Raw genomic sequence first — 57,671 nt, forward strand, 5'->3', positions numbered from 1 at the left:
TGGTGTAGACCATGCCGAAGTTGCAGGGCGAGCTCTGCGCAGTGGAGGTGTACACGACGCCTGCGTCCATTCTGGTGACGTTCCCACCGGGTACGCCGTTCGGTCCGTCGAGGGGAATGTCGTAGGTGTCGAGCATCGGACCGAATCCATCGGCGCGGGAGAAGAATTCGTCGTCGACGCAGAAGGTGCGTTCGTTCGTGGGCAGCGCGGCGACGTCGGACAGGGTTTTCACGCCGAGCCTCTCCGCGGTGCCTGCGGATGCAGCGAACGCGTAGGTGTCGTTGAAGTTGGCCGGCGGCAGCCATTCCAGGTTGTTGGAGCTGAGCTCGAGGTCGTGCACGCGTTGCCACAGCTCGTCGGGATCGGCGATCGTCTCGGTTTCACCGTGGTAGTTGACCCACCCCGTACCCGTGTACTCCCAGAGGATGTCCGCGTCTCCGTTGAGTTGGGCCTGGCGCGACGATGCCGAACCCGGTGCACCTGTCAGATCGCTGACGTTGGCACCGGCTGCCGCGAGGTACGTCGCGGTGATCTTTCCGAGCAGTACACCTTCGGTGAAGCTCTTCGAGGTGACGACGAGAGATGCTCCGTCCAAGGGCTTTTCACCGTCGACCAGGTCGGTGGACTGAAAGGTTCCGGACGAGCTGACGAGTCCGCAGCCCGCGGCGACGCTCGCGATGAGCGCGAGAGCTCCGACCCGTAGAGAATGCCGAATCATGCCACTCCTCGTGGGGTTGCGAACAGTTCGACGAGGCGTCCCAGCCAGTCGATCGTCAGCGCCAGCAGCGCGACCAGGATGGCTCCGGAGATGAGCAGTTTCGGGAGGAACAGGGTCACGCCGGTCGTGATGAGGGTTCCGAGGCTGGTGGCGCCGATGAACGTGCTCAGCGTCGCGGTGCCGACCAGGATGACCAGGGCGGTCCGCACGCCGTTGAGAATGACGGGAACGGCCAACGGCAGTTCGACCTGGACGAGTGTACGGATACCGGAGTACCCGATGCCTCGGGCGGCCTCGATGGTTCGCTTGTCCACCTGGTCGATGCCGACGATGGTGTTCTGGAGGATCGGCAGGATGGCGTAGACGACGAGGCCGACGACGGCGGTTCTGAAGCCGGTGCCGAGCCACATCGTCAGCAACACGATCAGTCCGACGGCGGGTGCGGCCTGGCCGATGTTGGCGAAGTTGATCGCGAACGGTTTGAACGGCTTGACCTTCTCGCGGGTCAGCAGGATGCCGAGCGGGATCGCGATGACGACGACGAACACGGTTGCCGTCAAGGTCAATTGGATGTGGTCGAGGATCGTGGTTTTCAGGGTCGACCAGCCGAGCGATGCTTCCTCGGTCGGAGTGAGCGTCGTCGATCGGTACCACAGGAAGTATCCGACGCCCAGAACGATGATGAGCAGCGGCTCGAACCACACGTCTATCGGTGTGCGGCGCAGTCGATTCATGTGGCCGACCCCTCCGCGTGCTGGGTGTAGGAGACGTGGCCGTCGCCCTCGCGGGCTTCGTCGAGCTGGCCACGGACGACCGACATGACGGTCTTGATGGTCAGCGACCCGGTGACGACGCCACGGCCGTCGGTGACGACGACTCCGCCCTGGCTGGCGGCGAGCATGACGTCGAGTGCGTCGTTGAGCGTCGACGACGGTGCGACGACGGGTAGGCGTGGGTCGATGTAGTCGGACACCGTGTCATTGGTGGCGACTTCGTCGAGCGATGGCCAGGACCGGGGTTTGCCGTGCTCGTCGACGACGACGATCCAGGTCACGCCTGCGGCGCGTGCGCGGCCGATGACTTCCTGCGACGAGTCGCCGACGCGTGCGGTGACGACGGGCTCGTGTTCGACGTCCTTGACCCTCGACAGCGTCAGGTGGGCAAGCGTTGCACCCGAGCCGATGAACTCTTCGACGAATGCGTTGGCGGGCTTGGCGAGAATTTCTTCGGGGGTGGCGTACTGCTCGATCTTTCCGCCTTCGGAGAGGATGAGCACCTTGTCTCCGAGTTTGGTGGCTTCCTCGAAGTCGTGGGTGACGATCACGATGGTCTTGGCGACTTCGTGTTGGATCGCGATGAGGCTGTCCTGCAGGCGGACTCGGGTGATGGGGTCGACGGCGCTGAAGGGCTCGTCCATCAGCAGGACCGGCGGGTCCGCTGCGAGTGCACGTGCGACGCCGACGCGCTGTTGCTGTCCGCCGGACATGTCCTTGGGGAGTCGGTCTCGGAAGGTGTCCGCGTCGAGGCCGACGAGATCGAGCAGGTATTCGGTGCGCTCGGCGATGCGTTTCTTGTCCCAGCCCAGTACTCGGGGGATGGCGCCGATGTTCTTCTGCACCGACCAGTGTGGGAAGAGCCCGCCGGCCTGGATGACGTATCCGATGGACTGACGAAGCTTGTCGGGGTCCTCGCCGGTGACGTCGCGGTCGCCGATGAAGAGCCTGCCCTCGGTGGGCTCGATCAGCCGGTTGATCATCTTGAGGGTTGTCGTCTTACCGCAGCCGGAGGGCCCGACGAAGGCGACGATGTGTCCGGCTTCGATCTCGAGGTCGATCTTCTGGACAGCAGGCTTGGTCTGGCCTCGATACTGCTTGACGACGCCGTCGAGCCGAATCGATGCACCCGAGACGGTGCGGTCGGTGTCGGTCATGACAATCCCTTCGAGATGGTGAGGCGCCCGAGAAGGACGAGCAGGGCGTCGAACACCAATGCGATGACGACGATGAGAACGGTTCCGGTGACTGCCATTTCGACGGAGTTGGTTCCGCCGAGCCGGGACAGGCCGTTGAAGATGAGTGATCCGAGGCCTGGTCCGAGGACGTAGGCGACGATCGCGGCGACACCGACGACCATCTGGGTGGACACGCGGATGCCGGTGAGAATCACGGGCCACGCGATCGGCAGCGATACCGACAGGAGAATTCGCCAGCGGGACAGTCCGATTCCGCGGGCGGATTCGATGGTCGCGTCGGGCACCGATCGCAGTCCGACGATGGCGTTTCCAATCACGGGCATTGCGGCGAAGAACGCGAGCATGATGAACGACGGGACAACGCCGAGCCCGAACGGGACGATGAGCAGGGCCAGCAACGCGAGCGACGGAATGGTCAGCGCCACTCGACTGCTCGTCAAAGTCAGTGCCGAGAACAGCGGCAGTCGGTGTACCGCGACCGCGATGACGATGGCGACGGCGCTGCCGACGAGAACTGTTTGAAACGCCAGTGACGCATGCTGATACGTCAGAAACGAGAGGAACTGCCCCCGTCCCTGAAGATAGTGCCACAAATCCACGCGTATCTCCCCTTTTGCAGCCGCGTATTTCACCGAACACAGTGCTGCCGGTTTCAGTTCGGGGACGTTACCGGCATTTCCCCGCCTTCGCGGGGTTTTACCTCTCCGGCGGGTGTGGGGTCGGTGCGTCGCGAAAACGGGATCGTGGCCCGTTCACCTGCAGGGATTCCGACCTCGGGGACGCTTCGCGGAACGCCGGTCGCACTTAAAATCAGCTCGAGCGGAATTACCCACTCTCGCAGTGTCCGGACTGCCGAGCGGTCGGGTTCGTCGAGTGAATCGTGCGACCCGACGGGATCGGGCGCGGATCGCGGGCAGCGCGACGGTTTGCGGACACGCGCGGTCGACAGGGGCCCCACGCTGGGGCAATGCCTCGGGTACCGTTATCGGACCGGGAAGTTCGGTAATGAAATCTCGCCTACTTCCGATGAACCAGACACATTCCGAGCCAGGAGGGACATGCCGAATCGCAGCCGAGCACCCCGGCACGCTGCTGTCCTGGTGAGCGCGGCTGTCTCGGTGGGGGCCGCGGCGATGCTGGTTGCCGGGTGTACTGCCGACGCCGAGGCTCCGACGCCGGTGAGCTCCGCGGCACCCACCGCGACCACGGCCTCCGACAGCACATCCACCAGTTCGGTTCAGGCGCCTGCACCTGCTGCCGAGGCGACGACGCCCCTGCTGGTCCCACCGAGTGTCATTGCCTCGGCGTCCGAGCCGCCGCCATACGAGCCCCCGCCCGACGAGCCACCGTCGTACGAGCCACCGCCGTACGACCCGCCGACGCGACCGCAGGATGTCACCTACGATCCGCCGCCGGCCGCCTCGTTCGATCCGCCCGAGCCTGTGATGCCGCCTCCGAACCCGATCGATTCGCGGGGATTTCCGCTGGGCACGACGTGCGGGCCGGTGTCCTGCACCTCGCCCGACGGTCTGATCTTCGTCAACCCCGAAGCGGTCCCCAACTTGAGCGACCGGGGCTTCGACCTGTGCGATCACACGTACTGTCCGCCTCCGGGACTGCAGATCGTTCCGGATCAGTTGCCGTCGACGGGCAGCTCGGGCGGGACTCCGACGTCACCTCGCTGAGCTCGTACGGCACAATTCGGGCGTGCTGAAGACGCGACGATATCGCCTCCTCCTCGCCGGGGGAGTTCTGCTGGTGATCGTCGCGGGGCTACTCCTCGGCCCCCTCCGGAAGCCTGCGCTGTATGTATGGAATGCCGAATGCTTCGGCTGGAGTACCTCCGGTGGTGGCACTCGCATCGCCGCACTGGGAGATTCCATCGCGGAGGGAAATTCGGCCGTCGGGTGGGGAATTCACGGTGACACCTCGTGGTATTCCCATCTTGTGTGCGGGGCGGACGCTCGGGGCGCCGATGGAATCAATGCAGGTCGACGAGGGCAGACGACCGCCCAGATCCGAGCCCGTATCGACGAAGTACTGGACGCGAATCCCCAGGTGCTGGTCGTGGGCGGTGGCACGAACGATCAGGCCCGCGGAGTGCCGCTCGAGCAGACAATGGACAATCTCCGTTTCATCCTGGACAGGGCGCGGGACATCGAGACCGTTGTTCTGACGACGGTGCCGCGGTCGCGATCGGCGACGGACGATCGTCTCGACACTGCGATCAGAACCCTTGCGGCTCAACGCGGGATCCCACTGGTCGATTTCGCGTCGACGTTGAAACGACCGGGCGCGACGTTCGACGGAATCCATCCGACGGCCGACTCGGCCAGGATCATGGCGGATCAGGTGGCCGACGCCGCCGGTCTGAGCGTGAGAATCGCGTCGAGCGAATAGCTCACCCGAATCGTCTCGATAGTCCACTATTGACGCCATGAACCCGGACCACGGCATGTCGACGCTCCCTGACGTGGAGAGCGCGCAGTCGATCACGGCCGTCCTGTTGTCCGCCGGCGGGGAGTCCGACGGGTGGGCCGGGGAGGTATTCGAGGCACTGTGCCGGACGCATGCGCGAGCACACCTGCATTTCATCCTGCCTCCACCCTCGAATACTTCGATGGAGCTGTGCACGTCGATGTCGGCGGCGTTCGGCGCGTTCACCGGCCCGTTGCCGGAGTACTCGACCGCCGATACCGTGGTCGCAAAGCTGGCCGTACAGTTGGCGCCGACCGGACGCGGTTGGTCGTGGGCGGCGAGCCCGTCGGTGATCGGTAGGTCGGCCACGGCTCGGTCGAAGCCGCGCACGGTTCTGGGAGCGGGTCGTCGGCCGCTGTATGCACTGTGGTTTCGGGCTTTGAGGTACCGGCCCATCTGACCGATCGGTGGCTCGTTACCTTTCTGTGATAACTCGGTTATCGCACCGTGATGCAACGATTTATGGTGGCGAGACCTTCGACTGCGAGAGTTGTCCTCGACGAACTCACGACGCGAAGGCAGAGAACATGATCACTGCAGCACATCCACTGTCCGTCGACCTTGCTTCCGACCCACAGGAGCACGCTCCTCGGTTCACGATCGACACCGAGTCCTACTCCTCCGACTTCGCGGTGCTTCGGGCCACCGGCGAGTTGGACATGACCGCGCGCTTGCCCTTGATGGACAGCATCGAGACGCTCACCTCCGAGCACTCGGATGTACGCGTCGATCTGTCGGCTGTCACGTTCATCTACTCCGGTGCTGCCAGCGTCATCGTCGACGCGGTCATGGCCTCCACCGCCGAGGTTCGCATCTTCGCGCCGACCAGGCCCGTACGCATGATCCTCGACGTCCTCGGTGCCGGTCACCTGATCGTCGACACCCTGGATCCGCAGGGGTCGCCGCGATGACGGGCGACGACGCTGGGCCTGAGGAGCGCGACGAACAGCCGACTACGACGCCGGGAACATCGTTTCTGCAGATGTTCCTCGAAGCGAAGAACGCTCCGACTCAGAAGTGATCGTTCGTACCGAGAGATTGAGGCTGCGCCCATACCGTTCCGGCGATGAGGCTCAGCTGCTCGAGTTCTACTCCGACGACGACGTGTGTCGGTACTTGCTACACGGACCATGGACGGCGGATGACGCAGCCAAGGCCGTTCGAGAGCGGCAGGACCGAAAGGCCCTGGCCGATGGCGCTTTGAATCTTGTCGTGGAACTGGGCGAACACGTCATCGGTAACGTAGCGGCGTGGTTCGTCAACGACACCGATCACACCGTAGAACTCGGGTGGGTATTCTCGCCCAGCTACTCCGGACGCGGGTACGCCAGCGAAGCGGTTGAGGCCCTGTTGAATGAGGTGTTCGCGTTGGATCGTGTGCACCGGGCGACCGCCCAGATGGACGGCCGCAACACCGCGTCGGCGAGATTGGCCGAGCGCGTGGGCATGCGTCGCGAAGCGCATTTCCGCGAGGACTGGTGGAGTAAAGGCGAGTGGACGGACACTCTCGTCTTTGCCGTTCTACGCAGCGACCGGTCCCGAACTAGCGAGCAGTGACTGCGCGCGTGAGGAATTCGTGATTGGACCGGGTTTTCGCGAGTTGCGTCACGAGTAGTTCGATTGCTTGCTGCGAGTCGAGGCCGCTGAGCAGGTGTCGGACTTTCTGCACGGCCGAGTACTCCTCGGCCGACATCAGCAGTTCATCTTTCCTCGTTCCCGACGGGTTGACGTCGATGGCTGGGAAGATTCGCCGTTCGGCGATCTTGCGATCGAGCTTGAGGTCGGCATTTCCGGTGCCTTTGAACTCCTCGAAAATGACTGTGTCACCTTGAGAGCCGGTTTCGACGAGGGCTGTTGCGATGATGGTGAGCGATCCACCGTTCTCGATGTTGCGAGCGGCACCCAGGAAACGTTTCGGCGGATAGAGCGCTGTCGAGTCGATTCCTCCGGAGAGAATCCGGCCCGACGCGGGTGACGAGTTGTTGTACGCCCGACCGAGCCGGGTGATGGAATCCAGAAGCACCACAACGTCTTCGCCGTTCTCGACGAGACGCTTGGCGCGCTCGATCGCCAGCTCCGCCACGGCCGTGTGGTCCGTCGGCGGCCTGTCGAACGTCGATGCGATCACTTCACCCTTCACCGATCGCATCATGTCGGTCACTTCTTCCGGGCGTTCGTCGACGAGGACCACCATGAGATGGCATTCGGGATGGTTGGTTGCGATGGCGGCGGCGATGTCCTTGACCATCGTGGTCTTACCGGCCTTGGGCGGCGATTGGACAAGCGCGCGTTGACCTTTGCCGATGGGCATCACGAGGTCGACGATGCGGGTGGACAGGCGGTCGGGAGTGGTTTCGAGCCGTAGACGCTGATTGGGGTACAGCGGGGTCAATGCGTCGAACTTCGGGCGCTTCTCCCTGGCGTCTCGGCCGTTGATGTCGTCGACTCGGACGAGTGAGTCGAGCTTCTGTCGTGACTTGTCCGGTCGACGTGCGGCGCCGGTGACGAGGTCACCCTTTCGTAATCCGTTCTGCCGCAGGATGTTCGACGATATCTGCACGTCGATCGGCCCCGGCAGGTAGCCGGTGGTTCGCAGGAATGCGGCGTTTCCGTGTATGTCGACGATGCCGGAGACAGGATGTAATTCCGACTCGGACGCGGTATTCGATACAGGTGTGGCGTGTGCTGTGGTCATGAGAATCTACTTTCGAGGATTGCGCCGATGCGCAAGGTAGGCGGAAGCTCAGAATTTTCCGCGGGATGGTCCTCGACGCGGACCAGATCAGGTCGGCGGAGAACTATCGCCAAGCTACATCAGCACTCCGGTTTCCACAACCCCTCACCCTTGTGTGAGGTCTTATCGTTCGACCCGACGCCTCCCCGTGAACAGCGCCTCGATGCCTCCGACGACAAGCAATACACCGATGAGCGTCAGTCCCGTGTACGCCCGGGGCGCCCAGATGTCGAGCACGAGGTACTGCCACAGCGTCCACCCGACAGCGATGACGCCGACTATGCCGGCGAAGACACGTGCACCGGGGGTGTCGACGATCACGCCCGCCGCACATACCAGGGGCGCGATTCCGAGGGCTACGAGCACGAAGGCGCCCGCGTAGCGGTAGTCCCAGGTGTGCCATTCGGGGAGCATGTCGACGCTCAGGCCCAGGGTACCGCCGTCGGGATCGGAGACCAGGGCGATGCCGTTGAACAGCCCTGCGGCGCCCAGCATCAGCAGTACCGCTGCGGTGACGAACTTCTTCACACCTTCACCTTGCCGCATTCGAGCACAAAATTGCCCCCGACCCATGACGGGTCGGGGGCAGTAGAGAGGTGGATGGGAATCAGATTCCCATGCCCTTGGCGAGCACCGGCCACGAGTCCTTCAGTGCCTGCTCCCAGTACGGCCAGTAGTGCGTGCCGACCGGCGGGAACTGGTACGTCGCCGGGATGCCGACGGAGTCCAGCTTGTTCTTCAGGTTGTGCGAGCAGAAGTTGGTGGCGCCTTCGATGACGATGCCGAGACCGAGGTTGATGACGCCCTGGGGTCCGTTGCCCTCGGTGTAGTACCGAATGTCCTCGGGCTGCGGGTTGCCGTTACCGCTGGAGATGTACAGCTCGGTGCCGCGGAGCTTCTCGGCGTTGACGACCGGGTCGTTCTCGACCCATGCGGGGTCGTTGTCCGGGCCGTACATGTTGATGGTGTTGCCACCCTTCCATGTCTCGACCGAGAACTTCACGAACTGGCGGCCGATGGGATCGGCGATCTGTGCGCATCCGCTGTATGCCGCGACCGCGCCGTACAGGCCGGGCTTGGCTTCGGCGAGCTGCAGAACCGAGGTACCGGAGGTGGAGACACCGGCGATCGAGTTCTTGCCGGTGGAGCCCAGAGTTTCGTCGAGCAGCGGAGGCAGTTCCTCGGTGAGGAACGTCTGCCACTTGTTGACGCCGAGGACCGGGTCTTCCTGCTTCCAGTCGGCGTAGTAGCTGCCCTTGCCACCGATGGGGAGGACGAGGTTGACGTGCTTGTCGGAGAAGAATTCGAGCGCGTCGGTCTGCTGCTGCCAGCTTGCCGATCCTTCGCCTGCGTCGAGGCCGCTGAGCAGGTACGCGTTGGGAGCAGGCGTGGACTCGTCCAGAGGGCGCTGAACCTCGACGGTGATGTCCTTGTTCATCGCGGCGGAGTAGACCTGAAGGTTCCAGTTCCGCCCGTCCTTGTCGATCGACGAGACTGCAGGCGCCTTCGCGGGCTCGGCCGTCGCGACGCCGCCGAGAGCGGTCATTGCCAGTGTGCCTGCCGCGATGAGTGCAGCGGCGCGTAGTGAAGAAAGCTTCATCTCGAAGTCGATTCCAGTTCCCGGCCGGTCCTGAGCCGTGTTAGTTCGTCCCCCGCACGCATGCGGCCTTCGTGTCCCTCGACACTTTATGTCTTCTTGGGCCCGCTGTTCGTTACTGGGTCGAATCAGATGAAATTCTTGACCCGATCGTGTCCGTCCGTCTCAGCGGGCCTCGCGTCGATCGACACCGATGCCCGACGGCTTCTCGTGGCAGGCTGGACCACCTCGGAGGTGGAATCGAGCGGGTCCGTGTGCGTGCACGGCCGTCGGTTCCCGGGCAGGATCACGGCTATGAACACATTCCAGCGCGTCGCCGCTCGGTTCAATGCGCTCGTACGTCCGCTGTTGAACGCCCCGATCATCGGCAAACTCGTTTCGGGCACGATCACCGAGGTCACCTACACGGGCCGCAAGTCCGGCAAGAAGTTCAGCGTCCTGGTGGGCTACCGCCGTCGCGGCGACGACGTGATCATCGGCGTCGCGATGCCGGACAAGAAGAACTGGTGGCGGAACTTCTACCCCGACGGCGGTCCCATCTCCATCGACCTCGACGGCGCCACCCGCACCGGCCACGCCGTCACCCGCAAGGACGGGTCTTCCGTCTCGGTGAAGGTGACCCTCGACCCACGCTCCTGATCGAGTCGAGGACCTAGGCTTGAACCATGCGTGATCTGCAGCGGTTGCTCGCCCTCTTCGGTGCTGCCGTCGGCCTGTTCGTAGTGGTGGCACTGTCCGCGTTGCCTACCGGTCCGTATCGATCCGACTACGTGTTCGTCGAATCCGGCAGTCGAACAACATTTGTCGAGAGTGCGACCGAAACGCCGATGCTGTTCGTGATCGGCGTTTCGGCCGCGTGCGCGCTCGTCGGCTGGTTCGTGGGCAGCTTCTTGATCAGGCGTGGCTGGACTTTTCGCTGATCTACTTCTCGAACAGTGCGTCCGGCATTGCGGTGTCGACGCTCAGAATGTCGAGATCCCGCGCAGATCCTTCGGTTTCGAGGTAAACGCAAATCCCTGTCCGAACGTCCAGTCGCACGGTCGACGGTGGTCCGGGTATCCATTCGTCGTCGACGAACTCGCCCGCGAGCATCGGGCAGCAGTCGCACCGTGGGTCGTACGCGGCGGTCGGGGTGGCGACCGCTTCCCAGGCCGTGCGGCCGTGGTGAGTCACCACGGCCACGTTCGCCAGATCGACCGTCGGACCGGAAGTCGTGTCGTGGGCGGATCTGGCCAGTTCGACGGGGTTGAGCATCGCGACCCAGAGGTAGTCGTCGAACATCGGGTCGTCCCACTCCACCGACGGGCCGTGAGTCTCGGGCGGCACGCTCTCGACGAGACCGTCGGCGTCATATATCGGAACCACTGTGGACGGCCAGCGACCCTGCACCGGCAGTAAGCGCCCGTCGTTCCTCGTCGCCATGGCACCGTCGAACGGTCTGCGCGCTTTGTGCACGACGACGCGACCGCCGTTCTCTTCCACCCGCATTGCCCCTGGCCGACGGATCCACGCGTGGACACCGGTATCGAATCGATCTGGCGAACGGGTGAGTTCGACGCTCGTCCACAGCCACGGCGACGACTGCGCGAGGCGGCGGAACTGCAGAATGGACGGGTTCTCGATCACCAGTTCATCCTCGCAGGCCCCGCCACTGATTTTTCCTTCTCGCAGTTCGTTCCGCCCTCAGGCAGGATCAGGCAAGTGATCACTCCGGAAGTGCCTTTCATGTCGCTCAGAACGGCATCGGGTTGGACCTCACCTGCTCGTTCCTCGGCCGGCCGTGTCAGGCCGAGCACCGAGAGTCTTTCGGTTGAATTGTGACTGTTCCTGGCGGTGAACTCCGTCGTCGACTCGGGCTTGTCGATGCAGTGACCGTCGGATTGGGCGCCATGATCGGCGCTGGAATCTTCGCGGCGCTGGCTCCCGCCGCTCGGGCTGCGGGATCGGGTGTGCTCGTTGCATTGGCCGTCGCCGCCGTGGTCGCCTATTGCAATGCGACGTCGTCGGCACGGCTTGCCGCGTTGTATCCCTCGTCGGGAGGAACGTACGTATACGGCCGTGAGCGTCTCGGCGAGTTCTGGGGTTACATCGCCGGGTGGGGATTCGTCGTGGGCAAGAGTGCGTCCTGTGCCGCAATGGCATTGACGGTCGGTATGTACGCATGGCCCGAACACGCGCATGCAGTGGCTGCGGCGGCGGTGCTCGGGCTGACCGCTGTCAACTACGTCGGAATACAGAAGTCCGCGTGGTTGGCGCGAATCATCGTCGCCGTGGTCGTCACGGTACTCGTTGTGGTCGTGGTGGTATCGCTGTCGTACTCGCCCGGGCATTCGGTGGGAGTGTCGGCGACCGATGTCACCACCGCAGGTGTGCTGCAGGGTGCGGGCCTGTTGTTCTTCGCCTTCGCCGGCTATGCGCGCATCGCGACGTTGGGTGAGGAGGTCCACGATCCGGCTCGTACCATCCCCCGAGCGATACCGATCGCGCTCGCCCTGACCTTGGCCCTGTACACCTCGGTCGCCACTGCGCTGCTGTGGGTGCTCGGCCCGTCGGGGCTCGCGCACGCAAGCGCACCGATTTCCGACGCGGCCCGCGCCACCGGTCGATCCTGGTTGGTTCCTGTGGTGAGTGCGACCGCTGCAGTGGCAGCGCTGGGATCGTTGCTCGCGCTTGTACTCGGCGTCTCACGAACCACTTTCGCAATGGCCCGTGACCGGAACCTTCCGCATGTTCTGGCGGCGGTGCACCCGCGGTTCGACGTACCTCATCGAGCAGAGTTGATGGTCGGCGTGGTCGTCGCCGCCACGGCAGCCACCGTCGACATTCGTGCCGCGATCGGCTTCTCGTCGTTCGCAGTGCTCGCTTATTACGCGGTGACCAATGCGTCGGCGTTGACCATGTCTCGCGCCGAGGGCCGCCCAGCGCGCGTCGTTCCTGTGATCGGCCTCGTGGGTTGCCTCGTGCTGGCGTTCTCGTTACCTGTGTCATCGGTGGCAGTGGGCGCAGGCGTGCTCGCAGCGGGTGCCGTCGTATACGCGCTCAGGAAGCGCCGATCACACGACGACTAGTCGGAAGCTTTACCGGCAGAACGCATCGCGCCCACAAGGATCGTGGCGGCTTTCGCACTGATGTTCGAAAACTTGTCGGTGGCACCGGATAGTCTTCTCACATGCTTTCAGGGGGAGATTCAGAAGCAGTGGCCCAGTCCACGATTGTCACTGATACACAGTCACATTGGCGAGCATCCGGTGACGGTGTTCCTGTCGTCGGTCCCTCGTCCCTGCGCGAGGTCGTCGAGATGATCGAAAGAGGCGTCGAGGAAGTCGGTCGCATGCAGACAGCCGGGCTGGACAATGCGGACCGACGCGCTCTGCTGGTGCGCATGGAAGTGGTTCGGCACAAACTGTTCGCGTACAGCCACACATGGATCGCAGATCTCGTCGACCAGCGCGGCTTGGACGACATCTACGGATCGGTCCCTGAAGCACTGTCGGTGTTGTTGCGATCCTCCGGATCGCGCGCAGGGCAACGTATCCGCTTGGCCATGGAGTTCGGTGAGCGCACATCCATCACGGGTGAGCGTTTGGAACCGTTGTCACCGAACACTCTTCGCGGCGCAGAGGACGGGCTGATCAACGAGGAGCATCAACAGATCATCAGAAAGTTCTTCTGGCGTCTGGGATCGAAGGTCGACATCGAGACGAGGGAGAAAGCAGAGGCACAGCTGGCAGAACTGGCACGCCAGCTCAGCCCGGACCACCTGAAGGCAGCTGCCTCGCGCTTGTACGACCTGATCGACCCCGACGGAGATGACGAAGACCCCACGCGGGTCGCGGATCGATGCTACGTCCAGTTCGACGAACAGGGAGCTGACGGCTTGTCCCGCGGAAAGATGGTCGTCGACTCTGAACTGCGTGCATACATCGAGGCTGTATTCGACAAATGGGCGAAACCCGGACAGGCCAATCCCGCAGATCCCCCACCGGTCGTCGACCCACCTGATGACGCGGATAGTGGTGACGATCGACCTGATCAGTCGAGCGTCCCGACAGACGTCACGGACGACAGCCAGCGCGCCGAGGGCGAACCGGTCAATGAAGAGGCGGCAGCGCGGGCGCGTCGAGATCATCGGGGCAAAGGGCGACGGCAGCACGACGCGATGAAGATGGTGTTCCGGCAGATGCTCGCATCCGGGAAGTTAGGGATGCACAGGGGACTTCCGGTGACAGCCGTGTTGACGATGAGCGTCAAGGATCTCGAAGCCGCTTCGGGCCATGCGGTGACCGCAACCGGGTCTCTGGTGGGGATGCGGGATGCCATTCGGATGGCGTCGCACGCCTATCAGTGCTTGGTCATCTTCGACAACGACGAACGCCCGCTGCAACTTCGGCGCGCCAAGCGATTGGCGTCACCGGACCAACGAATCGTGTTGATAGCAGCCGATCGTGGATGCAGCTTCCCTGGCTGCACCCGTCCTGCAACGTGGAGCCAGGTCCACCACATCGAAGAGTGGGCGGCCGGTGGAAACACCGATATCGAGGACCTCACTTTCGGATGCGATCGGCATCATCCCCTGGTCGGCCCGAAGGACACCGACTGGGCCACGACCAAGGCCGGCCCCGACCACCCCTATCCAGGTCGCACGCTATGGCATTCCCCGACAACGCTCGATCCACTTCGACGTGGGCTACTCAATCACTATCACCACCCCGACGAGTACATCCGACCCATCCCGGAACTCCCCCTGTTCGGTCCCCTCGACTCCACCGATACTGAAACCAACGACCCCGAAACCAACGACCCAGAACCCGACAACCCAGGGGCCGCCCGAGAATAGGGCAGCTCCGGAGCAGACCCACAGCGGCACAGAGCTTGACATGTGCCGCCTACAGTCATGCCCTGAGCCCGCTGCCGGTGCCGTAGACCGCTCAACCGGAAGACCCGCCGGCAGAATGCATTGCCCGGATGTACTGCCCCGGTGTTGTTCCTGCGACGCCTTTGAAGTCGCGGATGAGATGTGCCTGGTCGGTATAGTCGAGGGCTGCGGCGATGGCGCTGACGTCGGCGTCGGGAAGTGACAGTCTGCGTACGACTTCCTGGAGGCGGATGCGTCGGGCCACTGCCTTGGGGCCCATACCCAGTGTCTCCTTCAGCGCACGTTGTATTGCGCGTTCGCTGACGCCGAGTCGGTGTGCGAGGGCGGGTCCGGTTCTCGATCGAACGTTCTCTGCCAGGTCGGTCACCACAGCGTTCGCGAGGAGCCGGGACTCGGAGATCGGGTGCTTCTGCAGTAGATCCTCGATCAGACGGTCTGCTCGTTCGGCGCGATCCGACGGGGATGTTTCGGCTCCGATTGTCGTCAGATGTCGGGTGAGGACGGCGTCCAGATCGGCGGTGACGGGTTGCTCCTGTTCCACGCTCGACGGTTCGAGGTCGGACAGCACTCCCAGTCCTGCGGGGCGCAAACGGATTCCGAAGACCCTGCCTGTTCCGCGGATCGTTCTCGACCATGCCCGGCGTTGGACGTTGGTCAGGACGAACGGTGCGGGAACCGAGCCGGATTCGATGCTCAGCGTGACGGCCGGGAACTCGAGCACCTGCTGATCGATGTCCGTTCTGTCCGGGAGGTTCCACTCGACGCTCCAGTACGTGTCGACGACGTCGCGCACGGACTGCGCAGGCGTGAACCACTGCGCGTCGAACAAGGGCAGGTTGGCCGGAGCGAGCACGCCGGATCGTTCGGTCACGTCGATCGGTCGATCCACCGGGTGTCGAACCATGTCGCAATTGTGCAATACGCAGTCGTCGCCGGTGGGTGACGATGTCGCCATGAGCACCGATTATCGCAATGTCTTCATCGAGGCAGCCCCGGACTGCCCGGCCACCGAGGGCGAGGAGCCGCCTGCCGGGCGGGGAAATCCCACGATTGCGAGGCTGCAGTACGAACTGCTCTCGCAGGCCCCGTACGAGATGAGCTCGGACGACGTGCTGTTCGCCGTTCACGCCGCGAGAACCAGCGTTCCGCCGAGCGAGATGGACGCAGCACGGGCGGCGTTCTTCGCCAAGGATCAGGCGTGCCTGCGTGCCTCCCCGCTCGGCAAGCGCTACGGGTGGGGCACGCACCACGACGGTGAGGGACGCGTCGCGCTCTACGGAGTGGGCACAGCCGAGTACGAACGCCTGGCCCGCGACCCGAATCTGGGGCACAAGTCCGCCATGAAATCACGCAGGTGAACAGTGTCTGGGGGTGTGGACAACTCGCGCTTACGCGTGCACATCGCGGAGCGTCGAGGGTGAAGCGTGCTGCCGGGACTTAGCACCCCTACTGCCGACTCCGCACGCCTACTCTGAGGCGAACAGGCGTGCGGAGTCGGTAAAAGGGGTGTCAGGTTTCCGCCTGCGTCAGCCCCTCGTAGGGAAACGACGGCGAGGACACTGCGAGGCTCAGACGCTCGTCGTCGGTGAGTCTGCCGATCAGTCGGTAGCCGTCGGGTGAGGTTGCACGGACGGACCCGAGCTCGCCGGCAGATCGGTCGTCGACGCTCCATCCCCAGTCGGCCCAGGCGTGTGCGAGGACGGACAGCGCATCCCGCCCGTTGCATCCGAGTACCCAGTACGCGGCCGAGAAGCGATGTGGCCCATCGATGGTGGTGTTGTCGTCGTAGGCGGGCTCGAACTTGCCGGGGGCGAGCTGTGATTCCGGGAAGCTGGGGTGGCTACGGTTCAACTGCACGTTCGACGGCAGTGCGCGTCGAGACTTCTCGAGTGCGTCCAGTGCGCTGTCTCGTGCGTCGGTGCCGGATATCGGTGTCATGCAGCACCCTTGCCTGCGATGATTCGGCCGATGGTGTCGAGGGCGGGGTTTCCGCGGTCGAAGTAGTTGCTTCCGTCGAAACGCGCGGTGCCCTCGACCGGGCTGGTGGCGTCGAGCGATCCGGGAAGGGACGTGTCGGCTGCGGCCACGACGACGTCTCCGTCGCCCAACGAAGCCCGTTCGACGACGACGCTGCCGTACCCGTGACCGAGGACGGTGTGGTGCGCGGCGTCGCCTTGGTGGGCCGCACGCAGACCTTCCTGGAACCGTTCCAGCCGCGGGGCGCCGGCGTCGGCGAAGCTGTCCGAGGTGGCGTCGAGCAGTGTGGGAGGGGCATTGTATCCCAGCCACGCGATGACCGAGTTGCGTGCGCCGCTGACCATGTTGGCGGAGTCCAGCAGGTTCTCCGCGCGTGAGAGGTCTCGTCCGATGGAGGCGAGCACCGTGGATGCTCCCGGCACGTAGGTGGCGACGTTGTGCGCGGTGTCGGGGTTGTTCAATGCCATTGTGCCCCGGCCGTGTTCGTCGATGTTCAACAGGTAGGTGGGCGCGCCGGCTCGGCTGAGTTCGGCTTGGACGGTGTCGTATCCGGCGAGGGCTGTCTCGGCGGCGTCGCGGTCGTCGAGCCATCGGGCGTAGTCGCGCAGGGCTGCTGCGTCGTCGTGGTTCTCGCTGGGGAGGTTGCGGTCGTGCAGCCAATCGGTGTGGCGCTCTTCGACTTCGGCGACACGGTCTCGCGCGTCGGACACGAGGGTGTGCAGGAGGACGGTGTTGTATCGGGACTTGTCGTCAGCGGGCAGTCCGTCGCGGTTGCCGATGGTCGGGTCCCACACTGCCAGGCCGTCGCGCTCGTACGGGGTGAGCCTGCTCCACAGCTCGGCCAGGTCGTGGGGTTCGTCGGGGAGGATTGATCGGATCTCCGGGATGTACGGCTGCGGCTCGACGACGGGCTGGAGGCCGAGGACCACGTCGACTGCGCGCTGCAGTTTGGTGGCGTAGGTGTAATCGGTGTCCACTGCACTGCTGAGCATGGATTGCAGTTGGGTTTCGATCCCCTGCGCACGCTGCTGCAGATCGGGGTCGGCGACGCGCACGCTGCCGTCGTCGAGGACGTCGAATCCACCGGCGAGCGCGGTGTCGACGACCGCGAGAACGGACTGTCGGACGGCGGCGATCTCCCGAGCGGCGGCGTCGAACACCGCGGTGTACGCGTCGACGGCGTCGACGATGCGGGTGTCGGCGACCTGGTCGACGAGAACCCGGGCGGTTTCGGCGGCGTCGCCTTCCCAGCGCTCGAGGGTGTCGCGTGCAGCGCGGGTGACGCTGCGGAGGGACTCGTCGAACATGCGGTTGATCTGTGCGATGTCGGCCCCGACGCAGGTGAGGGCGGCGGGATTCCAGGCTCGCAGTTGCGAGACGGTGACGGTCATGCCTGCTCACCGAGGAACTTGTGCAGTTGCTCGCGGAAGGCAGCCTCGGTTCGGTCGTAGCTCGTGGCACTCGATCCGGCGGCCTCGGCGATCTGACGGATACGTTCGGCGGCCGTGCGGTAGGCGGCGAGGACTGTTTCGGCGGAGTTGCCCGCGACGGCCCCGAACGCCGAGTGAGGCATGGCCTCGGCCCCTACCCGTAGCGGCGGCGACGGGTCGAGCGATGCCACAGCGTCGGCTGTCCTCGTCAGTGACGACGACAGCGCACGCAACGAGTCGGGATCGACCTGAAGCATCCGTACCCCCTCGGTTCGGCGACCGTGCCTCAGGCCGCCATCCGCATCAAACGCCTTCTATTCCTGTTCGACGCAGCAGGGAGTGAAACGGTTCCCTCGATTTCCGAGATGAAGCTACAACTTGCCTGTCATGGCCGCGGCAGCGAGAGCTATCAGCACTGCAGTCCACAGGCCGACGACCGCGGCAACGTGGAGGGGACGATTCTTACCGGGTGGGCGAGGGGGCGCCGTACGTGATGGCATGAGGTCGATTGTGCAGGAACATGCTCCTGGATTGGTTTCGAGAACAAAAAAATACTTCGGTTGAATGCATGAGCTTGGTCATACCTGCTACTTGTTCGACGGGGATGTCACGATCCGGGAGTTTGTTCGTCCGACGGATTCAGGAAGCATCCGGTCTGCGAGAACAGCGCTGCAGCCTCACGTGTGCCGAGCCCGAACTCTGTCTTGTCCTCGGCGAGCAGCTTCACGTCGTGATGCCCCGGCTCGTCGACGCGGACGACCAGCTGTGTCGCACCGACGCCGGCAGCGATCGCCTGCACACGCTCGAGCGCGGTCACCCACAGCTCGTCGGGGATGATGCCGTCGAACGCGACGTTGGGCAGTTTGTACGCCGTCGCGCTCGTCGGGTCGCCGGGGACCGCTTCGCACGGCATCGTCATTCCTTCGCGCACCCGTCGCCACGTCAGGCCAGGAACGACCGCGGACACTGCGTCGGCCATCTCCTCGACGACGGGGTCGAGCCGCGCAGCTTCGTCGAGAAAAGACCCTTTCGCGGCGAGTTCGGATTCGAGGTCCGGTTGCTGCTGTGGTTCGTTCACCGTCGAGCATCCCCCTGAGGTCAGTGCGAAGATCGCGAGAATTGTTGCGAGGGCACGTTTCATTTCATCACCAGGTCCGGTCGGCCGATTCCGATGACGGCGAGGTTGTATCCCGACGTCCGTAGTTCACCGTTGCTTCCGAGCCTCGGGTAGCCGGAGTGATCGTCGACGCCGTCGCGTGCAATACCGTCGGGTGTCGTTCCGGGTGCCGTCGAGATCTCTTGGTAGTTGTTGTTGTACGGGCCTGCTTCGAACGGCGAGAACGGGCCGAGTCGGCCGAGGCTCGTCACGTAATCGCCTTCGGCATCCATGACCCACACGTCCTCGTAGTCCATGCCCATCTCCGAGGTCCCGACTGCATTGAGTCCGGGTGAACCGTAGAACACTGCGTTGTCCACCACCTCGGATCCGCCGTGCTGCAGCGCTTCCGACGTGGTGAGGGAACCGTAGGAGTGGCCGAATGCGCTGATGTTCGGGTCGGGGTTGGTGGACGCAGCATCGAGCCCGTGGAAGTAGGACGCCAGCGATGCTCCCCCGTCCTTCGCGATCTCGTCCGATGCTACGTCGCCGGCTCCGCTGATGCTGTCCCACCAGCTGACACCGCCGAGTTCCGGTGGCTGGTAACCGATCCACGCGACGTTGGCGACGGTCTCGTCCGAACGTCCGGCGAGTTCGAGCTGATCCATCATCTCGCCGTTGATGTTCTTCGCCTCTCGGACCATCGATTCCAGCGAGTCGCCGATGTTCGTGCCGAGCCCCGGTGTGGTGACCGTGACGTGATCGGCGCTGTCCGGGTTTCCGACGGCGATGGCGGCGAGTCCACGCTCGTGGCTCGTCATGTCGTAGACGGTCAACAGCGCGCCTGGGTTGTCCTTCAGGGATCGCTCGATGGACTCGAGGTCCGCGAGTTTGTTCTGGACATGTCCGAGCGCGGCGTCGTCGTCGGAGAAGAATCCGCCGAAGGTGTTGTCGTCGAGCTTCGCCCGCAGGGCGGTCGCCTCCTGTTCGAGTCGCTCGCGGTCTCCGGCGATCTGGGAGATGTTGGCTTCACTCCTCGCCGACGCCGGAATACCGTCGAGGTTGCCGATGAGCTGTGGATGTTCCGAGATCATCTGTGCTCGTTGCTCCTCGGGCAACGCATCCCAGTAGGCGTCCACCTGCGATGCGGTGGCGTCGCGAGGAGGGAACGGTGCGCTCAGCTCGCCCTGACCGGCTCCCGTGGTCAGGCTCGACGCGAGATCGACGGCACCGTCGCCCACGAGGGTGCCGTCGCCTGCTCTGGCCAGCACCTGCGCGGCGTCGGCGTCGATGTCGACGGCCTGCATGATCAGCGCATGCGCGGAGTCGTGCAGGTCGGCGCGAATTTTCTCTCGAACGGCACGCGCCGATGGGTCCGTGGGCGGTACGGCGAACGCCGCGTCGAGAACACCTCCGGCTTCGGTGATCAGCATCGAGTTGGCCGTCGCCGTCTCACGCAGGCCGCCCAGTTGCGACTGCAGGTGTGCGACGGCTACCCGCGTCTGCTGGGTCAGTGCCCGCACGGCACCGATCCCGACTGCGTCGTGGTTGACGTCGGCTCTCGTCAGCCCGGAGGCGTTCCGTGCCGCGGCAGACGCGTCGCCGGTCCATCCCGGGAGACTTTCGATGGCCGCGAGCTCGTTCTCCACGTCTGCCAGGACCGCGATCCGCGTCGTGAGCGTTTCTTCCAGCGCATCGAGCGCGCCGATGTCCCACCGATCGATGTCCCCCAGATTCATTCCGCCCCCGGTTCTGCCTGTCCCCACAGGCGTGGCCAAGGATAGACGACAGCGCCGCGAACTCAGTCGAGGTTCAGGAGCGGCGTCCGGTGCGAGGAGACGGCCGATGCCGTGGTCGCGTCCGCGTGTGCGTATCCGTCGGCCGAGAATCGCAGACCTTGTTCGAGGTCGTCGAGGTTCTGCACCACCGCGGTGCGCGCAGTCGACATCTGCTCGACGAAGGCGTCGAACTGTGGTTTCGAGGTCACCGACCACCCGCGCACGGATCCCGAGGCGTCGGCTTCGGTTGTTTTCAGCCTGCTGTTCGCGTCGTCGGCGAGTGCGCGGGTGCGACCTGCCGCGGCCGCGAGTACTGCTGGATCAACGTCCATCTGGCCCCCCTGGGCATCGATTCAACTTCCGATCGGCCGAAATCCTGCTCCTGTGCCGCCTCGTGCGTTCAACCGGGCCAGAGATTCGGCCGCGGATGCGTAGACGGTCGGGCTCAGGACGGGGACGGTGTCGGCGTGGCTGGCGATGCCGACGAGTGTGGTTCCGCTGACCAGAGCTCCGCCCGAGTCGGCCCACAACGTGGGTGTTCCGGTGACGATGTCGGTGTCCGGTCGGACGTCCAGGACCGTGCCGCATGTCGTGGCGGTGGCGGCGCCGATCTTGCAGACAGGCTGGCCGGGGAATGTGGGTCCGATGTCGGTGACGGTGATCCCGCCGCGCGAGGACACGGGTGTCACCTTGGCCGGATCGAGTTCGACGACACCGTAATCCGGCCCCCAGTGACCCGAAACCGTGACGCCGACCGGTCCGGCACCGGGGTTCTCGACGAGGGTGACCGGCAGGCCCGGGGACAGTACACAGTGCCCGGCGGTCAGTCCGACGAGTCGTCCGCCCGCGTCGTATCCGACAGCAGCGAACGAGCACGCCGTGAGGTCTTCGATGCCTCCGGTCGTGATGTATCCCGTCCCCGGCCCGACGAGAGCAGCGGGGGCAGCGAGAGCACCGGGGGCAGCGAGGACCGGCGATGCCGCCGCAATGCTCGCGACGAACGAGAACACGGCGGCTGCGCCGAGCTGCTTCGCGTTCATTCCTTGTATCGCCTCGACGGTGCAACGCCGTTGTCGAGTGCTCCCGGCTTGCGCACGGAGGTCGCCGGTGGCCGTGGGGTCCCCGGTGGCGTTCCGGGAGGCGTTGCCGTCGGCGGACGCGGTGTCGACGTGCGAGGCGGCCCGGCCTCGTAGGACGTCGGTGCAGCCGGCGGCTGTCCCGTTCCGTACGGGGATGCGGGTGGTGTGGCCGGAGGCGGGGTCACCGGGGGCTGTGCTGCGGGAGGCGCAACCGGTGGTGATGCCTGAGGCGGCGCGGCCTGCGGTGAGGAAGCCTGCGGTGAGGAAGCCTGCGGTGAGCCAGCCTGGCTGCCGTCCCATGCTGTGGCGCTCGATCCAGGTGTCACTGGATTGGGGGTCTGACGAGGAATCGACGAGTCCGTCTCGTAGTAGTACGAGTAGTTGTCGCCGCCCTTGCGTCCGGCGGGCATCATCGTGAACACGGCGCCGAGGATGTGCGCGCCGATGGTTTCGAGGTTGCCGACGGCACGGGCGACCTCGTTCTCGGTGGTGTGGCCGTAGCGGGCGACGACCAAGGCGCCGTCGCTATGGGTGGTCAGCAGTGCGGAGTCGGTGACCGGGAGCAGCGGGGCACCGTCGACGATGATGTAGTCGAATCGGCCGCGGAGTTCGTCGATGACGCGCCTGGATGCTTCGGAGCCGAGGAGCTCCGACGGGTTGGGCGGCAGCGGTCCGGAGGCTAGTACTTCGAGGCCTTCGTACTTGGTGGGCTGCATGACGTCGGACAGGTCGGCCTGGTTGGCCAGGACGGTGGACAGACCGACGGATCCGATCAGTCCGAGGTACTTGGAGACGCGCGGACGCCGCAGGTCGCCTTCGACAAGTGCGACGTGGTGGCCGGCCTCGGCGAGGGCGAGGGCGAGGTTGACGGCGACGGTCGTCTTTCCTTCGGCCGGAACGGCACTGGTGACGACGATGACGCGCGGCGGGTGGTCGACTTCGAGGAACTGCAGGTTAGTACGCAGTTCGCGGTAGGACTCGGCGCTCGGCGAGTGTGCCGCGCCGAATTCGACGACGGCGTTCTCCTTGAGGTTCTTGTCGAACGGCAGGCTTCCGACGAGGGGTGTCTTGGACGCTGCTTCGAGCTTGGTGCGGGTCTTGATGGTGTTGTCGAGTCGGTCGCGCAGTACTGCGAGTGCGATGCCGAGCAGCAGGCCGACGGCGGCACCGAGGGCGAGGTTGCGGGTGGTCTTGGGGCTGACGGGCGCCGACGATTCCTTTGCTTGCTCGACCAGTCGCACTCCGGCAGCGGGTGTTCCGCCGTCTTCCGGCGTCTCGAGTTCACGGACCAAGGTGGTGAGCTGCGTTGCGAGGGAGTTGGCGATGTCGCGTGCCAGGCCGGGCGAGGTGTCGACGACGACGATGTCGAGCAGAACGGTGTCCGGGGTGGACGTGGCCGTGACCTTCGAGGCGAGCTGGGCCGGCGTCATGTTCAGGCCCAGTTCGTCGATCGTCCGTGCGGCGAGTGTCTCACCGGTGACGAGCTCGGAGTACGACGCGACGCGCTGCTGCGAGAACAGGTTGCCCTGGTAGGTCTCGCTGACGGTCGATCCTCCCGATGTCGAGACGAACACGCGGCTCGACGACTGGTAGGTCGGTGTGGTCAGCAGTGACACCGCAAGTGCACCCAGCACTGCGACGGCCACGGTGACCACGATGACCATCCATCTCGTTCGCAGTATCTGTAGGTAGTCCTGGATTTCCACTTGGGGCTCCCTCATCTTTTCCAGCAACGCTCGTGTTCATGTTTTCATGCTTGTCGGTCTTCTCGCGCGCTAGTTCATCAGCACTCGCCCGGCGTCAGGGTGAACTGCACGACATCTATGCGGCCGTCCTTGAATCTGGACGAACATCCGGTCAGGTAATGGATATATCGCTCGTAAACTTCGCTCGAAGACAACGCAATTGCGTCGTCTCGTCTCGCAACTAAGCGATCGGTCCATTCGTCGAGCGTTCTCGCGTAGTGCGGCCCGAGTGCGTGCTCACGTTCGAGCCGTAAGCCCGCTTCGGACGCTTTGGCGATCACCATGTCGGATTGTGCGAGCTGTCCGCCGGGGAAGATCTCTCGCATGATGAAGCGTACGAAGTGTGCGTCCTCGCGGGTGAACACGACGCCGCTGGCCAGCACTTCGGCGATAGGTCTCATGACGATGGTGTGCAACAACATTCGGCCATCGGGAGGCAGCAGGGCTCGGCATTTGTCGAAGAATGCGGAGTAACGCTGGCGCCGGAAGTGCTCGAACGCCCCGACGCTGACGATGCGGTCGATGGTTCGGCCGGCGGGTGGGCTGAACTCCTCCCATCCCTGCAGACGGATCTCGACGCCGTCGAGGTGTGCGACGACGGCAGTGGCGCGGTCGAATTGGTTGCGGCTCAGTGTGAGTCCGATGACGTCGACGCCGTACTTCTCGGCGGCGCGCTTGGCGAGTGCACCCCATCCGCATCCGATGTCCAGCAACGTCATTCCGGGTTGCAGATCCAGCTTGCCGAGTGCCAGGTCGATCTTGGCGGTCTGGGCTTCCTCGAGCGTCATGTCCTCGCGTTCGAAGTACGCGCAGCTGTAGGTCATGCTCGTATCGAGGAACAGGGCGAAGAATTCGTCCGAGAGATCGTAGTGCGCTTGGACGTTGTCCACATAGGGCTGCAGATTGGTGGTCATCACGCCACACCTTCCTTCGGCAGAAGCGGGCCGAGTTCTCGGCCGAGTGCGTGGGCGCCTGCTTCACCCAGCATGTTCTCGTGTTCGACGTCGACCCGCACTACCGAGACCAGGCCGTCGACGAACTCGTGCCACTGCTCCGCGCCGCGTGACCCGCGTGCTGCGAAGTAGAGAACGTCCCCCTTGAACACCTGCGGCCGGTACGCGGCGACCCACTGCGGCGCGTCGGCGACGGGTGCGTACATGCGACGCAGGTTGTCGACGGTCAGGAAGGCGAGTTCGCCGCGGCCGTGGACCAGTCCGTCTCGGATCTCGTCGAACGATTCGCCTTCCACGCCGAGCTGTTCGGCGAGGTCGGCGATACTGAACGGTGCGCTGTCGGTGGGCGCGGTCAGGGTCGCGTCGATCAGCGTCAACTGCGCCACTTCCTCGCCCATGGACTGCAACTGGACGGCGGCAGCGTGGGCGATCACGCCGCCGAGCGACCATCCGAGCAGGTGGTACGGGCCCTCGGGTTGGACGGCGCGAATCTCGGCGATGTAGCGCGCGGCGAAATCCTCGATGGTCGACGGCGCATCCTCCCCGCTTGCGATGCCGGGAACCTGCAGTCCGAAGAGCGGCCTGTCGGTCGCGCTCAGCAACGCGAGGTAACTCCACGCGATCCCGATGGCCGGGTGGATGCAGAACAGCGGCTCACCGGGGCCGTCGGTGCGGATCGGGAGCAGCACGTCGAACGCGCCGCCGTGGTCACGGGCGCCGGTCTGGAGCTGCGCGGCGACGCCGGCCACGGTGGGGTGAGTCAGCATGGCCGTCACCGGGATCGTCAGCCCCAGGCGATCTCCGAGAGCGTCGACCACTTGCACCACCGACAGCGAATGACCGCCGAGATCGAAGAAATTGTCGCCGACGCCGAACTTGTCGGCCGGCAGATCGAGCACGCCGGAAAACACCTCGTGGACTGCTCGCTCGAGCGGTGTCGTCGGCGAGAGCTTCGGATCCGACGCCGGTGCCGGCTCCGGCAGGCGTGCCACGTCGACTTTGCCGGACCGCGTCATCGGGAGGGTGTCGACGCGGGTGACCGTGCTCGGAACCATGTAGGCGGGCAGGGTGCGGGCGAGGAACTCGCGCACCGAGCGCGGCCGCGCTGATCCGACGATATAGGCGGCAAGCGATCCACTGCCGTTGGAGCCACTGCCGTCGGCTCCGCTGCGTCCGATCGCCGACGCCTGTTCCACTCCCGGGTGCTGCAGGAGCGTGGACTCGACTTCGCTGAGTTCCACTCGGTGACCACGGATCTTGATCTGGGAATCGGCGCGGCCCAGGTATTCGAGCGAGTAGTCGAGTGAGTCTCCGAACCATCTCACCAGATCACCTGTGCGATAGAGACGTCCGGTTCCGAACGGGTTGGCCACGAAGCTGCTCGACGTCCACCCCGGCTTACGCAGGTATCCCTCGGCGAGACCGTCGCCGGCCAGATAGAGCTCGCCGACGATGCCCTCCCCCACCGGTCGCAGCCGGGCGTCGAGGACGGCGGTGGTGAATCCGCGGGTCGGTCGGCCGATGGTGACCGGGCCGGCCGGGGGCGCAGCGTCCGTGCACGTGCTCATGACGGTGCCTTCGGTGGGTCCGTAGGCGTTGAACACGCGGCGACCCGTCGACCATCGTTGCAGCAGCGCGGTATTGGCGGCTTCACCGGCCATGATGACGACCTCGACCGACGGGGTGGCGTGCGGATCGGTGATCTGCAGGACTGTCGGCGTCAGGCACACGTGGGTCACCTTGTGCTGCGCGATCAGGGCTTCCAGTGCGCGTCCGGCGTACACGTCGGGCGGGCCCACCACGACAGTTCCACCGGAGCCGAACGCGAGCAGCAGTTCGAAGACGGATGCGTCGAAGCCGAGCGATGCGAACTGCAGCACGCGTGAGCCGGGCGTCACGTCGAACAGTGCACGCTGGCTTTCGACGAGGTCCGCGATCCCTCGGTGCGTGACGCGCACACCCTTGGGCGTTCCGGTGGAACCGGAGGTGTAGATGACGTACGCGGTGCTGTCGACGGGAACGGGCCGAGGCTGAAAGGTCTCGTCTTCGTCCTCGCCAACGGTGAGCCAGTGAGGTCGAGCTGTCTCGGTACCGGCGACTGCGATCCCGGTGTAGGGGGCCGCGTCGGTCAGGATCTCGCGGATCCGGTGGGCCGGCAGCGTCGTGTCGATCGGAAGGTATCCGGCGCCGGACTTGGTGACCGCCCAGAGCGCGATGACGGACTCGGCCGACCGTGGCAGGGCCACAGCAACGAGCGACCCCGGCTCCACACCGCTCCGAACCAGGCTCTGAGCCAGGGCATTCGAGCGCTCGTCGAGGTCGCGGTACGTCAGCTGCGCATCACCGTCGACGACGGCGGTGTTGTCCGGCCACCGACGCGCCGCCTCGGTGAACACGGTGGCCAGCGTGTACTGCTCGGCAGAGCCGTCGGTGCTGACGACTGTCGAGGGGTCTGCTGCGGCGAAGTCGGCACTGCCCAACCGGACGCTCGGGTCGCGCGCGACGAGGGTGAGCACTGCCGCCAACCTGTCCGCCAGCGCAGCGGGCACCGACGGCCCGAAGCGTGACGGCGAATAAGCGAGGCGCCCGGTCAACCCGTCGACTGTCTCTTCGACGACCACTTCCAGGTCGAACTGTGTGCTCTCGATGTCGATGCGCCGGGGCGTCACGGAGGCGGATCCGAATTCGATTGTCGGCGAATCGAGTTCACCCATCGCGAGCAACACCTGGAACAGCGGGTGCGTGTCGAGTGTGCGGGTGGGCGCCACGGCGTCGACCACCCACTCGAACGGAACCTCGGAGTTGGCGAAGGCATCGAGGTCGCGGTTGCGCACGTCGATCACGAATTCCTCGAACGTCGTCGACGGCTGCACGTCCGTCCGCAGTACGACGGTGCCGACGAACATGCCCACCAAATCGTCCAGCGCGGGGTCCGTCCGGCCGGAGACCGGGGTACCGATGGCGATGTCCGATGAGCCGCTTGCCTCGGCCAACACGGCCGCGAGGGCTGCGTGAACGACGACGAACACCGTCGCCCCCAGGCGATGCGCCAACCCGCGGAGGTCGCCGAGGGTGTCTGCGTCGATTCGAAATTCGCCGGGAACGTACGCAGCGTCGACGTCGGGCGTGCCGGTCGGCAGGTCGAGGTAATCGGGTAGTCCCGCCAGCGCGGTGCGCCAGTAGTCGAGCTGGGGTGCGGCAACGCTGGCGAGGACGTCCTGCTGCCACAGCCGATAGTCGGCATAATCGACTGCCAGCGGTTCGAACTCGGGTGCCGAACCTGCACTGCGTGCTGTCAGTGCAGTATCGACATCCCGCGCCAGCGGGCCGAGAGACATCCCGTCCACAGCAATATGATGCGCAACCACCGTCAAAACGCGCGCTGGGTGCTCGGGTCGCTCCTGCAGGCTCCGCTCCTGCAGGGAGAGTCTCACCGGTGGTTCGATTGTCAGATCGAAGCCCTCGATGGGTGCGGCCGATGCGTCGGCGTGCCGTTCGTCGAGAGAGGAGACGACGGTGTCTGCGTCGAGCAGTGTGGTCGTGGGGCCGTCCGGCGTCGACGGGTACACCGTGCGCAGCGGCAGGTGACGCTCGACGACGTCGGTGATGGCAGCTCGTAGTACCTCGACGTCCACGTCGTCGGGCAGCGGGAGTTCGAACGCGATGTTGTAGGCCGCAGACTCGGGTGCGTACCGATTCTGCAGCCAGATCCGGCGTTCGGCGGGGGCCAGGTGCGTGAACGAGCGTGCTTCGGCGTGATGGATCAACGCAGGTGGCGGCATGTACTGCGTGGACAGCTTCTGCACCGATGCGCCGAGGAGCTTTGCCGTGGGCGATTCGAAGATCGTGCGCACTGGCACATGGGTTCCCAGCGCCGCGCCGATCCGGGTGGCGGCTCGGGCCGCGCTCAACGAGTCGCCGCCGAGGACGAAGAAATTGGCGTCGACGCCCACATTCTCGGCAGTACCGCCGAGGATGTCGGCGAAGATCCCGAGGATCACGTCCTCGGCGAGGGTGCGCGCCGCCGTGTCACCGGTGAGCGCTTCGGGCGATTCCAGCGAGCGAGTATCGACTTTTCCATTGGCGGTCAGTGGTAGTCGATCGATCGGCACGATCGCCGAGGGCATCAGCGTCAGCGGCAATCTCTCCAGCAGCCACAGTTTGGCGTCGTGCTCGCCCAGTCCGACGACCCACGCCACGATTCGGCCGTCGCGTGCGTCGGCGACGGCTGCAGCGACATCGGGATGCGTGCGCAGCGCTGCCTCGATATCACCCAGTTCCACTCGCACACCGCGAATCTGGACCTGTGAATCGATGCGACCGCGGAAGTCGAGCTCGCCGTCCTTGACGATGCGTACCTGGTCACCGGTCCGATAGAGGCGGGTACCGCCCGGGCCTGCGACGAAGCGCTCGGCGGTCAACGCTGCACGCGAGCCGTAACCACGAGCCAGACCGCCCGCCAGATACAGCTCGCCGACGCCTCCGCGCGGCACCGGCTGCAACCGCGTGTCCAGTACGTGCGCCGAGATGTGTGCGAGGGGGCGCCCGATGGTGACGGGAGTGTCGGTCGTCAGGCCGTCGGTCAGCGTCGCCACCACGGTGGCTTCGGAGGGGCCGTATGCGTTGAGCATCAGCCGGTTCGGACTCCACTGCGTCACGACGTCGGCTCCGAGGACGTCACCGCCGACGGCTACCGTCGTCACGCTGTCCACGGGCGGGACCGTGGCGAGGACTGCGGGTGTGGACAAGAAGTGCGTGACGGCGTGTTCGGTGAGGAACTGGGCCATCGCGTCGCCGTCGACCAGGTCGGTCGGGGCGATCACGAGTGTAGCGCCCGCACCGAACGCCAAGATCAACTCCAACATCGCTGCGTCGAAGTTGACCGAATAACCGTGCAGTACCCGGGATTCTGCGTCGACGCGATAGCGCGGAATGACCTGCTGAGCCAAGGCATGGACGGTTCCGTGGGCCACGGCGACCGGTTTGGGTGTGCCCGTGGATCCGGAGGTGTGGATGACGTAGGCGGGGTGCGCCGGCAGCAGCGTCGAGGTGCGCTCGGCGTCGGCGACGGGAGCGTCGCTGAGCAGCAGGGCCGCGGCTTCGTCGACCCAGTCGATTCCGGTCTCGTTGCCCCCGAACCCGATTCGGATGCCGTCGAGGATTGCTGTGCGTCGGGCTGCGGGGTAGGTCGGGTCGACGGGGACGAACGCGGCCCCGGCCTTCGCCACGGCCCACAGGGCCAGCACGTAGGCCGCCGAGCGTTCCAGCGACAGTGCGACCAGTGATTCCGGCCCGACTCCCTCGGCGATGAGCAGGCGCGCGACGCGGTTGGACCGACGGTCCAACTCGTCGTACGTCAGCGTCTCGGCTCCGTCGAGAGCGATATTTCCGTCGGTCCACACGTCCAGCAGAGTGCCGACGGGTGCATCCACGGCGGGCTGCTCAACCTGCCCCAGTTCGATGTCGCCCACCACCACGTCGGGTGTGTGGGCGACGGTGCTGAGCACGGTGAGCAGGGTGTCCGCGAAGTGCTGGACCGTCCGGTGCTCGTACAGGTCGGCGGCGTACTCGATTTGGCCGGTGATGCCGTCGGCGGTCTCGGTGAGCACGAGTCCGAGGTCGAACTCCGAGGTGTGCGTCGGAACCGGAACAACGGTGATAGGGAGGTCGTCCACCGGTTGATGCTGCGCGTTGTCGAACGCGAGCATGACCTGGAAGATCGGGTGCCGGTCCAGCGATCGGTCCGTCGCGAGGGCGTCGACGATGCGCTCGAACGGCAGCTCGGTGTGCGCGAACGCCTCCAGGTCGTTGTGTCGCACGGCGGCAAGCAGTTCCGTGAAGGTCGACGAGGGGTCGACGTCGACCGTCAGGGGCACGGTTCCGACGAACATCCCCACCATGTCGTCGAGTGCCTCGTGGCCGCGGCCGGCCGACGGTGTGCCGACGACGGTGCGGGTGGCGTCACCGAATCGGCTGAGAGTGGCGGCGAGGGCTGCGTGTACCACCATGAATGTCGTTGCGTTGGAGGCCTTCGCGAGATCGCGAACGGCGGAGTGCACCGACGCGTCGACGGTGATTGGGACGTCGGCCGTGACCAGGGACTGCACCGGCGGACGTGGACGGTCGGCGGGTAGCTCGGCGGGTAGCTCGGCCAACGGGCCTTCGATATCCAGCGCGGCTCTCCAGTAGGCGAGCTGACTGTCCGCGACGGCGTCGACGACAGCTCGGTTCCACACCGCGTACTGGCTGTACTGCGCGGGGAGCCTCGACCACGTGGGCGCGTGCCCGGCGAGCCGAGCGGCGTGTGCGACGGCGAAGTCACGGACCAGCGGGTCGATGGACCAGCCGTCGATCGCGATGTGATGCAGCACGATCACGACGGTCACGCTCCGACCGGAGCGCAGAACAGCAGCGCGGATCGGCACGTCGTCGGCAACGTCGAAGCCGGCCGACGCCAGTGCGGCGATGCGTGCACCCAGATCGTCCGAGTTCACCGCGTACGTGGGGATGTGGCGCAGCACCTGGCCGGTGGGCTTCACCACCTGGCGTGGGCCGTCCTCGTCCGCGGGGAAGTACGTGCGTAGCGATTCGTGCCGTTCCAGCACGTCCCGCAGTGCGGCCACCACGATCGATCCGTCGCCCGGGGTCGCATCGGTGATCCGCAGCGCGACCGGCATGTTGTACGCCGGAGAGCTGGCGTCGAACTGGTTGAGGAACCACATTCGCTGTTGCGAGTAGGACAGTGGAATGCGTGTCGGCACCGGCATATCGAACAGAGCCTGAGTGTCGAGCAAGTCCAGCGACGATCCCTGATCGACGGATGCGTCGAGGGCGGCGGCGACTCCGGCGACGGTGGGGGCGTCGAACAGCGTCGGCAGTGTGACCGCGCCGCCGAGCCGGGACAGCACGCGCGTGGCGCTGAGAGAGTCCCCGCCGAGGTCGAAGAACGAGTGTTCGCGTCCGACAGCCTGTCCAGCGAGAACACCGGCACCGAGAACGCCGGCACCGAGGACGTCGGCGAAGACGGTCGCGACCAGCGTTTCGGTCTCGGTCCGCGGCGCCACGTACGCGGTGTCCTCGCCCACGACCGGCGCAGGCAGGGCACGTCGGTCGATCTTGCCGCTCGCGGTCATGGGGAAAGAATCGAGAACTGTGATGTGGGCCGGCACCATCCACCGCGGCAGGTGCGCGGTCAGATGCGCGTCCAGGTTGTCGGCAGAACCAGTGACGTACAGCGCGATTCGCTGATCGTGCACCGCCGCGACTGCCGCCGTGACGCCGGGCGATCGGGCGGCAACCGACTCGATCTCGCCGAGTTCCACGCGTCGCCCCTGCAGTTGGACCTGGCGATCGCTGCGGCCGAGGTACTCGAGCGCACTGCCGTCGACAGCCCACCGCACCACGTCTCCGGTGCGGTACAGCCGGGCGCCCCCGACGTCCGCGACGAATCGCGCGGCGGTGAGACCGGGTTGGCCGTCGTATCCGCGGGCGATGCCGTCGCCCCCGAGATACAGCTCGCCGACGCCTCCGCGCGGTGCGAGACGCAGGTGCGCGTCGAGAACAACGGCGCGGACGCCGGGAAGAGCGGAGCCGATCGTGACGCGTTCACCCACCGTCATGGGCTCGGAGAGCGTGGCCAGGACGGTCGCTTCCGTCGGTCCGTATGCGTTGAGCATCTGGCGACCGGACAACGCGCCGGCGGGCAAGTGACTGGAGGCTGCAGCGAACCTGTCACGCAGTTCCGGTGGGCATTCTTCACCGCCGACGTCGAACACGTCGATGCCCGCGAGGTCCTCGGGTTCGAGTGTCGAAAGGACAGCCGGGGAGGTCACGAGGTGGGTGATGCATTCTGCGGCAATGAAATCGGCCAGCATCCTGCCCGCGTACACCTCGGCGGGTGCGATCACCAGGGTGGCGCCGGCTGCGAACGCGGAGAGTATTTCCTGGATCGACGCGTCGAAGATCGGCGAGGCGAGGTGCAGCACCCGAGACTCCGGCGTCACCGAATAGCGTTCCACCACAGCAGTTGCCAACTGTGCGAGCCCGCGATGAGTGACGCTGACGGCTTTGGGACGCCCGGTACTCCCCGAGGTATGTACGAGGTAGGCCTCGTTGTCGACGCGTGTGGTCGGAGTAGCTATCTCGAACGACTGCGCGTCGAGCAGATCCTCGATGGCCAGCCACTGCACCGACCCGGGCAGCGACGCCGCGAGCTCGCGGGTGGTGATGCCGACCTCGACGGACGCGTCGGTGAGGATCTGCGTCAGCCGATCGGCCGGCTCGAACGGATCGACGGGCACGAACGACCCACCGGCTTTCGATACCGCCCACGCCGCCAGAAGCGAGTGATACGACCGTCGGATCGCCACGGCAATTCGCGTCTCGGCACCGGCCGGCAGCCGAGAGGCCACTCCAGCCGCGCTACGGGCGAAATCGGCAGCAGTGTGGTCGATTCCGTCGTATCGAACGACGGCAGATTTCTGTAGCAACGAGGTCAACCGCTGCGGCTCGGTGGTACCCCACGCTGCGCTGTCCTCCGCGCCGGGCACGGTGAGCTCCGAGACCGACAAGCCGTCGGGAGCGCCCACGAGTGCGCGCAGTAGGTCGAGAAACCGTGCGTGGTGGTAGCCGAGCTCCTCGGTGGTGTACACGGCGGGGTTTCCGAGAAAGTCGACGCGGGTGGTGGCCCCGGCTACTCCCGGATAGACGTTGACCATCATGTCGTCGATGGGGCCGCTCGACAGCACTCGATACTCGCCGACGACGTCGCCGAGTCGAATTGTGCTGTTGTACATCATGATGTTCACCGACGGGCCGAACGATCTTCTGTCCAACCGGAACCGCTGGTGCCGGAGTGCCCCGGTGAGCTCGACCTGAATGCGTCGGAGAAGCTCTTCGACGGTGACCCCGGCCTCGACGCCGATGCGCAGGGGTACGACGTTGGACATCATGCCGGAGGAGTCGCGCAGCTTGGTCGTCGCCCGGCCGGAGACGGGGAGGCTGAGCATGACGTCCTCGGTGTCGGTCATCCTCGCGAGGTACAGCGAGAACGCTGCGAGTACGACGGGCACGTCGGAGGAGTTGTAGCGGCGCGCGAGTTCGGCCATGGCGTCGGCGATCTCGGGCTCGAGCTCCGCCCCGACGCTGATCGAGATACCGCTCGGCACCGAGGACGACCGCGCGAGGCGCGGGGCGTCGCTGTGTCCGTCGAGCCGGCCGAGCCAGTACTGACGGTCGGTCTCGTAGCGGGACGACGCGGGGTAGGCGGCCTCGTAGTCGTAGATTTCGCGGACGCCGACGGCTCGGGTCTTCGGCGCATCGGTGCCGGTGAGCAGAGCGGTGTAGACGGCGGCGGTGCGTTCCTGGACGGAGATGGCTCCGAGGCCGTCCATGACGATGTGGTGGGCGCGGCTGAACCAGTAGTAGTGCTCGTCGCCGACCTGGATGATCTCCGACGCGATCAGTTGATCCCGCACCAGGTCGACAGGTGTGCGGTACTGCGCGTTCATGTACTCGTGGGCGTAGGCGACGGGGTCGAGTTGGACGCGGAAGTCCCGGTAGATCATCGCGTAGGGCACGCCCGAGTCGAACCATTGGTAGGGACGGCCGTCGATCTCGGTCAGCCGAACGCCCGGTGACTCGAGGTCACGACAGGCGATATCGGTGGCGCGGATGAGCGTCGGCGGGTCGATGTGGCCGCGGATCTCGACGTACTGCGCGATCGTGAACGGCACGTCCGGTGCCAGCTTCTGTGCGAAGTAGATGTTCATCTGGGCAGCAGAAAGCGGAAACAGGCCATCCTCCAACGGCGCACTTCCAGAAGACACTTCTGCTACCCCTCCTCAGGCTCACTGCGGACGGCTTCGCAGACAACTCAGCTACCCATACGGTCGTTCTGTAGGGTCGCAAAAACGACCTCGACCTCTCGTGGCCCCTCTACAAACTAGTGGACGGGCGGCAATTGCTCTACTTGCCGGGAAATGTCGGGGCATTTCGATGTTCGGGATTCGGCGAACCCTCAGAAATGGCCCCGAAAAAGGTCGACTTGCTTGTTTCCGACGGGAAATCACACGAGGTCAGGTCGTTTTCCAGCCGTAACGAACCGCGCTCGCCGTCAGGATCAAGATGCGGATATCACGGAAAAGCGACCAGGACTCCACATACGTCCTGTCGAGCGAGTGAATGTCTTGCGGTGTCAGTTCGGTCCGGGGAGTGAGCATCCAGAGGCCGGTCATGCCCGGGCGTAGCCGAACCTCGATCGGCCTCTCCGACAGCGCAGGCCGTACCGGCCGGGGCCGTGGACCGACGAGGCTCATGTCTCCGCGCAGTACGTTGAGCAGCTCAGGCAGGTGGATCAGACCGTACTTGACCAGCGGCCGGTCCTTCCGCTGGTCAGCCGGTGCGGAGAAGTTGAGCAGGTCGAACGCCTCACCGCCGAGACCGAGCCGGGGCACTGTGGTCACCGGGGCCTTCGAGGGTCCGGTGACCTTGGCGTAGATCCAGCAGCACACGAACACCGGAGCGAGCACCGCGAGAGTGCCTGCGGCGACGATCTTGTCGAACACTTCCTTGGTTGTTGCATCCCACGAACCGAGCGCTACAACTCCCGCATTCGAATGTGACGGGTCACCGCCACTTCGACCCAGTCGGTCGCCCTGCACCGATTTTTCACCCCAACTCGTACGTCTGTCGAAACTCGACTCGAATGTCGTATGTAAGCACCATCACGTTACGATCACGCTAACGCGTTGGCCTTTCCTCGGTTTCGCGCATTGTTTCGATTGCTTGAAATGTCATTCACGTGAATTAATCGCTACTCTTCCCTGAGCATCGTCACATTTTTCACGGTGTGACGCTCACCGACCTAGCCCACAGGAGTTCTGGCGACATGACGACCGGTACCGAGACCCGCTCATCGTCACGCGGACGCAAGAAGCGCCCGATTCTGTGGACCGTCGTGATCGTCCTCGTGCTTCTCGTCGCGTTCGTGGCCTGGCTGGCGTACGAGGCCGTGACAGCGAAGTCCAACCTCGAGACGACGCGTGACGCCGCCAACAAGGCCAAGGATTCTCTGCTCGACGGTGATGTCGCCGGTGCGCAGGCCGCAGCTGCGGAGGCGTCGGACTCGGCGAAGAAGGCACAGGACGCCGCGTCGTCGATTCCGTTCTCCGTCGCGGGAGCAATCCCCTATCTGGGCAGCCCACTCGCGACGGTGTCCGATATCGCCGACGTCGTGCACGGTCTCGCCGTGGACGTGCTGGAACCGGCGTCCGCTGCGAGCGCGAGCATTTCGCCCAACGGCGTCATCGAGGGCGGCGGGCGAGTGAACCTGCAGGCATTGACGGATGCCGAGCCGATCCTGGCCGAGACGTCCGCCGCTGCGGAGGATCTGTACGCCCAGGCTCAGGCGATCGAGGATCCGGCGTTTCTCGGAGTGGTGCAGGACGCCAGGGTCCAGCTCGAGAACCAGACGCACGATCTTGCCGGGCTGCTCACCAACACCTACACCGCGAGCCGCTTGGTTCCGTCGATGATGGGTGCTGACGGACCGCGCTCGTACTTCATGGCGTTCCAAACCAATGCCGAGGCACGCGGAACCGGCGGTCTCCTCGGCGGTTTCGGAATCATCCGGGCGGACAACGGCACCGCTCGCGTCGATACCCTGGGAGCCAACAACGAGCTGGAGTTCGCCGAGCAGCCGATCGATCTCGGGCCGGAGTACAACGCGCTCTGGGCGCCGCGCAACACCACCGTCGACTTCCGCAATTCCAATGCGAGCCCGAACTTCCCGTACGCGGGACAGATCTGGTCGTCGATGTGGACGGAGCAGACCGGTGAGCAGTTGAACGGCGCCATCGCGACCGATCCGATTGCTCTGAGCTACATCCTCGACGCCACCGGACCCATCACTCTGGCCGACGGCGAGGTGATTTTCGGAGACAACGTCGTCGAGGTGACGCTCTCCACCGCGTACGCGCGCTTCGGGGACGATCAGATCGCACGCAAGGCGTACCTGCAGGAGATCGCGGCTGCTGTCGTGGCCAAGATGACGACGGGCGTGGCGCCGACCCGTCAGCTGCTCGACGCTGTCGGCCGCGCCGGAAGCGAAGGCCGCATCTCGGTGTGGAGCGCGGACCCGGCTGAGCAGGGCATTCTGACTGCGACCAAGATCGGCCATGCGCTACCGACCGAGCCTGTCCCCTATGCCAACGTCATCGTCAACAATGCCGGCGGCAACAAGCTGGATTACTACCTGGCCCGCGACATCACCTACACCGCGGAAAGCTGCAACGGTCCCACCCGAAAGTCCACTGTTACAGCGACATTGACCAACACCGTCGATCCGAACGGTCTGACGCAGTACGTCGCCAGCACCTTCCAGCCGGGAGTTCCGTACGGCACAAACGAGTCCATCGTCTACCTGTACGCAACCCAGGGCGCCAAGATCCTCTCCACGAAGGTCGACGGAGTCAGCGCCTTCGCCGTTCAGGGCGGCGTCGAGCTCGGCCATCCCGTACAGGCTGCCTACGTCACCATTCCGCCGGGTGAGTCCTCTACGGTGACATGGGAAGTCGAGGAGCCCACCGTTCCGGGCGAAGCCGTGGTTCCCACGCAGCCTCTCGTCGACGACCCCAGCATCACCGTCGACGTCCCCACCTGCTGACCCCGGAATGCCCCATGGTTTCGGTGTCGTTCGATCGTATGTAATCCGATTGCCGGATACCCGTTCTGCCCGCCCCCTGTAAGCATTGCTTCGACCGATGACACTCACTGTCGTTCGAAACTACGTCGTGCGGAGCAAACATGTTGAGCCATAGACTGATCCGAAGTTCCATCGCTGTGTCGGCGACACTCGGTGCCGCTCTTCTCCTCGCGCCTGGCGCTGTGTCCGCGCAGCCGTCGGTCGGGAGCGCCGACGGAGCCATCAGCGGCGGTAGCGCAATTCTGGACAGTGGTAGCAGCGTTCTGAACGGGGACATCGTCGACGGAGTCACCGGCATCGTCAACGGCGGCAGCTCGATCCTCAACAGCCTTCCAGGGACCGGCTCGTTCGCTCCGCGCCAGCCGTGCAACCAGGGCACGGTCTCCGGCGGTCCCGGCGTGACCCAGACCAATCACGATCTGGGACGGCCCGGCCCGGCGTCGTTCGTCATCAACTACGAGACCGAGAGCGTTCCCGACGTCATCGAGGTGTTCTACCAGGGTGGTCTGGTTCAGAGCATCGGTCCTGTCGGTGACAACATCAACGAGGGCACCGGTTCCGCCGTCGTCGCTCTTCCGCCCGGTGGCGACACGTCCGTTCTGGTGAAGGTGACGGGGCCGGCGGACACCATCTGGGAGTACACCGTGAACTGCCCCTTCGCCTGATCAGCGGTTCGGCGCGTGCATCGACGGCGCCACTCGTGTGAAGCTGGGTCCCATGGGAACGCGGAGATGGTTCGACAACACATTCGCCGACACGTGGGGCCCAGTTCTGATGGTGGTGCTGCTGGCCGTGATCGGCCCCGGCGTGATCGACAGCGCGCTCGACGAGCGGTCGCCGTGGAAGATCTTCCTCGTGCTGGTGTGGGCGCTGCTCGTCGTCGTCCAGGTGACGCAGCTGATTCGTCGGCGAACCCACCAGCCCAGCACCCCAAGAGTCGACCCGACCACCATCCCGGTCGACGACGTGACGGATGCGATCTCCGAAGCTCCGTCACGCGTGAAGGCCGTCAAGCTGCTGCGTGAACGTCACCCCGGCCTCGGTCTGAAAGAAGCAGTGGACTTGGTGGATACACACCGATAGTTCATCGTTTCCTGAATACAGATTCTGATGTACAGTCACCGGAATGGACGTCCTGACTCGTGTATCCGTGCTGTCGCGATTCGGCCATGCCCTGTCGGATGAGACCCGCACTCGGGTACTGCTGGCACTGAAAAAAGCGCCGGCCTACCCCGCCGAGCTCGCGGCCGAGCTGGGTGTGACCCGTCAGAAGATGTCGAATCACCTCGCGTGCTTGCGTGGCTGCGGCCTGGTCGTCGCGGTGCCGGATGGCCGGAGAACGCGGTACGAGCTCGCCGACGCCAACATCGGGCGGGCTCTGGACGATCTGCTGCAGGTCGTTCTCGCCGTGGATCCCACGTGTTGCCCGGCGTCGACCACCGAGGACTGCTGCTGATGGCCACCGACATCGGACTTCCCACCCCGAACGCGCGACGACGGGCGGTGCTGTCCAGGCGAATTCGGTGGTTCGTGGCGGCGACGATTGCGTACAACATCGTCGAGGCGATCATCGCCATTTCCGAGGGCGCACGGGTGTCCTCGACGGCATTGATCGGGTTCGGTTTGGACTCGATCATCGAGGTCTCGTCCGCGGCCGCGGTTGCGTGGCAATTCTCGGCCGCGGATCCGGAGTCGAGGGAGAAGGTCGCGCTCCGCATCATCGCGTTCTCGTTCTTCGGCCTCGCCGTGTACGTCACGGTGGATGCCGTGAGGACACTCTTCGGGGCCGCCGATGCTGAACACTCGTCGATCGGAATTGCTCTTGCGGCAGTGAGTTTGGCCATCATGCCCGCGTTGTCCTGGGCTCAGCGCCGCGCAGGTCGTGAGCTGGGTTCGGCGAGCGCGGTAGCGGACTCCAAACAAACATTGTTGTGCACGTACCTGTCGGCAGTCCTGCTGGTCGGCCTACTACTGAACAGCCTTTTCGGGTGGTCCTGGGCAGATCCGATCGCGGCACTGGTGATCGCCGGCCTGGCCGTCAAGGAAGGTCTGAACGCGTGGAAGGGCGATACCTGCTGCGCGACGCCGATGTCTGCGACGGCATCGGCCGGAGCCGATCACTGCGACTGCTGCGACTGACCCGCATCACCATTCCCTCAGCGCTGCTCGCGCGGATTCCAGCGCGGATTGGGGACTTTCGAGCAACCAGTTGGCTTCGCCTGCTTTGTCGAAGTCGAACCACAGCAACCCGGAGACGCGGGTAGTGCCGAGGTAGGCGAAGAGGTCGGTGATCCATTGCGCTTTGTCTCCCAGGGCATCTCCGCTGCCGGTTTCGTAGATCCACACGGGCTTCGAGGGTGCCACAGAGTTCGCGGTCGCGATGGCGTCGGCGAAGAGGTCTTCCGGGGTCTGCCAGTACGTGCCTTCGCCCCCGCCGTTGTATCCGTCGATTCCCACGAGGTCGACGTAGAGGTCACCGGGGTAGGACTGCGCGGCGATGTCCAGTCCACCCGGGCGGTCGCTGCTGGCGTCGTAGGACCACACCCATTGCACTTTGCTGGCCCCTGCCTGCAGAAATATGTCGTGCACCCGGCGGTAGGCGGCGACGTAGTCCTCGGGGGTCGAGCGTGAGCCGTCCACCGACCACGGGTACCAGTCGCCGTTCATTTCGTGCCCGAACCTCACCTGCATCGGTTGGTCGAACTCGGCCGCGCTTCTCGCCCACCCGATGATGTACTCGTCGAAGTCTCCGGCAGCGATCCGTGCGGGCCGGAATCGTTCCTGATACTCACCTTCGTCGGGATGCCACGGCTCCCACGTGACGGCGGGGATGGCACCTCGATCGTGAATGTCGTACAGGGTGTCGAGCGCGAGCGGACGCTCCCAGGCCCACGCCTCGAAGTAGTTGATCACCTCGGGGGCCCGGTTCAAATCGTCGCCGGTCGCAAAGGCCGTGTCGACACCTGAGTTCTCACCTTGCGACGACAGGCCGAACGTTCTCGCTGGAGTCTCCGCGGTGGCCGCGCATCCGGCCGACGCGAGCACCACTGTCGTGGCCACAGCCAGGAACAGGAGTGTGAAGCGGGTCATAAGAATCCAATGTGTCGGTCAAACGGCGGACAGGTTTCAAAAGGCGGACAAACCAAACTCGAGGTAGGTTTCAGTTAGTCGGGTGTCACTTCGGTCAGCGTCGACCATCTTTCTTCCCTCTGCGATCGAAACTACAACAGTCGATTGGCCTTCATGACATCTACATACGAGGACCGGATTGCGCTTGCATCCCGGTCCGTCGACCCAGCGCTCGTTGCCCCTCCTACCGATCCCAGCTTGCCCTCGCCGCCGACGGACGTCGAACGCGACTCCTACCTTCAGAGCGAAAATCGTTGGATTCCTTTGGCTTCCACCTTCGGCGGTTTTCTCACGACGGTCAGCTTGCTGTATCTCGTCCAGGGCCAGATGTGGGCCATTCCCCTGCTGATACCCCTCGCCATCACGACGACGGCGATGGTTGTCTCTCTTCTCACGTCCGTGCAACCGCGTCGAGACACCCTGGCCGGCCACATCGCTCGGGTGCGTTCCTACCAGCCGATTCACTATCCGAGTGTCGACGTGTTCCTCCCCAGTGCAGGCGAAGATATTGCGGTGCTGCACAACACGTTCTGGCATGTCAGCCGGTTGGATTGGTATGGCGAGATCACCGTGTACGTGCTGGACGACTCGGATCGGAGCAGTGTCCGCGAGCTGGCGGAGACCTTCGGCTACGAGTATCGCGTGCGTCCCGACCGCGGATTTCTCAAGAAGGCAGGCAATCTCCGATTCGGTTTCGACGAGTCCCATGGCGAGTTCATCACCATTTTCGACGCGGATTTCGTGCCTCGGCCGGACTACCTGCACGAGCTCATGCCGTACACCACCGAGGACGACGTGGCGATCGTGCAAAGTCCGCAGTTCTTCGACACCACACACCGCATGAACTGGATGGAGTACGCCGCGGGCGCGACGCAGGTCCTGTTCTACCGCTGGATCCAGGCTGCACGGGACAAGAGCGACGCGTCCATCTGCGTCGGCACCTGCGCCGTCTACCGCCGAAGTGCCCTGGAGCTGGGCGGTGGGTTCTCGGCCATCGAGCACAGCGAGGATGTCTACACGGGCGTCGACCTCATGCGCGTCGGTTTCCGGACGCGGTACGTCCCGGTCGTGGTGTCCAAGGGCTTGTGCCCGGAGACTCTGGATCAGTTCGCGAACCAGCAGTACCGCTGGGCCAACGGATCCATGAGCCTGCTGAAGTCACGCGCTTTCCACAAGATGCCGTTCACGCTTCGTCAGCGTCTGTGCTTCTGGTCCGGGTTCCTGTACTACATCGACACTGCGGTGAACGTGTATGTCATTGCGCTGCCGCCGATTCTGATGGCGTTCCTCGCGCCCGACGACGTGTCGATCAACAACTACCTGTTCGTGTTCCTGGCCATGGTGGTGCGCTTCGCGCTGGTACCGGTCATCACCATGGGCCGCGAGAGCACCCTCGGACTCGATCGCGTTCAGGCTTTCTACTCCTACATCCACTCCCTGGCGGTAGTCGACGTCATGCGCGGACGCACCGACGCCTGGCAGGCCACCGGAATCAAGACCCGCTCGACCACCGCGAGGCGCGTCAAACGCGTCATGACGACCTGGTTGGTCCTGGTCCAGGTTCTGATGTGGGCGGGCATCTTCTGGAGGGCGCCGGAATACGGCTGGTCCAACTATGCCCCGATGATCGGCTTCGCTGTCTTCAACCTGATCGTCGTGTATCCCTTGATGTTCTGGCGGACCCAGTTCCCGGCTCTGCTGGATCCTATGACCCTTCGCCGCAGGCTCTTTCGCTCGGAGGTCATGACTTTCACCCAGCCACCCTCGTCGGAGAGGTTGCCGGAGCGCCGCCGCAGGATCCGCATCGAGTGGAACGCCTCTGCTGCCTGGCCGTGGCTGCTCGTCATGGGGGTTGTCTCGGCGGTTCTGTCGTTGCGGCCCGGTTCCAACAGCACCGCGTTCCAGGACGAGGGACTGTATTTGTTCATCGGTCATCGCATGCTCGAGCACGTCACCGACGGTGCGACCGTCACCGAGTACCCCGGCGGCTATCTGTCGGGCGCGCCAGGGTTGTTCCCGGTGTTGGGTGCGCTCGCCGATACGGTCGGCGGCCTGGAAGCAGCGCGGATGGTGAGCTTGTTCTTCACCTGGGTTGCCATCGTCGCCGTCTACGGAATCGGTAATCGCTTGTTCGGCAAGTTGGCCGGATTGCTGGGTGCGGCTGCATTCACCTTGTCGGGATCGGTGATCTTCCTGTCCCACATGGCGACATTCGACGCGATGGCCATGAGCCTCGTTGCCGTCGCACTGTGGCTCACTGTTCGGAGCGCGCAACAGAATTCACTGCTGTGGGCCCCGGTCATCGGCGCTGTCCTCGCTCTCGCGTTCCTGACGAAGTATGCGACGGCGGTCTATGCGCCCGGCGTCGCGGTAATCGGCATGATTCTGGCGTGGCCGAGCATCCGCTGGGGTGCGGCGCGGCAGGCGCTGCTCGTGCTCGCGTCGGGCACGGCGACGGCCTTTTTCATCTTGATCTTCTGGGCCCAGGATCTCATTCCGGGAATCATGTCGACGACGACCAACCGGACGCCCATCTCCCCCGCGTCGGCATCACTGCTGTCGACGAACGTCGCGACGTGGGTCGGCGCGATCCTCGTCCTGGCGCTGGTGGGCGCTGCGACGCAGTACCGGCGGTGGCCGATCGGGCTCGTCATGCTGGCCTTCTCGGTCATCGGGCCGGCCCAGCAGATTCGTATCGGTGAGGAGACGTCGCTGTCCAAGCACGTCGCCTTCGGTCTCGTCTTCGCGGCGCCTCTGGCGGGTGCCCTGTTGGCGTGGTTGATCATTCGAGCCAAGTGGGTCGGCATACCGGTGGCCGGTGCAGTTCTGGTGATGCAGTCGGCACTCGGGTTCACTCAGTCTCAGCAGTTCTTGACGACGTGGGTCGACGACACCGCCATGGTCGCGGCACTGCGCGACGAGATCGCCGCGTCTCCGGGGAAAGCGATTCTGGGTGAGGAACCTTCGGCTCAGCGTTACGCCCTGCGCGGTGAGGTGGAGCCGATTCTGTGGACGGACACCTTTGCGCTCGGGTACGGCAACAAGACCGGGATGCCTGCATACCGCGAGGCGATCGACCAGTCCCACTTCGGCACGATCTACCTGAACCTCAATACAGAGAACGGCAAGCAGATCAACGAATATCTCACGACGACGGAGACTCCGTACCGTCTGTCCAATCGAGTCCCCTTCACCCGATACGACGAGTTCGCCGGTTACTACCTCGTCTGGACCCCGAAGGTGTTGGAGCGGTGACGCACGATTTCGCCGGCGTGCTCGTGTGCGTGCCCACCTACAACGAGTCCAGCAACATCGAATCGCTGGTCCATCGGACGCTGAGTGCGGTGCCCGGTGCGTCGATTCTGGTGATCGACGATTCGAGCCCGGACGGAACAGGAGATATCGCCGACGCGTTGGCCGCGGAACACCCGTGCATCTCGGTGCTGCACAGGCCCGCGAAATCGGGCCTCGCGACGGCGTATCTCGATGCGTTCCGCATCGGACTCGAACGGGGGTTCACTCGTCTGGTGGAGATGGACGCCGACGGCAGCCATGCGCCCGCGCATCTGCCGGCGATGGTCCAGGCATCGGGCGAGCCGGGCGTCGGCCTGGTCATCGGCTCTCGGTACGTCGCCGGCGGGCGTACCGAGGGCTGGCCGTGGACCCGGAAGGTCCTCTCTCGGGCCGGGAACAGCTATGTGCGTCTGCTGACGCCTCTGCGAGTTCGCGACGCGACCGCGGGCTACCGGGTCTTCACCGCCGACGCCCTGACGTCGATGGATCTGGATTCGGTGATGTCGAAGGGATACAGCTTCCAGGTGGAGATGGCGCTTCTCGTGCATCGGGCGGGCCTGGGTATCACCGAGGTGCCCATCACCTTCCGCGAACGAGAACTCGGCACGAGCAAGATGAGCCGTGCAGTCATCCTCGAAGCACTCTGGCGGACAACTGTCTGGGGTGTCTCGGACAGAGGTAAACGTTCGGAGACCTCGCCCATATCGGTGTGAACTCCTAACGGTCCATGGCCTACACAGCGCATCGCTGTGTTCCTCCGAACGATCCGGCAAATGCCGGCGTAAACCATCCCGGCCTGTATAGGCGCATGTCCGCTGGCCGCTCTGTAGGCCCGGTCCGACGACGACGTGACGTGCGTGCCAGCTGAGACAATCAGTCTGTGAACCGCTTCTTCCCGGATCTGGAGCAAGTTTTGACGGCGACCTGGACCCCATCTGGCGGAGCCCAGATAACGTACGCAGACTTGCCTGACCCATGGCTGCGCGCGCTCGATCGACTGAGCCACGACCTCCGTGTGCGTCAGTACGGCGGCGACATCGAACACATCGATTGGGTAGCCGAGTACGACCCCCATGGCGGAGCGGTGTGGCTGAAGAGCGCAGTCACCATCATTGATCAGCGTGCCAACGGCCTACACGGCAACGGCATGGGTGCCCAGATCGACGCTGAAGAAGACGCTGCACTGTGGTCGATGGCAGATCTGACCCAGAATGCGATAGCCGAGGCGGGTACAGCGTGGCCGTGGGGCAATACAGGCGGGTTCATGAACCCTGCACTCGATCGCGACGTTGCTGTGTGGAAGGACCGAAACGGCAACTCCATTCGCATCGGGTACCTCGGCACCGATTGAGACTCGGCCGCGTGAATCGGATGAGAGACCCGCTATCAGTGGCCGGGCGTGTGCGTGGCTCAGCCTTCTTCTGAAGGGAACCGATGAATCTCAGCGAGCCGTCCGCGTGTACAACCAGGCCGATGCCCAGGTACATGTCAGCGCACTACTTCAACGCCTCCGATACATGCCGGGCAATTGCTGCGTGTCCTTCGTCGTCGACGTGGAGGCCGTCCGGGGAGAGCATGTCCTCGGTGATGACGTCGATGGGATCGACGAGGGAGATGAACTGGCCGCCCACCGCGGTGGCGGCGTCGCGGACGACATTGTCGAATGCGGTGACGAACGGCGGAACTTCACCTGCGCTGGAGGGACCGACGGCGATGATCCGAGCGTCGGGTAGCCCTGCTCGCAGCGTGCCGAAGGTTCTGTAGATCGCGTCGACGACGGGAGTCGGATCGTTGACGAAGGCCTCGAAGTCGTTGTTCCCTCCCGACACCACGACGATGCGTGGGTCGAGCTGGACGGCTTCGGTGGCGACGGTACCGAAGTTCTCGCAGCGCGTTGCGCCGCAATCTGTTCCGGCGGTGACGTATCCGGTGGACCCGATGCCCAAGTTGGTTTCGTTCCAGAAGTTGGCGGATGCCAGCAGCGATGTCCATCGTTCGGTGAGTTCACTCGCTCCGGCACCGGAGGTGTACGAGTCGCCGATGAACACGGCCGAGGGGCCACCTGCGCTGGCAGGCGGCGTGTAGGCGGGCTGCGCCTCGTGACCGGCCTCGTCCTGTCGGGTCGAGTCGTAGTACAGACCTGCGATGATCGCACCGACCACAATGACCACTACCGCGGCCACAACCAGGACGCCCTTGCTCGAGATCCGATCAGACATGAATGTGTTCCCCCTCGTAATGCTGTTCGAGAGTGCGCGCGACCGCTGCGGTTCCGAATCGTCGACGCACCTCGGCGCGTCCTTTCGTCCCCATCTCGTCGCGAAGTGCACTGCTGCTCAGCAGTTTCCGAACCGCCCCGACGAGCGCATCCACATCGTCACCGGGCACGACCATTCCACACCCGATGCTCGTGACTTCCGGTGCGAGTCCGCAGCTGTCGGTGACGACGACGGGTAACCCGACGGCCATGGCCTCGAGCACCGACATGGGATACGGCTCGTCGACAGACGGCAACACGTACACCGATGCTCGACGCATACGTGCTGCGGTCTCCGACGGCGCGATCGCACCCTCCCAGCGAACGTGCTGAGCGCGCGCGATCTGCGCACCTTCGCCTTCGTCCGGCCCGACAAGCGTGAATGCCGCCGTCGGGAACTCGGGTGCCAGCATCTCCGCCATCCGCGCAAAGAGTTCGGGTCGCTTACGTGAATGCAGTCGGGCGAGAAAGAGCACTTCGACGCTGCCGCAGCCGACCCGTTCCGGTAGCTCCGGGACCCCATTGGTCAGCGCCACGAGAGCAAGACCAGGACCGGCGACGTCGATGAGGTCGGATCGCTCGCGCGGGGTGAGGTAGAACAACGCAGATGCCGATCGCAGCACCCGCCTGGTAAGGAGCGCGTCGAGTGGCTTGGCGAGGACGTTGTCGCTCGCATCGATCATGCCGTGGGTCTGCACCACAACGCGGACCCCCAGGGCACGGAACAGGATTGCCGCGGGAAGCGTCACCAGATCACGAGCGAGGTGCACGTGCACCACGTCGAACCCTCTGCCCTCGCGAATGATCCACCGCAACAGACCTGGTGACGACAACCCGGCAAAGCCGATTCGCGGCAACAGTTTTCGCGGTCCGAACAGGTGCACAGTCACATCGGACGCTCTCGGGTGCTGCGCGGACCCCGCCGCCACGATCGTCACATCGTGCCCGTCGACGGCCAGCGCGTCCGCCTGATTCGACGCCACCCTCGCGGGGCCGCCGTAGGCGCCGTCTTCCGAGATGAGGGTGACGACGTGAAGAATGCGCATCAGTTCGTCGGCGAGGTCATGTCCGCGGACGGCGGTGCGAGAACAACTGCGCCTGGCAGGACATCACGCGTGACGAGCGCGGTGGCCCCGACCGTCGCATCGTCTCCGATGGTGACCCCGCGCAGCACCGTTGCTCGTGCAGCGATCCACACGCTGCTTCCAACGATGATGGGTGCGTTGTCGAATTCGAATGTGGGCGAGCGGCGATCGTGACTACCAGTGCACAGCAAGACTCCTTGAGAGATGCAGGTGTTCGCACCGATGGTCACGGGTTCGAGGTTGAGAATCCAGACGTCCTCACCCACCCAGGAGTCGGCGCCGATGCTGAGCTTCCACGGCCAATGGATCCGTACTCCGTGGCGGACGAGGACACCGGGTCCGATCTGTGCCCCGAACGCCCGAAGCGTGGCGACCCGCACCGAATTGGGGCACCACCACCGTCCGAGAAATACGGTGGACACCGTCAACCACAGAGCCTGAACCAACAGCGGCCTGCCCTTGTCGTAGCCTGCACCGGTGAATCCGGCCAGCGATCGAGGCATGCCCTACTTCTCCAGCGGCTGGGCCATCGGGGCGACCATCACACTGCCCGGGGCTACATCCCTGACCACCACCGCATTCGCACCGATCGTCGAACCATCTCCGATCGTGATCGGCCCTGCAATCACTGCGCCGGCTGCAACCGTGACGTCGTCGCCGATGGTGGGCTGCCCCTTCGCAGACCATCCGATGGAGACGTGCTGATTCAGCCAGAAGTTGCGTCCCACAGAGGTGGCGCACAGGATCGTTCCGGTTCCATGGTGCAGAAAGAATCCTGGCCCGATCGACTCGGAGTCGAGGACGATCGTCGGATCCGGCCGATACGCGACGCGCAGTACAAGCCGGAGAGGTAACGGACTCTCGCGCAGGCGATAGTGCAGCACGTTGCGAAATTCCTTCAGCGCTCCGGCAAGATAGGCAAAGCGCGAATACTCGTCGAGCGGTACGAGTGCGTCGTTGCCGATACAGTCGATCCACCGATCGACGTCGGTACGCACTACTTCGGACTGCCCGCTCACCGAAACGGCCCACCACAGCGGCCTTGCCCACAGTCGAGCAAGAAGAATCAAGGGAGACTTCCGCGCACTGTAGACCATGGCTCCAAATCTATGGTCACACAAGGCTTGTGTCCACCCGGCATACTTGTTTTCGTGAGATTCGGACATACGGTAGCGGCCACGTCGACGGCAGTGGTGTTGCTTGCGGCGTGCTCGACAAGCCAAGTGCCCGAACCGAGTCCGATAACCGCGCCGGATCCTGTTTCGATCTGGAATTCGGTGGGTGTGGCCACCAACGTCGCAAGTGTGGACATGCCGGGCACCGATACAGAGCGTGATCTGCAGTCTGCCGCACAGGCAGGCTTCGGCGGCGTGCGTCTGGTGCTCGAATGGTCCGAAATCGAGTCGGAACGAGGCGAGCTCGACTGGAGGGCCATGGATTCGGAGGTCGATGCGGCACTCTCGGCCGGTCTACCCATTCTCGGTGTTGTGACGTGGTCTCCCACCTGGGCGGTGCCGCCGGAGTATGCACTCACGGCCCACCCGGCACCGGCCGACGCCGAACTGTTCGCCTCATTCGCCGGCGCGGCTGCGGACAGGTACCGCGACCGGATCACCGCGTGGGAGGTATGGAACGAGCCCAACGTAGCCGCAAGCTTCGGCCCGAGCGCCCACCCGGAACGGTACTGCGCGCTTCTGTCTGCCACTTCACGCGCCATTCGCGCGGCCGCTCCCGACGCAGTGATCGTCACCGGATCGACCTCCCCCGCCGTCGATTCCGCGAACAGCCTTGCCCCAGCCACGTTCGTCGAGGCGCTGTATCGGTGTGCGGGCGCTAGCTCGTTCGACGCTGTGTCGATGCACCCGTACAGCACTCCCGCTCTGCTCAGCGAGCCTGCATCGGAGTGGGACTCGGCCTACGAGATCGCCCGTGTTCGCGACGTCATGATCCGCAATGGCGACAGAGCAAAACAGATCTGGTTCACGGAATTCGGCTCCCCCACCGTTCCCACCTATCCGGGCGTCGACGAGGCGCGCCAGGCCGAGATCCTGGTCGACGGAATCACGACGTTGCACCAACTCGACTACGCAGGGCCTGTTTTCGTCTTCGATCTGCGTGATTCTGCAACCGCAGATCCCAGCCCCGAGTACAACTACGGGCTACTCCGCAGCGACTACACCCCCAAGCCTGCGTTCGACGCGGTTCGAAATCTGTTGCGATGAGCGCGTGACAGTTGCTGCAACCATGTCTCCAGCCTGTCGATGGCGACCTCCCGGGACATCGAGCGCCGTACGTACTCGAGCCCCGATTGCGCCAGACTGTCAGCGTATTCGGGATGTGCAGCCAGCTCGGCCACGGCCCGAACCAATGCTGCAGGTTGCGCCGGGTCGATTCGTATTCCCGCACCTGCCGCCCGAATCTCCTGATCGGTGACGCTGCCCGCCGCGGTGGCGGCAAGCACCGGGGATCCGCTGCCGAAGTACGACGTGAGCTTGCTCGGCACCGACATCTCAGCAACTTCGGGTAATTCGTTGACCAGCAGCACGTCCGCAGCGGCGAGGGCCGCGCGAAACTCTTTCTCCGGCAACGACCGAACGAACGTCAACGATCGGACGTCCTTGCCGCGATCCTCGAGATGTTCGCGCTGATTGCCGTCGCCCATCAACACGAACTTCACCGGCCCGCCCAGTCGGTCCGATTCACGGGCCGCGTCGACGACGTTCTCCAGTCCTTGCTTCAAACCCATGTTGCCGGCGTGCAACGCGATCACGTCGGTGCGAGACCATCCCAGCAGATCGCGGGCGTGATCGCGATCCATCGGCGGCGCTGCCGGCATGTGCGTCCAGTTGGGGATGACGCTGACCTTGTGCTCGGCGACACCGAGATGGTCGATCGCATGGTTCGAAAAGCGCTTATGGATCACGGCAATCCCGTCGGCGGCCCGAAGGATCCCGGACTCCAGGTTGGAGGTCGCCGTCGCGCTCGGGCCGTGCAGCGTCCCGGTCTCGATGACGCCGCGACTGTAGAGGTCCTGAACCCACACGCCGAGCGCTGGACGAATCAGCTGCGCCTTGAGCCGCGCAAAGATCAAACCTGTCGACACCAGTGCAGGCGATACGCACACCACCACGTCGGCCGACGGTAAGTGGCTCCGAACCACTCTGCCACCGAACGACATCTCGAGGTGCGTGCGCTGGGTGACGGTCATGCTGTCCGGAACGTAGTGCCGGTGCCGCACGACGGGTACACCGTCGACCACTTCGGAGATGGTGGATCCTGCGTAGCGGGGGTCGGCGATCCATTGCGGGTAGTGCGGAAATCCGGTGACGACGTGCACCTCGTAACCGCGTTCGGTGAGACCTTCGGCGGCATCCGCGGTGTAGGGCGCGATGCCGGTGACTTCGGGCTTGTAGTTGAGACCGATCAGGGTGACGCGCATCAGCTTCTCCGTTTCCGAACGTCGAATTCCGATCTCCTCTTGTCCCACAGCTCGTCGGTGCTACAGATCCTGCGAGCAGGGTTCCCCGCGACCACGTCCCCGGCACCCACCGACGTCGTCACGACGGAACCGGCGCCGATGATGGCGTCGTCACCCACGGTGACGCCGGGCATCAGCACCGTTCCGAGTCCGACGAACGCCCGTGCCCCGATCTTCACCGGTGCTCGTCGGTACAGTTCCTCGTCCGGCGGCAGATCGCCTCGTGCCTCGGCGATGCGGTCGAGCGAGAAGTCATGGGTGAGGATCTTGACGGCGTCGGACACCACGCACCGGTCGCCGAAGCTGATGGAACCGGGACCGGAGTTGTCGAGGAACACCGACGACGAGATCCACAGTGGTCGTCCCAGTACCTCTACCCCGGACCGTCTCAGCAGTGTCAGCGCGACGTTCATGTACGCGTTCTGATCGACCCGGTTGAGTATTCGGAACAGCGGCAGGAATTTCGACGGATCGATCATGCGACACCCGCCCCGACAGCGACCGACACCTGCTGATTGTCGGGTTCGGGTCGACGCCGACTCACCAGTCGGGGAATCCACGCGATATCCGGGATGAACTGGCACACGATGACTGCCGCTGCGGTGACCAATACGACGCCGGGGGCGCCGTAGGTCGGAGCGATGGCGATCGCGAGCAGTGTCGTCACTGCCGCCATCGCCGCGAGGCATCCGGCCTGCCACTTGGCCTCCGACGGCTTGGTCAGCAGCATCCCCGATGGAAGGTGGAAGCACTGCACGATGAGCAGAACCGCGAATGCCGCGGCCAAGGTCGCACTGACGTCGATGCTTCCGTCGGAGAGCACGTCGGCCAGCCACGGGCTGATCGCGACAAGGGGAATCGATGCCAGTGCCGCGAGCAGTCCGAAGCCCATGGTGGCGCCGAGCCAGAGCCGCACGGTCTCGTCGGCTGCTCCTCGCCGTTTGACGAAGATCGGCCAGAAGGCGAGTGCCGCCATCGAGAACACCGACCAGCACAGCCCGTACAGCTGCGCCATGAGTGCGTACCGGCTCAGTTCGAGTGGGGTGGACAGGTGCGAGAGCACAATTCGCTGCACCTGCAGCCCGAACGGGATGCCGACACTGACGATGAACAGCCACAGCGAGCCCTCCAGCAGTCCCTTTGTCGAGACTGCCCGGGAGCTACGCTCGAACACCGTGGTGCCCAGGCCCGAGACTCTCAGCGCGACGACGGTGCCCACCAGATTGCCCAGTAACGCACCGGCCAGCGGAGGCAGGACGTACCAGATTCCGCGGACACCACCCGCGTACATTCCTGCGGTGACCGCAAGCGCGAAGAGTGAGTTGCTGACCATGACGACCACGACCAGTTGAGCCCGGTCGACACCGATCAAAATCCGTAGTCCGAGGCCCGCGGGGATGGTCAGACCGAACAGAACGACTGCGAGCGTCACGACGAGACGGTCGTCGGGTCCCGTGGTGATGCCGAGCAACGTCCCCCAACCGTCGACAGCCATGATCGTGGCGGCCGCGACGGCCACCGCCACCGACACTCGGGCGAGCACGCGGTACGAACGCCGGATGACGGCAAGGGCGTACGGGTCCTCGGCCGGATTGCGGGATCTCGATGCCGCACTGGTCACGACGGCGCCGATCCCGAGGTCCGCGAACGGCAGCAGCAGCCCCACAGTGGCGACGAGAGCGACCAGCCCGTACGTCGACGGTCCGGTCGCCCGGATCACGAGCCCGGCGCTGACCAGTCCGGCTACAGCGACGACAGGGGTGCCGAGGATTCGGAAGAGCGTGCTGAGTACGACGGCTCTGCGTTCGGTCGCGTCGAGTCCGGTGCGCTGTTCTGGCTCGTCCTCGGGTTTGCGGTGACGTCCGGTCATGCCGGTTCCCCCGCCCTGATGCGCCTGCTTCGGACAACTTGCTTGGCTCGGGCGGTCAGCTGGACCAATCGCGAGTAGGCCGTTGCAGCGTCTTTTCTGCCGAAGGGGTAGTAATTCGCTCGGTCCCAGGCGCGTCGGATGTCGTCGTAGTGGTCGCGCTGCGATCGGGTGCTGCCGGCACCCCCGGCGTCGAAGTCGCACAGAATTTCGTCGATGACGACGGGGGGCTCGACGGTGGCGGCCCCGAGCATGTACAGGTGATCGGCGGCGAGGCCGAATTCGGTGTCGTACGGGCCCAGTCGGTCCAGGAGGTCCGCACCGAACAGCGTCGCCTGATGCGGAATCGGCCGGATTCCCAGCGCGAACCCACGGAGGTCGAACGGGCTGTACCCCCAGATCAGGCCCTCCCGGGCCGGATCGCCGACGATCCGCGCCTTTCCGTACCCCCAGCGAGTGCGCGGCCGAGCACCGAGGGCCGCGATACCGGCCGCGGCTGCGTCAGGACCGGCGAAGCAGTCACCGGAATGCATCAGCCACACCACGTCTCCGGTTGCGTGCGAGATCCCTTTGTTCATCGCGTCGTAGCGGCCTGCGTCGGGCTTCGATTCCCAGTACGACGGCGCGGTGCGGGTCAGGTAGTCGGTCACCTCGGGCCCGGAACCACCGTCGATGACGATGTGTTCGATCGCGGGATAACTCTGCCTCGCAACGCTCTCGGTGGTGCGCCGCAATCCGTCCAGGTCGCAAAAGCTGATCGTGACGACGCTCAAGCTTGGGTCAGCTCGCACGCGAGACCTCCGCCCCGAGAGAGAGACTCGTCATCGCGTGCTGCACTGCGGTTCTGCCGAACTGCGCAGCGGCGTAGAAGATTGCACCGGCACCAGGCCGGCCTTCGGTGAAACCTATCCGGACCGCTCTTCGAATGCTTCGCAGCGATCGGGCGGACGCCGCCGCAGTGACCGCGCTGAACAGGTAGTAGTCGCCTCGTACTCGCGCACTCGTTCGTGTCAGATTCTGGCGACCCCACGCGATGTAGTCCTCGGACATGTCGTCGTTGCGGTTGGAGACCGAGTCGTCGCTGATGTTGTAGATCGAGAAGCATTCCGGGACGTGCCGGAACGTCAAGTCCGGAACCTGGTCCTGTAGGGACATCAGCCAACCCGGCTCGTCGTGAATCGAGTCGGGAGCGAAGTTGAGCGGTACCGTCGCCGCCAGGGACCGCGGAAAGCAGAGGGTGCTGCTCTGCATCATTCCGCCGCCCATCGTGAACCCGTCCAGTCGGAAGAGATACTCGGCTACCGACTGGTGCTCGCCGATGGTGTTGCGTGGCCAGATTCGTTCCTTGCGGCCGCGGGCGCGGACCGCGCACCGGCACGTCACCACCCATAAGGCGTCACCCAGGTCGGCGATCTCGTCGAGCTGACGTTCGAGCTTGAACGGGTGCCACAGGTCGTCGTCGTCGAGTAGTGCGATCACTTCGCCCGTCGACTCCGCCACTCCACATTGGCGTGCGTTGGCGCTGCCCGACGCCGGGCCGGTGCGCACGACGCGAATTCGGCTGTCCTCGGGCAGATTCAGCGTCGCCACGGTGTCGGCAGCGATCACCACCTCGTGGACGGGGGCCGATTGGTTGAGGGCGGACTCGACCGCCTCGTAGAGGCTTGCACGACCGATCGTGGGAATGACCACGCTGACCGTCGGTCCTGTTCGGTGCGGTTTCATGACGCCCTCCGAGTCGGGGTCCGGTTGCGAACGGAGCGGAACAGGCGGTAGTCGATGGCCGCACCACTTCGGTGTCGCCCCGGTGTCTGCAACGCCACATAACTGCACGCGATGACGGCGAACACGGCGGGCAGGTTGTACGACCACGGGGAGAACAGGATGTCCCACGTGGCCTGCATGCCGAGGTACATCAGCAGCGGTGTCCAGACACCCGCCGCCCCCGATACGAAGATGAGGCGGTAGCAGGCCCACAGCAGCCACAACGGCACTAAAGCCGCGAGCACTCCCGCCTCTGCCCACGAGCCCAGCAGAATCGAATGCAAGGACAACGACCCGTTGGGCAACTTCCAGGCGTACTCGAACGGGAACGACCGATCGAATCCGATCTGCATGGCCGTGTGCTGAGCGTGCACGTAGGCCTCGCGAGAAATGTTGTCGGCGTTGCCCCACCCGAGCAGCGGCCGCTGAAATATGGCGGTCAGCGAGAGCGGTGGTTCGGTTCGACCGGCCAGCAGCATGGGGAGGGAGCCGTCGGACTGCATCAGCACCTTCTCGCGCAGCGACTGCCCCAGGAGCCCGTCGCGCGCCGCCAACTCGAGCAGCCACGAGAACAGCGCACCGAACGCCACCACGGTCGCGAGTCGCACGACCAGGGGTAGAGTGCCACCCTTGTATTTCGAGAGGGCCAACAGCAGGGCGACTCCGCCGCACACCAGGGCGTGCGATCGGTAGTTCAGAATCAGACTCACGCCGGCAAGGCCGATGAGCAGCACCGCTACCGTGGGCCATCGCGCGCCGCGCGCTGCTCCGAGATACAACACGAACACCGTCGCCGCCGGTGCGACGCCGTACTTCCACAGGTCCGTGATCGAGCCCGTCGCCGTGAGAAAAGTACCTATCAGAACGAAGAACACCGTCGAACCGCACGCGATGCCGAGCATGACGGTCGCGATTCGTTGGATATCCCTGGCCAACACCGAAATTCCGCAGAAGTACAACGCGAACGATGCGTACGCAAAAACGTTGGGCGACAACGGGTCCGTCCCGTTCATCCAGGCGGACGCCAGGTAGGCAGCAGTACCGACGACGGCGAGCGCTATAGGCAACAGGGTGCGCCGACGATCCGACGGAAGGAAGTACGCAAGGGCAATTGCCACACAAACGAAGGAGAAACCGGTGATGGTGAAGTTCATCAACGGCAACGCTGAGGTCGCGCCGAGCGCGAACAGGCACGCACGCTCGGGCAACCTCAGCCGAGCGCGGTCCGGCGACGGAGTCGGCCTTACGCGCGACGGCGTTACCCGTGCCTGGCGCCCCGATTGCTGCCATCTGTTTTGCCCATCCCCCCGACGTAGTGTCACGTCGATTTTCTTGGAGCTGGATTTCCCCGAATCCGGCCCGGAAAGGTCGTCGACATTCACGCGATACGTGACGCTCAAATGCCCACCCCAATCGACACCGCGAAACGCACGCCCGCCACTTGCTTTCCGTGCGAGCCTATCCTCGGATCCGTTGCCGCGCAGCACATAGCCGAAGCCGCCGATTATGCAATGTCCGATTCATCAGGCGCCGCAACGTATTCGATATTCACTATCCTCTCTGCAGTCGAGATGGAAGCCGATAACCCGACACTGCGTCCGATCAGGCCGACGAATCAGGTTCGCCGACTTGAATCGCTACGTCGTGCATATCGTCCGAGGTGGTCAATCGACGCTTGAATTTCGCCGGAACACCGGCGTACACACTGTTCGGCTCGCAGTCGGAGGTCACCACACTGCCCGACACCACCACGCATCCGTCGCCGATCGTGACGCCGGGAAGCACCATGACGCGTGATCCGATCCAGACGCCCTCACCGATGACGATCGGCATGTTGACCGGCTTCCCGAACCGTCGCCACTCCGGTCCCACGTCGTGACTGCACGTGATCAGCATCGACTCGTACCCCAGACCGGAATTGTCGCCGAGGGTGATCGGAGCACCGAGATCGAGGAAGCATTTGTAGTTCAGAAAGGTGTTCTCGCCCATGGTGAGGCCCGACCAGGACCCCAGAAACGTGTGCGGGTTGAATCGGGCCGTCGGATGGATGTCGTGCGCGGTCAGGCGCAGCAGCAGTACCGTACGCAGGCGCCGCGGAACCGCACTGCTCGAGATGAACTTGTTGAGCACGATATCTCGGACCACCTGGGCGAGATCCTCCGCCAGAACAGCTCGAATCCCCATCACTCACGCACGCGGTCGATGTTGGCGCGGTACCACTCGATGGTCGACGCGATGCCCTCTCGCAGCGGAATCGACGGCTTCCATCCCGACGCCTTCAGGGTGGACACGTCGAGAAGCTTCCGAGGCGTGCCGTCGGGCTTGCTTGCATCCCATTCGATTCGGCCTTCATATCCGATCTCCTCGGCGACCATCTCCGCGATCTCCCTGATGGTCTGATCCTCTCCGGTTCCGACGTTCACTTGCTGTGGACCGTCGTAGTGGTCGAGTAGGTGCAGGCAGGCCGAAGCCATGTCGTCGACGTGGAGGAACTCACGCATCGGCGATCCGGTCCCCCAGTTCGTAACGACCTCGTCGCCGTTTGTTCTCGCTTGCTCGTATCGGCGGATAAGGGCCGGGAGAACATGCGCACCTTTGGGCGAAAAGTTGTCGCCCGGTCCGTACAGGTTCGTCGGCATCGCCGAGATCCAGGGTAATCCGTATTGCTTTCGTACCGACTGAATCTGGAGGATGCCGGCGATCTTGGCGATCGCGTATGCGTCGTTCGTCGGTTCGAGGAGTCCGGTCAGGAGATAGTCCTCCCGGATCGGCTGCGGTGCCAGCTTGGGATAGATGCACGACGAACCGAGAAACAGAACCCGTTCGACGCGATGCTCGAGCGCTGCGTCGAGTACGTTGACCTGCACCTGCAGGTTCGACGAGATGAAATCGACGGGGTAGGTGCTGTTGGCGAGAATTCCCCCGACCTTGGCCGCCGCCAGCACCACAGTCGACGGAGTGGTCCGTTCGAAGAACTCGAACACCGCGTCCCTGTGGCGAAGGTCCAACTCCGATGAGGTTCGACCGATGAGATCGGTGAAACCTCGCTCCTGCAGATGCCTCCAGATGGCCGAGCCCACCAGTCCGTGATGGCCGGCGACGTAGAAGGGAGCATCCCGGTCGAGCGGAGTGTTCCAGGTGCCGATATCGACGGTGGTCATGCCCAGTCCTTCAGCACGGGAGTGTCGATCCACGGTCTTCCCTCGCAGTTCATGGCCTCGATGTCTGCGTCGACCATGATGCGCGCGAGCTCCGGCGTGTGTACCGATGCCTTCCACCCGAGGTCGTTCTCGGCTTTGCTGGCGTCGCCGACAAGGGCGTCCACCTCGGTCGGCCGGAGGTAGCGGTCGTCGAACCGGACGTGTTCCTGCCAGTCCAGCCCGGCATGTTCGAAGGCGACAGTGAGGAAATCGCGGACGGTGTAGTTTCCACCGGTGGCGAGCACGTAGTCCTGAGGTGTCTCGGCTTGCAGCATGCGCCACATGCCCTCTACGTATTCGGGCGCGTAGCCCCAGTCACGGATCGCGTCGAGATTACCCATGTACAGGCAGTCTTCGACGCCGGCTTTGATACGAGCCACTGCGCGTGTGATCTTGCGGGTCACGAAAGTTTCCCCACGTCTGGGTGATTCATGGTTGAACAGCACACCGTTGACGGCGAA

54 protein-coding genes (2 of these 54 running past the window's edge) are annotated in these 57,671 nt (G+C 64.6%); 19 read left to right on the plus strand and 35 right to left on the minus strand.

The window, feature by feature from the left end; all coding sequences use genetic code 11:
* The 4 genes in view from CH293_RS06765 to CH293_RS06780 are tightly spaced (each overlapping or abutting the next) and all read right to left on the minus strand, a layout consistent with a single transcriptional unit that may run on beyond the window.
* A protein-coding gene (locus CH293_RS06765; protein ID WP_094719732.1) for a glycine betaine ABC transporter substrate-binding protein crosses the window boundary here: on the minus strand, positions 1–718 show its 5' portion. The gene continues 257 nt to the left of window position 1, outside the view; only the first 718 of its 975 coding nucleotides appear in the window; its start codon is at positions 716–718; its stop codon lies beyond the left edge, outside the window.
* On the minus strand, positions 715–1,452 hold the full coding sequence (locus CH293_RS06770; protein ID WP_026347574.1) for an ABC transporter permease: 738 nt from the start codon (positions 1,450–1,452) through the stop codon (positions 715–717). The genes CH293_RS06765 and CH293_RS06770 overlap by 4 nt, the downstream gene beginning before the upstream one ends.
* On the minus strand, positions 1,449–2,648 hold the full coding sequence (locus CH293_RS06775; protein WP_094719733.1) for an ATP-binding cassette domain-containing protein: 1,200 nt from the start codon (positions 2,646–2,648) through the stop codon (positions 1,449–1,451). Before CH293_RS06775 ends, CH293_RS06770 begins: the two co-directional genes overlap by 4 nt.
* Positions 2,645–3,289, minus strand: a complete 645-nt coding sequence (locus CH293_RS06780) for an ABC transporter permease (protein ID WP_094719734.1) — start codon at positions 3,287–3,289, stop codon at positions 2,645–2,647. The genes CH293_RS06775 and CH293_RS06780 overlap by 4 nt, the downstream gene beginning before the upstream one ends.
* 459 nt (positions 3,290–3,748) lie before the next feature.
* On the opposite strand from CH293_RS06780, the gene CH293_RS28130 reads away from it, so the two are divergent.
* From CH293_RS28130 to CH293_RS06805, 5 genes are all read left to right on the plus strand, one after another.
* Positions 3,749–4,375: a hypothetical protein gene (locus CH293_RS28130; RefSeq protein WP_176459932.1), complete on the plus strand. Its 627-nt coding sequence runs from the start codon at positions 3,749–3,751 to the stop codon at positions 4,373–4,375.
* A 22-nt stretch (positions 4,376–4,397) separates the two neighbouring features.
* Positions 4,398–5,090, plus strand: coding sequence for a GDSL-type esterase/lipase family protein (locus tag CH293_RS06790; protein ID WP_094719735.1), 693 nt, complete (start codon positions 4,398–4,400; stop codon positions 5,088–5,090).
* A gap of 37 nt (positions 5,091–5,127) precedes the next feature.
* On the plus strand, positions 5,128–5,568 hold the full coding sequence (locus CH293_RS06795; RefSeq protein ID WP_094719736.1) for a hypothetical protein: 441 nt from the start codon (positions 5,128–5,130) through the stop codon (positions 5,566–5,568).
* A 127-nt stretch (positions 5,569–5,695) separates the two neighbouring features.
* Positions 5,696–6,079: an STAS domain-containing protein gene (locus CH293_RS06800; protein ID WP_094719737.1), complete on the plus strand. Its 384-nt coding sequence runs from the start codon at positions 5,696–5,698 to the stop codon at positions 6,077–6,079.
* Positions 6,080–6,185: 106 nt separating this feature from the next.
* Positions 6,186–6,725 carry a GNAT family N-acetyltransferase gene (locus tag CH293_RS06805; protein ID WP_094719738.1) on the plus strand — a complete coding sequence of 180 codons (540 nt, stop codon included), beginning with the start codon at positions 6,186–6,188 and terminating at the stop codon, positions 6,723–6,725.
* Here CH293_RS06805 and rho read toward each other — a convergent pair.
* The 3 genes from rho to CH293_RS06820 form a co-directional block, all read right to left on the minus strand.
* On the minus strand, positions 6,712–7,869 hold the full coding sequence (rho, locus tag CH293_RS06810; RefSeq protein ID WP_255122735.1) for a transcription termination factor Rho: 1,158 nt from the start codon (positions 7,867–7,869) through the stop codon (positions 6,712–6,714). The genes CH293_RS06805 and rho overlap by 14 nt on opposite strands.
* 156 nt (positions 7,870–8,025) lie before the next feature.
* Complete coding sequence (locus tag CH293_RS06815; protein ID WP_255122724.1) at positions 8,026–8,430, minus strand: hypothetical protein; 405 nt, start codon at positions 8,428–8,430, stop codon at positions 8,026–8,028.
* Between the two features lie 79 nt (positions 8,431–8,509).
* Complete coding sequence (locus tag CH293_RS06820; protein WP_037107223.1) at positions 8,510–9,502, minus strand: alpha/beta hydrolase family protein; 993 nt, start codon at positions 9,500–9,502, stop codon at positions 8,510–8,512.
* 291 nt (positions 9,503–9,793) lie between these two features.
* On the opposite strand from CH293_RS06820, the gene CH293_RS06825 reads away from it, so the two are divergent.
* Positions 9,794–10,138 (plus strand): hypothetical protein, encoded by a 345-nt coding sequence (locus CH293_RS06825; protein ID WP_037107322.1) that lies wholly within the window; start codon positions 9,794–9,796, stop codon positions 10,136–10,138.
* A gap of 26 nt (positions 10,139–10,164) precedes the next feature.
* A complete protein-coding gene (locus tag CH293_RS06830; RefSeq protein ID WP_094719741.1) occupies positions 10,165–10,419 on the plus strand; it encodes a hypothetical protein in 255 nt (84 codons plus the stop codon).
* Between the two features lies 1 nt (position 10,420).
* Here the strand turns inward: CH293_RS06830 and CH293_RS06835 are convergent, their stop codons facing one another.
* Positions 10,421–11,125, minus strand: a complete 705-nt coding sequence (locus tag CH293_RS06835) for a hypothetical protein (protein ID WP_094719742.1) — start codon at positions 11,123–11,125, stop codon at positions 10,421–10,423.
* A 188-nt stretch (positions 11,126–11,313) separates the two neighbouring features.
* Between CH293_RS06835 and CH293_RS06840 the strand changes: the two genes are divergently transcribed.
* Positions 11,314–12,567, plus strand: a complete 1,254-nt coding sequence (locus CH293_RS06840; RefSeq protein ID WP_094719743.1) for an APC family permease — start codon at positions 11,314–11,316, stop codon at positions 12,565–12,567.
* Positions 12,568–12,797: 230 nt separating this feature from the next.
* Complete coding sequence (locus CH293_RS06845) at positions 12,798–14,336, plus strand: HNH endonuclease signature motif containing protein (RefSeq protein WP_094719783.1); 1,539 nt, start codon at positions 12,798–12,800, stop codon at positions 14,334–14,336.
* Positions 14,337–14,427: 91 nt separating this feature from the next.
* Here the strand turns inward: CH293_RS06845 and CH293_RS06850 are convergent, their stop codons facing one another.
* Complete coding sequence (locus CH293_RS06850) at positions 14,428–15,279, minus strand: helix-turn-helix domain-containing protein (RefSeq protein ID WP_094719744.1); 852 nt, start codon at positions 15,277–15,279, stop codon at positions 14,428–14,430.
* Positions 15,280–15,328: 49 nt separating this feature from the next.
* Between CH293_RS06850 and CH293_RS06855 the strand changes: the two genes are divergently transcribed.
* Positions 15,329–15,733 (plus strand): DUF6157 family protein, encoded by a 405-nt coding sequence (locus CH293_RS06855; RefSeq protein ID WP_255122725.1) that lies wholly within the window; start codon positions 15,329–15,331, stop codon positions 15,731–15,733.
* Between the two features lie 151 nt (positions 15,734–15,884).
* On the opposite strand, the gene CH293_RS06860 is transcribed toward CH293_RS06855, so the two are convergent.
* From CH293_RS06860 to CH293_RS06915, 12 genes are all read right to left on the minus strand, one after another.
* A complete protein-coding gene (locus CH293_RS06860; protein ID WP_094719746.1) occupies positions 15,885–16,313 on the minus strand; it encodes a hypothetical protein in 429 nt (142 codons plus the stop codon).
* Entirely contained in the window at positions 16,310–17,743 is a 1,434-nt protein-coding gene (locus tag CH293_RS06865) for an alpha/beta hydrolase (RefSeq protein WP_094719747.1), read from the minus strand. Before CH293_RS06865 ends, CH293_RS06860 begins: the two co-directional genes overlap by 4 nt.
* Positions 17,740–18,039, minus strand: a complete 300-nt coding sequence (locus tag CH293_RS06870) for a type VII secretion target (RefSeq protein ID WP_094719748.1) — start codon at positions 18,037–18,039, stop codon at positions 17,740–17,742. The genes CH293_RS06865 and CH293_RS06870 overlap by 4 nt, the downstream gene beginning before the upstream one ends.
* Positions 18,040–18,153: 114 nt before the next feature.
* On the minus strand, positions 18,154–18,282 hold the full coding sequence (locus CH293_RS28495) for a hypothetical protein (RefSeq protein ID WP_254924982.1): 129 nt from the start codon (positions 18,280–18,282) through the stop codon (positions 18,154–18,156).
* A 107-nt stretch (positions 18,283–18,389) separates the two neighbouring features.
* Entirely contained in the window at positions 18,390–18,923 is a 534-nt protein-coding gene (locus CH293_RS06880) for an LppA family lipoprotein (RefSeq protein WP_094719749.1), read from the minus strand.
* Positions 18,920–20,617 carry an alpha/beta hydrolase gene (locus tag CH293_RS06885; protein WP_094719750.1) on the minus strand — a complete coding sequence of 566 codons (1,698 nt, stop codon included), beginning with the start codon at positions 20,615–20,617 and terminating at the stop codon, positions 18,920–18,922. Before CH293_RS06885 ends, CH293_RS06880 begins: the two co-directional genes overlap by 4 nt.
* Before the next feature lie 62 nt (positions 20,618–20,679).
* Positions 20,680–20,988 (minus strand): WXG100 family type VII secretion target, encoded by a 309-nt coding sequence (locus CH293_RS06890; RefSeq protein ID WP_094719751.1) that lies wholly within the window; start codon positions 20,986–20,988, stop codon positions 20,680–20,682.
* Between the two features lie 21 nt (positions 20,989–21,009).
* Positions 21,010–21,696, minus strand: a complete 687-nt coding sequence (locus CH293_RS06895; protein WP_094719752.1) for a hypothetical protein — start codon at positions 21,694–21,696, stop codon at positions 21,010–21,012.
* Positions 21,693–23,441 carry a polysaccharide biosynthesis tyrosine autokinase gene (locus CH293_RS06900; protein WP_255122727.1) on the minus strand — a complete coding sequence of 583 codons (1,749 nt, stop codon included), beginning with the start codon at positions 23,439–23,441 and terminating at the stop codon, positions 21,693–21,695. The genes CH293_RS06895 and CH293_RS06900 overlap by 4 nt, the downstream gene beginning before the upstream one ends.
* A 77-nt stretch (positions 23,442–23,518) precedes the next feature.
* Positions 23,519–24,394, minus strand: coding sequence for a cyclopropane mycolic acid synthase family methyltransferase (locus CH293_RS06905; protein ID WP_094719754.1), 876 nt, complete (start codon positions 24,392–24,394; stop codon positions 23,519–23,521).
* A complete protein-coding gene (locus CH293_RS06910; protein WP_255122728.1) occupies positions 24,394–34,260 on the minus strand; it encodes a non-ribosomal peptide synthetase in 9,867 nt (3,288 codons plus the stop codon). The genes CH293_RS06905 and CH293_RS06910 overlap by 1 nt, the downstream gene beginning before the upstream one ends.
* Positions 34,261–34,509: 249 nt before the next feature.
* The gene (locus tag CH293_RS06915; RefSeq protein WP_037107184.1) at positions 34,510–35,094 is read right to left on the minus strand and encodes a sugar transferase; all 585 of its coding nucleotides are present in this window, start codon (positions 35,092–35,094) and stop codon (positions 34,510–34,512) included.
* A gap of 227 nt (positions 35,095–35,321) precedes the next feature.
* Here CH293_RS06915 and CH293_RS06920 point away from each other — a divergent pair, with 227 nt between their 5' ends.
* From CH293_RS06920 to CH293_RS06940, 5 genes are all read left to right on the plus strand, one after another.
* Positions 35,322–37,097 (plus strand): DUF4012 domain-containing protein, encoded by a 1,776-nt coding sequence (locus CH293_RS06920; RefSeq protein WP_094719756.1) that lies wholly within the window; start codon positions 35,322–35,324, stop codon positions 37,095–37,097.
* Positions 37,098–37,237: 140 nt separating this feature from the next.
* A complete protein-coding gene (locus CH293_RS06925; RefSeq protein WP_094719757.1) occupies positions 37,238–37,801 on the plus strand; it encodes a hypothetical protein in 564 nt (187 codons plus the stop codon).
* Positions 37,802–37,853: 52 nt separating this feature from the next.
* A complete protein-coding gene (locus CH293_RS06930) occupies positions 37,854–38,219 on the plus strand; it encodes a hypothetical protein (protein ID WP_094719758.1) in 366 nt (121 codons plus the stop codon).
* A 43-nt stretch (positions 38,220–38,262) separates the two neighbouring features.
* On the plus strand, positions 38,263–38,592 hold the full coding sequence (locus CH293_RS06935) for a helix-turn-helix transcriptional regulator (protein ID WP_094719759.1): 330 nt from the start codon (positions 38,263–38,265) through the stop codon (positions 38,590–38,592).
* The gene (locus CH293_RS06940; RefSeq protein WP_094719760.1) at positions 38,592–39,275 is read left to right on the plus strand and encodes a cation transporter; all 684 of its coding nucleotides are present in this window, start codon (positions 38,592–38,594) and stop codon (positions 39,273–39,275) included. The genes CH293_RS06935 and CH293_RS06940 overlap by 1 nt, the downstream gene beginning before the upstream one ends.
* A gap of 6 nt (positions 39,276–39,281) precedes the next feature.
* On the opposite strand, the gene CH293_RS06945 is transcribed toward CH293_RS06940, so the two are convergent.
* Positions 39,282–40,226 carry a glycoside hydrolase family 26 protein gene (locus CH293_RS06945; RefSeq protein ID WP_094719761.1) on the minus strand — a complete coding sequence of 315 codons (945 nt, stop codon included), beginning with the start codon at positions 40,224–40,226 and terminating at the stop codon, positions 39,282–39,284.
* 153 nt (positions 40,227–40,379) lie between these two features.
* Between CH293_RS06945 and CH293_RS06950 the strand changes: the two genes are divergently transcribed.
* The 3 genes from CH293_RS06950 (at position 40,380) to CH293_RS06960 (ending at position 44,910) form a co-directional block, all read left to right on the plus strand.
* On the plus strand, positions 40,380–43,520 hold the full coding sequence (locus CH293_RS06950) for a glycosyltransferase family 2 protein (RefSeq protein ID WP_094719762.1): 3,141 nt from the start codon (positions 40,380–40,382) through the stop codon (positions 43,518–43,520).
* Complete coding sequence (locus tag CH293_RS06955) at positions 43,517–44,272, plus strand: polyprenol monophosphomannose synthase (protein WP_094719763.1); 756 nt, start codon at positions 43,517–43,519, stop codon at positions 44,270–44,272. The genes CH293_RS06950 and CH293_RS06955 overlap by 4 nt, the downstream gene beginning before the upstream one ends.
* A 251-nt stretch (positions 44,273–44,523) precedes the next feature.
* Positions 44,524–44,910 (plus strand): hypothetical protein, encoded by a 387-nt coding sequence (locus CH293_RS06960; RefSeq protein ID WP_255122729.1) that lies wholly within the window; start codon positions 44,524–44,526, stop codon positions 44,908–44,910.
* Positions 44,911–45,055: 145 nt separating this feature from the next.
* Here the strand turns inward: CH293_RS06960 and CH293_RS06965 are convergent, their stop codons facing one another.
* From CH293_RS06965 to CH293_RS06980, 4 genes are read right to left on the minus strand one after another with little or no spacing between them, the layout of a single operon-like run.
* The gene (locus CH293_RS06965; RefSeq protein WP_094719764.1) at positions 45,056–45,778 is read right to left on the minus strand and encodes an SGNH/GDSL hydrolase family protein; all 723 of its coding nucleotides are present in this window, start codon (positions 45,776–45,778) and stop codon (positions 45,056–45,058) included.
* Positions 45,771–46,862, minus strand: a complete 1,092-nt coding sequence (locus CH293_RS06970; RefSeq protein ID WP_094719765.1) for a glycosyltransferase — start codon at positions 46,860–46,862, stop codon at positions 45,771–45,773. The genes CH293_RS06965 and CH293_RS06970 overlap by 8 nt, the downstream gene beginning before the upstream one ends.
* Positions 46,862–47,404: an acetyltransferase gene (locus tag CH293_RS06975; RefSeq protein WP_037107150.1), complete on the minus strand. Its 543-nt coding sequence runs from the start codon at positions 47,402–47,404 to the stop codon at positions 46,862–46,864. Before CH293_RS06975 ends, CH293_RS06970 begins: the two co-directional genes overlap by 1 nt.
* Positions 47,405–47,407: 3 nt before the next feature.
* Entirely contained in the window at positions 47,408–47,998 is a 591-nt protein-coding gene (locus CH293_RS06980) for a serine acetyltransferase (protein WP_255122731.1), read from the minus strand.
* Between the two features lie 54 nt (positions 47,999–48,052).
* Here CH293_RS06980 and CH293_RS06985 point away from each other — a divergent pair, with 54 nt between their 5' ends.
* On the plus strand, positions 48,053–49,123 hold the full coding sequence (locus tag CH293_RS06985) for a cellulase family glycosylhydrolase (protein WP_255122732.1): 1,071 nt from the start codon (positions 48,053–48,055) through the stop codon (positions 49,121–49,123).
* Here the strand turns inward: CH293_RS06985 and CH293_RS06990 are convergent.
* The 9 genes from CH293_RS06990 to gmd all read right to left on the minus strand — a co-directional run.
* The gene (locus CH293_RS06990) at positions 49,075–50,340 is read right to left on the minus strand and encodes a glycosyltransferase family 4 protein (protein WP_094719768.1); all 1,266 of its coding nucleotides are present in this window, start codon (positions 50,338–50,340) and stop codon (positions 49,075–49,077) included. The two genes, CH293_RS06985 and CH293_RS06990, sit on opposite strands and share 49 nt — an antisense overlap.
* Complete coding sequence (locus tag CH293_RS06995) at positions 50,340–50,858, minus strand: DapH/DapD/GlmU-related protein (RefSeq protein WP_094719769.1); 519 nt, start codon at positions 50,856–50,858, stop codon at positions 50,340–50,342. The genes CH293_RS06990 and CH293_RS06995 overlap by 1 nt, the downstream gene beginning before the upstream one ends.
* Positions 50,855–52,249, minus strand: coding sequence for a lipopolysaccharide biosynthesis protein (locus tag CH293_RS07000; RefSeq protein ID WP_037107139.1), 1,395 nt, complete (start codon positions 52,247–52,249; stop codon positions 50,855–50,857). The genes CH293_RS06995 and CH293_RS07000 overlap by 4 nt, the downstream gene beginning before the upstream one ends.
* Positions 52,246–53,037: a glycosyltransferase gene (locus CH293_RS07005; RefSeq protein ID WP_094719770.1), complete on the minus strand. Its 792-nt coding sequence runs from the start codon at positions 53,035–53,037 to the stop codon at positions 52,246–52,248. The genes CH293_RS07000 and CH293_RS07005 overlap by 4 nt, the downstream gene beginning before the upstream one ends.
* Entirely contained in the window at positions 53,027–53,971 is a 945-nt protein-coding gene (locus tag CH293_RS07010) for a glycosyltransferase family 2 protein (RefSeq protein WP_094719771.1), read from the minus strand. Before CH293_RS07010 ends, CH293_RS07005 begins: the two co-directional genes overlap by 11 nt.
* Positions 53,968–55,164 (minus strand): hypothetical protein, encoded by a 1,197-nt coding sequence (locus tag CH293_RS07015; RefSeq protein ID WP_255122733.1) that lies wholly within the window; start codon positions 55,162–55,164, stop codon positions 53,968–53,970. Before CH293_RS07015 ends, CH293_RS07010 begins: the two co-directional genes overlap by 4 nt.
* Positions 55,165–55,612: 448 nt before the next feature.
* Positions 55,613–56,194, minus strand: a complete 582-nt coding sequence (locus CH293_RS07020) for a DapH/DapD/GlmU-related protein (protein ID WP_255122734.1) — start codon at positions 56,192–56,194, stop codon at positions 55,613–55,615.
* Positions 56,194–57,171, minus strand: a complete 978-nt coding sequence (locus CH293_RS07025; RefSeq protein WP_094719774.1) for a GDP-L-fucose synthase — start codon at positions 57,169–57,171, stop codon at positions 56,194–56,196. Before CH293_RS07025 ends, CH293_RS07020 begins: the two co-directional genes overlap by 1 nt.
* On the minus strand, positions 57,168–57,671 hold the 3' portion of the coding sequence (gmd, locus tag CH293_RS07030) for a GDP-mannose 4,6-dehydratase (protein WP_176459934.1). 519 nt of this gene lie beyond the right edge of the window; 504 of the gene's 1,023 nt are visible here — the last part of the coding sequence; the start codon falls outside the window, past its right edge; its stop codon occupies positions 57,168–57,170. The genes CH293_RS07025 and gmd overlap by 4 nt, the downstream gene beginning before the upstream one ends.

The organism is Rhodococcus sp. 14-2470-1b (assembly GCF_002259415.1).
Lineage (GTDB): Bacteria > Actinomycetota > Actinomycetes > Mycobacteriales > Mycobacteriaceae > Rhodococcoides.

Bases quoted from the DNA above. Each gene is read 5' to 3' on its own strand.
- CH293_RS06850 (WP_094719744.1), bottom strand. From the start codon at position 15,279: ATGGTTCGACACCCGGTGGATCGACCGATCGACGTGACCGAACGATCC.
- CH293_RS06925 (WP_094719757.1), top strand. From the start codon at position 37,238: ATGTTGAGCCATAGACTGATCCGAAGTTCCATCGCTGTGTCGGCGACA.
- CH293_RS06965 (WP_094719764.1), bottom strand. From the start codon at position 45,778: ATGTCTGATCGGATCTCGAGCAAGGGCGTCCTGGTTGTGGCCGCGGTA.
- CH293_RS06870 (WP_094719748.1), bottom strand. From the start codon at position 18,039: ATGCTTCAGGTCGATCCCGACTCGTTGCGTGCGCTGTCGTCGTCACTG.
- CH293_RS06945 (WP_094719761.1), bottom strand. From the start codon at position 40,226: ATGACCCGCTTCACACTCCTGTTCCTGGCTGTGGCCACGACAGTGGTG.
- CH293_RS06855 (WP_255122725.1), top strand. From the start codon at position 15,329: ATGAGCACCGATTATCGCAATGTCTTCATCGAGGCAGCCCCGGACTGC.
- CH293_RS07025 (WP_094719774.1), bottom strand. From the start codon at position 57,171: ATGACCACCGTCGATATCGGCACCTGGAACACTCCGCTCGACCGGGAT.
- CH293_RS06860 (WP_094719746.1), bottom strand. From the start codon at position 16,313: ATGACACCGATATCCGGCACCGACGCACGAGACAGCGCACTGGACGCA.
- CH293_RS06990 (WP_094719768.1), bottom strand. From the start codon at position 50,340: ATGCGCGTCACCCTGATCGGTCTCAACTACAAGCCCGAAGTCACCGGC.
- CH293_RS28130 (WP_176459932.1), top strand. From the start codon at position 3,749: ATGCCGAATCGCAGCCGAGCACCCCGGCACGCTGCTGTCCTGGTGAGC.
- CH293_RS06825 (WP_037107322.1), top strand. From the start codon at position 9,794: ATGAACACATTCCAGCGCGTCGCCGCTCGGTTCAATGCGCTCGTACGT.
- CH293_RS06980 (WP_255122731.1), bottom strand. From the start codon at position 47,998: ATGGTCTACAGTGCGCGGAAGTCTCCCTTGATTCTTCTTGCTCGACTG.
- CH293_RS06930 (WP_094719758.1), top strand. From the start codon at position 37,854: ATGGGAACGCGGAGATGGTTCGACAACACATTCGCCGACACGTGGGGC.
- CH293_RS06905 (WP_094719754.1), bottom strand. From the start codon at position 24,394: ATGACCACCAATCTGCAGCCCTATGTGGACAACGTCCAAGCGCACTAC.
- CH293_RS07010 (WP_094719771.1), bottom strand. From the start codon at position 53,971: ATGAAACCGCACCGAACAGGACCGACGGTCAGCGTGGTCATTCCCACG.
- CH293_RS06975 (WP_037107150.1), bottom strand. From the start codon at position 47,404: ATGCCTCGATCGCTGGCCGGATTCACCGGTGCAGGCTACGACAAGGGC.
- CH293_RS06995 (WP_094719769.1), bottom strand. From the start codon at position 50,858: ATGATCGATCCGTCGAAATTCCTGCCGCTGTTCCGAATACTCAACCGG.
- CH293_RS06935 (WP_094719759.1), top strand. From the start codon at position 38,263: ATGGACGTCCTGACTCGTGTATCCGTGCTGTCGCGATTCGGCCATGCC.
- CH293_RS06950 (WP_094719762.1), top strand. From the start codon at position 40,380: ATGACATCTACATACGAGGACCGGATTGCGCTTGCATCCCGGTCCGTC.
- CH293_RS06895 (WP_094719752.1), bottom strand. From the start codon at position 21,696: ATGAACGCGAAGCAGCTCGGCGCAGCCGCCGTGTTCTCGTTCGTCGCG.
- CH293_RS06795 (WP_094719736.1), top strand. From the start codon at position 5,128: ATGAACCCGGACCACGGCATGTCGACGCTCCCTGACGTGGAGAGCGCG.
- CH293_RS06830 (WP_094719741.1), top strand. From the start codon at position 10,165: ATGCGTGATCTGCAGCGGTTGCTCGCCCTCTTCGGTGCTGCCGTCGGC.
- CH293_RS06845 (WP_094719783.1), top strand. From the start codon at position 12,798: ATGATCGAAAGAGGCGTCGAGGAAGTCGGTCGCATGCAGACAGCCGGG.
- CH293_RS06920 (WP_094719756.1), top strand. From the start codon at position 35,322: ATGACGACCGGTACCGAGACCCGCTCATCGTCACGCGGACGCAAGAAG.
- CH293_RS28495 (WP_254924982.1), bottom strand. From the start codon at position 18,282: ATGCCATCACGTACGGCGCCCCCTCGCCCACCCGGTAAGAATCGTCCC.
- CH293_RS06890 (WP_094719751.1), bottom strand. From the start codon at position 20,988: ATGGACGTTGATCCAGCAGTACTCGCGGCCGCGGCAGGTCGCACCCGC.
- CH293_RS06880 (WP_094719749.1), bottom strand. From the start codon at position 18,923: ATGAAACGTGCCCTCGCAACAATTCTCGCGATCTTCGCACTGACCTCA.
- CH293_RS06770 (WP_026347574.1), bottom strand. From the start codon at position 1,452: ATGAATCGACTGCGCCGCACACCGATAGACGTGTGGTTCGAGCCGCTG.
- CH293_RS07015 (WP_255122733.1), bottom strand. From the start codon at position 55,164: ATGAACTTCACCATCACCGGTTTCTCCTTCGTTTGTGTGGCAATTGCC.
- CH293_RS06940 (WP_094719760.1), top strand. From the start codon at position 38,592: ATGGCCACCGACATCGGACTTCCCACCCCGAACGCGCGACGACGGGCG.
- CH293_RS06820 (WP_037107223.1), bottom strand. From the start codon at position 9,502: ATGAAGCTTTCTTCACTACGCGCCGCTGCACTCATCGCGGCAGGCACA.
- CH293_RS06970 (WP_094719765.1), bottom strand. From the start codon at position 46,862: ATGCGCATTCTTCACGTCGTCACCCTCATCTCGGAAGACGGCGCCTAC.
- CH293_RS06865 (WP_094719747.1), bottom strand. From the start codon at position 17,743: ATGACCGTCACCGTCTCGCAACTGCGAGCCTGGAATCCCGCCGCCCTC.
- CH293_RS06775 (WP_094719733.1), bottom strand. From the start codon at position 2,648: ATGACCGACACCGACCGCACCGTCTCGGGTGCATCGATTCGGCTCGAC.
- CH293_RS06800 (WP_094719737.1), top strand. From the start codon at position 5,696: ATGATCACTGCAGCACATCCACTGTCCGTCGACCTTGCTTCCGACCCA.
- CH293_RS06885 (WP_094719750.1), bottom strand. From the start codon at position 20,617: ATGAATCTGGGGGACATCGATCGGTGGGACATCGGCGCGCTCGATGCG.
- CH293_RS07000 (WP_037107139.1), bottom strand. From the start codon at position 52,249: ATGACCGGACGTCACCGCAAACCCGAGGACGAGCCAGAACAGCGCACC.
- CH293_RS07020 (WP_255122734.1), bottom strand. From the start codon at position 56,194: ATGGGGATTCGAGCTGTTCTGGCGGAGGATCTCGCCCAGGTGGTCCGA.